The sequence below is a fragment of the Microbacterium candidum genome, from assembly GCF_030315975.1.
GTDB classification, from domain to species: domain Bacteria; phylum Actinomycetota; class Actinomycetes; order Actinomycetales; family Microbacteriaceae; genus Microbacterium; species Microbacterium candidum.
Genome location: NZ_JASXSZ010000003.1, coordinates 556,254 through 613,277, shown reverse-complemented (window position 1 = coordinate 613,277; position 57,024 = coordinate 556,254). Strand labels below are relative to the sequence as shown.

Annotated in this window: 55 protein-coding genes, 1 tRNA gene and 2 pseudogenes (1 of these 58 cut by a window edge); 31 read left to right on the top strand and 27 right to left on the bottom strand. The window is 66.5% G+C overall.

The features are described 5' to 3' along the window. The 5 genes from QSV35_RS12335 to QSV35_RS12315 all read left to right on the top strand — a co-directional run. Window positions 1-415: the 3' portion of a DNA polymerase III subunit gamma/tau gene (locus QSV35_RS12335; protein ID WP_286289050.1), read on the top strand. The gene continues 149 nt to the left of window position 1, outside the view; 415 of the gene's 564 nt are visible here — the last part of the coding sequence; the start codon falls outside the window, past its left edge; its stop codon occupies window positions 413-415. Further along, a complete protein-coding gene (locus QSV35_RS12330) occupies window positions 412-777 on the top strand; it encodes a bacitracin resistance protein (protein WP_286289049.1) in 366 nt (121 codons plus the stop codon). The genes QSV35_RS12335 and QSV35_RS12330 overlap by 4 nt, the downstream gene beginning before the upstream one ends. 121 nt (window positions 778-898) lie before the next feature. Further along, on the top strand, window positions 899-2,503 hold the full coding sequence (gene serA / locus QSV35_RS12325) for a phosphoglycerate dehydrogenase (protein WP_286289048.1): 1,605 nt from the start codon (window positions 899-901) through the stop codon (window positions 2,501-2,503). Between the two features lie 115 nt (window positions 2,504-2,618). After that, the gene (locus QSV35_RS12320) at window positions 2,619-3,014 is read left to right on the top strand and encodes a YciI family protein (RefSeq protein ID WP_286289047.1); all 396 of its coding nucleotides are present in this window, start codon (window positions 2,619-2,621) and stop codon (window positions 3,012-3,014) included. A gap of 19 nt (window positions 3,015-3,033) precedes the next feature. Continuing rightward, window positions 3,034-4,269, top strand: coding sequence for an RNA polymerase sigma factor (locus QSV35_RS12315; protein WP_286289046.1), 1,236 nt, complete (start codon window positions 3,034-3,036; stop codon window positions 4,267-4,269). Between the two features lie 144 nt (window positions 4,270-4,413). Here QSV35_RS12315 and QSV35_RS12310 read toward each other — a convergent pair whose 3' ends face one another. Beyond that, entirely contained in the window at window positions 4,414-4,959 is a 546-nt protein-coding gene (locus QSV35_RS12310; protein WP_286289045.1) for a TetR/AcrR family transcriptional regulator, read from the bottom strand. A gap of 45 nt (window positions 4,960-5,004) precedes the next feature. On the opposite strand from QSV35_RS12310, the gene QSV35_RS12305 reads away from it, so the two are divergent. From QSV35_RS12305 to QSV35_RS12285, 5 genes are all read left to right on the top strand, one after another. Then, entirely contained in the window at window positions 5,005-6,570 is a 1,566-nt protein-coding gene (locus tag QSV35_RS12305) for an MFS transporter (RefSeq protein ID WP_286289044.1), read from the top strand. Window positions 6,571-6,708: 138 nt separating this feature from the next. Further along, entirely contained in the window at window positions 6,709-7,767 is a 1,059-nt protein-coding gene (locus tag QSV35_RS12300) for a 3-isopropylmalate dehydrogenase (protein WP_286289043.1), read from the top strand. 51 nt (window positions 7,768-7,818) lie between these two features. After that, a complete protein-coding gene (locus QSV35_RS12295) occupies window positions 7,819-8,931 on the top strand; it encodes a branched-chain amino acid aminotransferase (protein WP_286289042.1) in 1,113 nt (370 codons plus the stop codon). A gap of 122 nt (window positions 8,932-9,053) precedes the next feature. Further along, window positions 9,054-9,818 (top strand): fumarylacetoacetate hydrolase family protein, encoded by a 765-nt coding sequence (locus QSV35_RS12290; protein WP_286289041.1) that lies wholly within the window; start codon window positions 9,054-9,056, stop codon window positions 9,816-9,818. Further along, a complete protein-coding gene (locus QSV35_RS12285; RefSeq protein ID WP_286289040.1) occupies window positions 9,811-11,067 on the top strand; it encodes an MFS transporter in 1,257 nt (418 codons plus the stop codon). Before QSV35_RS12290 ends, QSV35_RS12285 begins: the two co-directional genes overlap by 8 nt. A 6-nt stretch (window positions 11,068-11,073) precedes the next feature. Here QSV35_RS12285 and QSV35_RS12280 read toward each other — a convergent pair whose 3' ends face one another. Further along, window positions 11,074-12,144 carry an aminotransferase class V-fold PLP-dependent enzyme gene (locus QSV35_RS12280; RefSeq protein WP_286289039.1) on the bottom strand — a complete coding sequence of 357 codons (1,071 nt, stop codon included), beginning with the start codon at window positions 12,142-12,144 and terminating at the stop codon, window positions 11,074-11,076. Between the two features lie 81 nt (window positions 12,145-12,225). Here QSV35_RS12280 and QSV35_RS12275 point away from each other — a divergent pair, with 81 nt between their 5' ends. The 3 genes from QSV35_RS12275 to QSV35_RS12265 all read left to right on the top strand — a co-directional run bounded on the left by QSV35_RS12275 (window position 12,226) and on the right by QSV35_RS12265 (window position 14,888). Beyond that, window positions 12,226-13,173: a LysR family transcriptional regulator gene (locus QSV35_RS12275; protein WP_286289038.1), complete on the top strand. Its 948-nt coding sequence runs from the start codon at window positions 12,226-12,228 to the stop codon at window positions 13,171-13,173. 17 nt (window positions 13,174-13,190) lie between these two features. Next, window positions 13,191-14,729, top strand: coding sequence for a glutamate--tRNA ligase (gene gltX, locus QSV35_RS12270; protein WP_286289037.1), 1,539 nt, complete (start codon window positions 13,191-13,193; stop codon window positions 14,727-14,729). An 84-nt stretch (window positions 14,730-14,813) separates the two neighbouring features. After that, window positions 14,814-14,888, top strand: a tRNA-Gln gene (locus QSV35_RS12265). A 652-nt stretch (window positions 14,889-15,540) separates the two neighbouring features. Here the strand turns inward: QSV35_RS12265 and QSV35_RS20050 are convergent. From QSV35_RS20050 to QSV35_RS12195, 13 genes and pseudogenes are all read right to left on the bottom strand, one after another. Further along, window positions 15,541-16,662: pseudogene (locus tag QSV35_RS20050) on the bottom strand (recombinase family protein); the annotation flags it as partial. Between the two features lie 499 nt (window positions 16,663-17,161). Continuing rightward, entirely contained in the window at window positions 17,162-17,986 is an 825-nt protein-coding gene (locus QSV35_RS12250) for a hypothetical protein (RefSeq protein ID WP_286289034.1), read from the bottom strand. Next, the gene (locus QSV35_RS12245) at window positions 17,983-18,297 is read right to left on the bottom strand and encodes a hypothetical protein (RefSeq protein ID WP_286289033.1); all 315 of its coding nucleotides are present in this window, start codon (window positions 18,295-18,297) and stop codon (window positions 17,983-17,985) included. The genes QSV35_RS12250 and QSV35_RS12245 overlap by 4 nt, the downstream gene beginning before the upstream one ends. Then, a complete protein-coding gene (locus QSV35_RS12240) occupies window positions 18,294-19,148 on the bottom strand; it encodes a replication-relaxation family protein (protein WP_286289032.1) in 855 nt (284 codons plus the stop codon). Before QSV35_RS12240 ends, QSV35_RS12245 begins: the two co-directional genes overlap by 4 nt. Window positions 19,149-19,323: 175 nt before the next feature. Continuing rightward, window positions 19,324-21,486 (bottom strand): type IV secretory system conjugative DNA transfer family protein, encoded by a 2,163-nt coding sequence (locus QSV35_RS12235; protein ID WP_286289031.1) that lies wholly within the window; start codon window positions 21,484-21,486, stop codon window positions 19,324-19,326. Next, a complete protein-coding gene (locus QSV35_RS12230) occupies window positions 21,479-21,700 on the bottom strand; it encodes a hypothetical protein (RefSeq protein ID WP_286289030.1) in 222 nt (73 codons plus the stop codon). Before QSV35_RS12230 ends, QSV35_RS12235 begins: the two co-directional genes overlap by 8 nt. 160 nt (window positions 21,701-21,860) lie before the next feature. Further along, the gene (locus tag QSV35_RS12225; RefSeq protein WP_286289029.1) at window positions 21,861-22,085 is read right to left on the bottom strand and encodes a hypothetical protein; all 225 of its coding nucleotides are present in this window, start codon (window positions 22,083-22,085) and stop codon (window positions 21,861-21,863) included. 3 nt (window positions 22,086-22,088) lie between these two features. Next, a complete protein-coding gene (locus QSV35_RS12220) occupies window positions 22,089-22,766 on the bottom strand; it encodes an MT-A70 family methyltransferase (protein ID WP_286289028.1) in 678 nt (225 codons plus the stop codon). A gap of 158 nt (window positions 22,767-22,924) precedes the next feature. After that, window positions 22,925-23,653: a VWA domain-containing protein gene (locus tag QSV35_RS12215; RefSeq protein WP_286289027.1), complete on the bottom strand. Its 729-nt coding sequence runs from the start codon at window positions 23,651-23,653 to the stop codon at window positions 22,925-22,927. Further along, window positions 23,650-24,720, bottom strand: coding sequence for a hypothetical protein (locus QSV35_RS12210; protein ID WP_286289026.1), 1,071 nt, complete (start codon window positions 24,718-24,720; stop codon window positions 23,650-23,652). The genes QSV35_RS12215 and QSV35_RS12210 overlap by 4 nt, the downstream gene beginning before the upstream one ends. 5 nt (window positions 24,721-24,725) lie before the next feature. Further along, complete coding sequence (locus QSV35_RS12205; protein WP_286289025.1) at window positions 24,726-25,502, bottom strand: hypothetical protein; 777 nt, start codon at window positions 25,500-25,502, stop codon at window positions 24,726-24,728. 100 nt (window positions 25,503-25,602) lie between these two features. Then, a complete protein-coding gene (locus tag QSV35_RS12200) occupies window positions 25,603-25,875 on the bottom strand; it encodes a hypothetical protein (protein ID WP_286289024.1) in 273 nt (90 codons plus the stop codon). Between the two features lie 2 nt (window positions 25,876-25,877). Further along, window positions 25,878-26,018 (bottom strand): hypothetical protein, encoded by a 141-nt coding sequence (locus QSV35_RS12195; protein WP_286289023.1) that lies wholly within the window; start codon window positions 26,016-26,018, stop codon window positions 25,878-25,880. A 189-nt stretch (window positions 26,019-26,207) separates the two neighbouring features. Here QSV35_RS12195 and QSV35_RS12190 point away from each other — a divergent pair, with 189 nt between their 5' ends. The 4 genes from QSV35_RS12190 (at window position 26,208) to QSV35_RS12175 (ending at window position 30,425) form a co-directional block, all read left to right on the top strand. Beyond that, the gene (locus tag QSV35_RS12190; protein WP_286289022.1) at window positions 26,208-27,497 is read left to right on the top strand and encodes a hypothetical protein; all 1,290 of its coding nucleotides are present in this window, start codon (window positions 26,208-26,210) and stop codon (window positions 27,495-27,497) included. Between the two features lie 312 nt (window positions 27,498-27,809). Further along, complete coding sequence (locus QSV35_RS12185; protein WP_286289021.1) at window positions 27,810-28,229, top strand: hypothetical protein; 420 nt, start codon at window positions 27,810-27,812, stop codon at window positions 28,227-28,229. A 154-nt stretch (window positions 28,230-28,383) separates the two neighbouring features. Further along, window positions 28,384-29,406: a type IV pilin protein gene (locus QSV35_RS12180; RefSeq protein WP_353618975.1), complete on the top strand. Its 1,023-nt coding sequence runs from the start codon at window positions 28,384-28,386 to the stop codon at window positions 29,404-29,406. Further along, a complete protein-coding gene (locus QSV35_RS12175; RefSeq protein WP_286289019.1) occupies window positions 29,352-30,425 on the top strand; it encodes a type IV pilin protein in 1,074 nt (357 codons plus the stop codon). The genes QSV35_RS12180 and QSV35_RS12175 overlap by 55 nt, the downstream gene beginning before the upstream one ends. Before the next feature lie 40 nt (window positions 30,426-30,465). Here QSV35_RS12175 and QSV35_RS12170 read toward each other — a convergent pair whose 3' ends face one another. The 4 genes from QSV35_RS12170 to QSV35_RS12155 form a co-directional block, all read right to left on the bottom strand. Beyond that, a complete protein-coding gene (locus QSV35_RS12170; RefSeq protein WP_286289018.1) occupies window positions 30,466-31,032 on the bottom strand; it encodes a uracil-DNA glycosylase family protein in 567 nt (188 codons plus the stop codon). Further along, a complete protein-coding gene (locus tag QSV35_RS12165) occupies window positions 31,029-31,286 on the bottom strand; it encodes a hypothetical protein (protein ID WP_286289017.1) in 258 nt (85 codons plus the stop codon). Before QSV35_RS12165 ends, QSV35_RS12170 begins: the two co-directional genes overlap by 4 nt. A gap of 5 nt (window positions 31,287-31,291) precedes the next feature. After that, window positions 31,292-32,038, bottom strand: coding sequence for an HNH endonuclease (locus tag QSV35_RS12160; protein ID WP_286289016.1), 747 nt, complete (start codon window positions 32,036-32,038; stop codon window positions 31,292-31,294). Between the two features lie 72 nt (window positions 32,039-32,110). Then, window positions 32,111-32,896 carry an AbiTii domain-containing protein gene (locus tag QSV35_RS12155; protein ID WP_286289015.1) on the bottom strand — a complete coding sequence of 262 codons (786 nt, stop codon included), beginning with the start codon at window positions 32,894-32,896 and terminating at the stop codon, window positions 32,111-32,113. Window positions 32,897-33,119: 223 nt separating this feature from the next. Between QSV35_RS12155 and QSV35_RS12150 the strand changes: the two genes are divergently transcribed. Beyond that, the gene (locus QSV35_RS12150; RefSeq protein WP_286289014.1) at window positions 33,120-33,437 is read left to right on the top strand and encodes a hypothetical protein; all 318 of its coding nucleotides are present in this window, start codon (window positions 33,120-33,122) and stop codon (window positions 33,435-33,437) included. Window positions 33,438-33,547: 110 nt separating this feature from the next. Here the strand turns inward: QSV35_RS12150 and QSV35_RS12145 are convergent, their stop codons facing one another. Further along, a complete protein-coding gene (locus QSV35_RS12145; RefSeq protein ID WP_286289013.1) occupies window positions 33,548-33,874 on the bottom strand; it encodes a hypothetical protein in 327 nt (108 codons plus the stop codon). Window positions 33,875-34,024: 150 nt separating this feature from the next. Between QSV35_RS12145 and QSV35_RS12140 the strand changes: the two genes are divergently transcribed. After that, a complete protein-coding gene (locus QSV35_RS12140; protein WP_286289012.1) occupies window positions 34,025-34,576 on the top strand; it encodes a DUF3846 domain-containing protein in 552 nt (183 codons plus the stop codon). Between the two features lie 463 nt (window positions 34,577-35,039). Here QSV35_RS12140 and QSV35_RS12135 read toward each other — a convergent pair whose 3' ends face one another. From QSV35_RS12135 to tuf, 3 genes and pseudogenes are all read right to left on the bottom strand, one after another. Next, window positions 35,040-35,783: a DUF5677 domain-containing protein gene (locus QSV35_RS12135; protein ID WP_286289011.1), complete on the bottom strand. Its 744-nt coding sequence runs from the start codon at window positions 35,781-35,783 to the stop codon at window positions 35,040-35,042. Window positions 35,784-35,851: 68 nt separating this feature from the next. Then, window positions 35,852-36,730, bottom strand: coding sequence for an alpha/beta hydrolase (locus tag QSV35_RS12130; protein ID WP_286289110.1), 879 nt, complete (start codon window positions 36,728-36,730; stop codon window positions 35,852-35,854). Between the two features lie 138 nt (window positions 36,731-36,868). Continuing rightward, window positions 36,869-38,056 (bottom strand): annotated as a pseudogene (gene tuf, locus QSV35_RS12125) (elongation factor Tu); the annotation flags it as partial. Window positions 38,057-38,244: 188 nt separating this feature from the next. Between tuf and QSV35_RS12120 the strand changes: the two are divergent. From QSV35_RS12120 to QSV35_RS12085, 8 genes are all read left to right on the top strand, one after another. Beyond that, complete coding sequence (locus tag QSV35_RS12120; protein ID WP_286289010.1) at window positions 38,245-39,132, top strand: HIRAN domain-containing protein; 888 nt, start codon at window positions 38,245-38,247, stop codon at window positions 39,130-39,132. Between the two features lie 57 nt (window positions 39,133-39,189). Further along, entirely contained in the window at window positions 39,190-39,702 is a 513-nt protein-coding gene (locus tag QSV35_RS12115; RefSeq protein WP_286289009.1) for a hypothetical protein, read from the top strand. A gap of 3 nt (window positions 39,703-39,705) precedes the next feature. Beyond that, window positions 39,706-39,867, top strand: coding sequence for a hypothetical protein (locus QSV35_RS12110; RefSeq protein ID WP_286289007.1), 162 nt, complete (start codon window positions 39,706-39,708; stop codon window positions 39,865-39,867). A 194-nt stretch (window positions 39,868-40,061) separates the two neighbouring features. After that, window positions 40,062-40,922, top strand: a complete 861-nt coding sequence (locus QSV35_RS12105; protein ID WP_286289006.1) for a hypothetical protein — start codon at window positions 40,062-40,064, stop codon at window positions 40,920-40,922. 203 nt (window positions 40,923-41,125) lie between these two features. Continuing rightward, complete coding sequence (gene hsdR / locus QSV35_RS12100; protein WP_286289005.1) at window positions 41,126-43,678, top strand: EcoAI/FtnUII family type I restriction enzme subunit R; 2,553 nt, start codon at window positions 41,126-41,128, stop codon at window positions 43,676-43,678. Beyond that, on the top strand, window positions 43,675-45,690 hold the full coding sequence (locus QSV35_RS12095; RefSeq protein WP_286289004.1) for an N-6 DNA methylase: 2,016 nt from the start codon (window positions 43,675-43,677) through the stop codon (window positions 45,688-45,690). The genes hsdR and QSV35_RS12095 overlap by 4 nt, the downstream gene beginning before the upstream one ends. Window positions 45,691-45,798: 108 nt before the next feature. Next, complete coding sequence (locus QSV35_RS12090) at window positions 45,799-47,313, top strand: serine/threonine-protein kinase (RefSeq protein WP_286289003.1); 1,515 nt, start codon at window positions 45,799-45,801, stop codon at window positions 47,311-47,313. 319 nt (window positions 47,314-47,632) lie between these two features. Next, window positions 47,633-48,565, top strand: coding sequence for a hypothetical protein (locus QSV35_RS12085; protein ID WP_286289002.1), 933 nt, complete (start codon window positions 47,633-47,635; stop codon window positions 48,563-48,565). On the opposite strand, the gene QSV35_RS12080 is transcribed toward QSV35_RS12085, so the two are convergent. The 4 genes from QSV35_RS12080 to qcrB form a co-directional block, all read right to left on the bottom strand. Further along, window positions 48,558-48,788 (bottom strand): hypothetical protein, encoded by a 231-nt coding sequence (locus tag QSV35_RS12080; RefSeq protein WP_286289001.1) that lies wholly within the window; start codon window positions 48,786-48,788, stop codon window positions 48,558-48,560. The genes QSV35_RS12085 and QSV35_RS12080 overlap by 8 nt on opposite strands. Before the next feature lie 247 nt (window positions 48,789-49,035). Then, complete coding sequence (locus tag QSV35_RS12075; RefSeq protein ID WP_286289000.1) at window positions 49,036-49,446, bottom strand: hypothetical protein; 411 nt, start codon at window positions 49,444-49,446, stop codon at window positions 49,036-49,038. Between the two features lie 259 nt (window positions 49,447-49,705). Further along, complete coding sequence (locus QSV35_RS12070; RefSeq protein WP_286288999.1) at window positions 49,706-50,464, bottom strand: SDR family oxidoreductase; 759 nt, start codon at window positions 50,462-50,464, stop codon at window positions 49,706-49,708. A gap of 40 nt (window positions 50,465-50,504) precedes the next feature. Continuing rightward, a complete protein-coding gene (gene qcrB / locus QSV35_RS12065) occupies window positions 50,505-52,163 on the bottom strand; it encodes a cytochrome bc1 complex cytochrome b subunit (RefSeq protein WP_286288998.1) in 1,659 nt (552 codons plus the stop codon). 174 nt (window positions 52,164-52,337) lie between these two features. Here qcrB and QSV35_RS12060 point away from each other — a divergent pair, with 174 nt between their 5' ends. From QSV35_RS12060 to QSV35_RS12045, 4 genes are all read left to right on the top strand, one after another. Further along, window positions 52,338-53,690, top strand: coding sequence for an NAD(P)/FAD-dependent oxidoreductase (locus QSV35_RS12060; RefSeq protein ID WP_286288997.1), 1,353 nt, complete (start codon window positions 52,338-52,340; stop codon window positions 53,688-53,690). Between the two features lie 105 nt (window positions 53,691-53,795). Then, window positions 53,796-54,686 carry an RNA polymerase sigma-70 factor gene (locus tag QSV35_RS12055; RefSeq protein ID WP_286288996.1) on the top strand — a complete coding sequence of 297 codons (891 nt, stop codon included), beginning with the start codon at window positions 53,796-53,798 and terminating at the stop codon, window positions 54,684-54,686. 47 nt (window positions 54,687-54,733) lie between these two features. Next, entirely contained in the window at window positions 54,734-55,072 is a 339-nt protein-coding gene (locus tag QSV35_RS12050) for a sigma-70 family RNA polymerase sigma factor family protein (RefSeq protein WP_286288995.1), read from the top strand. A 161-nt stretch (window positions 55,073-55,233) separates the two neighbouring features. Next, window positions 55,234-56,955: an FAD-dependent oxidoreductase gene (locus tag QSV35_RS12045; RefSeq protein ID WP_419956837.1), complete on the top strand. Its 1,722-nt coding sequence runs from the start codon at window positions 55,234-55,236 to the stop codon at window positions 56,953-56,955. Window positions 56,956-57,024 lie beyond the last annotated feature (69 nt).

Below are 57,024 nucleotides of genomic sequence, written 5' to 3'. Positions count from 1 at the left end.
CGAAGGCTTCACCGCCGTCGGCAGGGGCGCGGAGACCGTGAACACCGGTGAGGCCGGGGATGCGGCATCGTCAGGTGCGGCCCAGGACACGTCCCACCGGGACCACGACGAGACGCCCGCCATCGGCAACGGGGCGCTCATCGCCCTCGGCGTGCTGGGCGGCGTGTACCTCCTCGCCACGATCGGCTGGATCGTCGGCGGGCTGCGTCTCGAGGGAACCGCGAAGTATCTCGTGGCGCCGGTCGGCTACCAGGTGAGCCTGTGGCTCGCGGTCGCCGCCCCCGCGCTGTGGTTCCTGACGACGCTGTGGCTGACGGCCGGCTCCCGTGCCTGGGTGCGGTTCGCGTGGCTCATCGGCGGGGCGGCCCTGCTTCTGCCGTGGCCGTTCATCATGCTCGGGGCGGTGGGACGATGATGACGACGGATGCATCCACCTCTGGGCGCCCGGAGCGCCGCGCCGCGATGCCGACATGGCTCATCGCGGTCATCGCGGCAGCGTTCGGGCTCTTCTACGCCTACGCACTCTGGAACGCCGTCGCCTTCCTCATCTCGCAGGCGAGCGGCCCACTGGGTCTCAACGGCTACGGCTGGTTCGTGCTCCTCCTGCCGGTCGTGCTCCCGATCCTCGTGTTCGCGGGTGCGTTCGCGCTCGGCTGGCGCAGACGCGCGCTGCCGTTCGCGGCGATCCTGCTCACCGGGCTCGCCCTGGTGTCGGTGTTCTGGCTCGACATCGTCGCCTACAGCGCGGTGTACGGCGGGTCGCTGCTCGGATCCTGACGAGCCGTCAGACGGCGTCACACGGCACGGAGCGCATCGCAGCCCAGGGTAGGCTGACCCTGTCTCGCCCCGATGGCGTGCGGCGTGGCATCCCCGAACGCGCTCCTTGAAGGGTCCCTCTGTGCCCAAGCCTGTCGTCCTCCTCGCCGAAGAACTCTCTCCCGCCACGATCGACGCCCTCGGGCCCGATTTCGACGTCCGCTCCGTCGACGGAACCGACCGCCCGGCGCTGCTGTCGGCACTGGCGGAAGCGAACGCGGTCCTCATCCGCTCGGCGACGAAGATCGACGAGGAGGCCCTCGCCGCCGCCCCGAAGCTGCAGGTGGTCGCCCGTGCCGGCGTCGGGCTCGACAACGTCGACATCAAGGCCGCGACGACCGCGGGTGTGATGGTCGTGAACGCACCGACGTCCAACATCGTCTCGGCAGCGGAGCTCACGATCGGCCACATCCTGAGCCTCGCCCGCCACATCCCCGCCGGCCACGCGTCTCTCACCGCCGGGCAGTGGAAGCGCAGCGCCTACACCGGCACGGAGCTCTTCGAGAAGACGGTCGGCATCATCGGCCTCGGCCGCATCGGCGCGCTCATCGCGGCGCGCCTGCAGGCCTTCGACATGCGCGTCATCGCCTACGACCCGTACGTCACGAGCGCCCGCGCCCAGCAGCTGGGCGTCCAGCTCGTGACGCTCGACGAGCTGCTCGCCGAGAGCGACTTCGTCACGATCCACATGCCGAAGACGCCCGAGACGACCGGCATGATCTCGACCGACCAGTTCCGCGCGATGAAGTCGACGGCCTTCATCGTCAACGTCGCGCGCGGCGGCCTGATCGACGAGGTGGCCCTCCACGCCGCCCTCACCGCCGGCGAGATCGCCGGCGCCGGTCTCGACGTCTTCACGAGCGAGCCGCCCGCCGAGGGCGGCACGGCGGCCGCGCTCCTGTCTCTCCCGAACGTCGTCGTCACGCCGCACCTCGGCGCCTCGACGGATGAGGCGCAGGAGAAGGCGGGCATCTCGGTCGCCCGCTCCGTGCGCCTCGCGCTCGGCGGCGAGCTCGTCCCGGACGCGGTGAACGTCGCCGGCGGTGTCATCGACCCGTATGTGCGCCCCGGCATCCCGCTCGTGGAGAAGCTCGGCCAGATCTTCGCCGGTCTCGCCCAGTCGCCCTTGACGAGCCTCGACGTCGAGGTGCACGGCGAACTGAGCGACTACGACGTCAGCGTCCTGAAGCTCGCTGCTCTCAAGGGCCTGTTCACGAACATCGTGAGCGAGACCGTGTCGTACGTGAACGCCCCGCTCCTCGCGGAGCAGCGCGGGGTCGAGACCCGACTCCTCGTGGATGCCGACAGCCCCGAGTACCGCAACGTCATCACCCTGCGCGGCGCGCTGTCCGACGGCTCGCAGCTCGCCGTGTCCGGCACCCTCACCGGCCCGAAGCAGATCGAGAAGCTCGTCGGCATCAACGACTACGCGCTCGAGCTCCCGATCGAGGAGCACCACATCGTCATGGTCTACACCGACCGCCCCGGCATCGTCGCGGTCTACGGCCAGAAGTTCGGCGAGGCGGGCATCAACATCGCGGGGATGCAGATCGCGCGGCGTGCGGCGGGCGGCCAGGCGCTGTCCCTCCTCACGGTCGACTCGCCGGTGCCGGACGAGCTTCTCGCCGAGGTACGCGAGGCCATCGACGCGGACCTGTTCGCCCAGATCGCCATCGCCGAGGACTGATCGAGCGTTTCTGGGAGAATCTCGTCGGAGCTGTCGATTCCGGCAGGTCGTGCACGTCGTATCGGTGTTCCGCATCCCGCGGACCGCGAACGAAAGCTCGACGAAGGAGACTCTCATGTCCGCTGAATACCTGATCGTCATCAACGAGCCCGAGTGGGACCCGTCGGTCCTCTCGCCCGAGCAGATCGAGATGGACCTGGCCGGCCACAAGGCCTTCCAGGCTGCCGTCGCCGCAGCGGGGCAGCGCATCCTCGCCGCCGCCCCGCTGCGCCCGCAGTCCGAGGCCACCCGCATCACGCCCGCCGAGAGCGGGTTCGTCTTCACCGACGGACCTTTCAGCGAGGTGCGCGAGGTCGTCACCGGCTTCTACACCTTCACCGCCGACTCGGTCGCGCAGGCGCGGGAGCTGGCGGCCCTCGTCCCCACGGGCGGATGGCTCGACCTGTACCCGATCGCGGAGATCCCGACGAGTGCGGAGGAGCTCCCGCTCGTCGTGGACGCCGCGCAGTAGAAGACGCGGCGGAGCAGAAGTGACGAGCCGCATCGAGGATGCGTACCGGGCGGATGCCGGTCGCATCCTCGGTGCGGTGACCGCCTACACGGGTGACCTCCAACTCGCCGAGGACGCCGTGCAGGACGCGTTCCTCCGCGCTCTGGCGCAGGAACGCTCCGGCGCTCGGATCGACAACCCCGCGGCGTGGATCACGACGGCGGCGCGCCGCATCGCGATCGACCACGTGCGGCGCGCGCAGACCGCAGACCGTGCGCTGTCAGCGCTCGCCTTCGAGGCGCGGCGCGCGGCGCCCCCGTATCCCGGGGAGGACGACATGGCCGGGTTCGCCTTCACCGGCGACGAGCGGCTCGAGCTGATCCTCATGGTGTGCCACCCGGACATCGCGGAGGAGACGCAGCTGGCGCTCGCCCTGCGCTTCGTGTGCGGGGTCCCGACGCGTGACGTCGCCGCGATGCTCCTCGTCCCCGAGGCGACGATGGCCGCGCGGCTGACGCGAGCGAAGAAGAGGCTGCACGACTCGCCCGTGCGCTTCGCGATGGATGACGTGCGGCAGGTGCGCGCTCGTCTTCCCGTCGCCCTCGCCGTCATCTACCTCGTGTACACGGCTGGGTACGCCGCGCCGACCCGGGAGGAGAGCACGCGGCTGCGAGGCGATGCCGTGGACCTCGCACGCGATGCGCTGCGCATCGCGCCCGGTGAGCCCGAGGCATCCGGTCTTCTGGGACTCCTCCTTCTGACCGAGGCGCGCCAGGCGACTCGCGTGGATCCGGCGGGGGAGCTCGTCGACCTCGCGACCGCCGACCGCATCGCGTGGGACGAAGACCTCATCGCGGAGGGGGAGTCGCTCGCGACACGGGCGCTGCAGGCCGGCACGGGCCGTTTCGCGCTGCAGGCCGGCATCGCGGGGCTGCACGATCTCGCACCGCGGTGGGATGCCACCGACTGGACGTCGATCGCCCGCCTCTACGACGGCCTCGTCGCGGTGTGGCCCGCGCCGTCCGCGCGTCTTGCGCGTCTGGTCGCCCGCGGCCACAGTGCCGCTGTCGGGCCGGGCTGCGCGCGTGACGAGCTGGATGCGGACGACCTCTTCACCGGGACGCTGGCCGCCCAGGCGTATGCGGCGCGCGCGGACATGAGCGCGCGGACCGGGGACATCGCGGAGGCGGCGGCCGACTACCGGCGCGCGATCGATTACGAGACGGATGCGGCCGCACGACGCTACCTCGAGCGCAAGCTCACAGTCTTGGGGTGACCCGCAGGTCCATCCTCACCGCCAAAACAGGTGGTTCGGCGGAGACAGGACGATCCGCGGCGCATCCTCCTGTCTTCGCCGATTCTCCTGTTCTGGGCGCGCGGCGCGGGCGCGGCGAGTGCTATTCGGTCGCGGGCCAGGGGCCTACTCGGCCGCGATGCCGACCACGAGCTCGACGAGCGCATCGAGCGCGGCGCCCTGCGGCACCGCCGTCAGCGGAGTGTCGCCGCCGAGCGCGTTGTTGAAGTAGAGCCCGTCGCTCACGAGCATCACCAGATCGAGAGCCGCGGCATCCCGCACGTGCGGCCGCAGCACGCTCTCCCACGCCTCCCGCATCTCGACCAGCGCCGCCGTCGCGCCGGAATGACCGCTCTGCGCCAGGCGCGAGGTCGCGACGATCGCCCGGTCGAGCTCGTCGTCCTCCATGACGGACGACCGCACGAAATACGCGACGGCACCCTCGGGTGCGGACTCGATCGTCGCGATATCGGCCTCGACGAGGGCGCGCAGCCGCTCGACGACGGCGTTCTGGAGCGCGTCCTTCGAGGCGTAGTGGTAGAGAAGTCCGCCCTTCGACACACCCGCAGCGCGCGCGGTCGCATCCAGGGTCGCGCCGCGGGCGCCGTCCTCGACGAGGATGCGCTCGTAGGCGTCCAGCACGGTGTCTCGGGCTCGTGGCGGGCGGCTCATTCTGCTAACATACCAGAGTTAGTGTACCGACCAGACGGTATAGAAATGAATGAGGAAGAGATGTACGTCGAGACGACCGCCACCACGCCCACGGCGCTGCCCCCGCGCGTCGGCTGGCGCGGGTGGACGGCGCTCACCGTGCTGATGCTGCCGGTGCTCCTCGTCTCGATCGACGGCACGGTGCTGCACTTCGCGCTGCCGCAGATCGCGCTGCACCTGGAGCCGACCGGCATCCAGCAGCTGTGGATGATCGACGTCTATCCGCTCGTCCTCGCCGCGTTCCTCGTCACGGCCGGCACGCTCGGCGACCGCTTCGGACGTCGGAGGATGCTGCTCATCGGCGCCACCGGCTTCGCCGCCGTGTCCGTGCTCGCGGCGTTCGCGCCGTCCGCGGAATGGCTGATCGCCGCGCGCGCCGCGATGGGCGTGTTCGGTGCGCTGCTCATGCCCTCGACGCTGTCGCTCATCCGCAGTATCTTCGGCGACCGCAACCAGCGGCGTCTCGCGATCGCCATCTGGGCGTCCGCGTTCTCCGCCGGCGCCGCGCTCGGCCCGATCGTCGGCGGGATGCTGCTCGAGCACTTCGCCTGGGGCTCCGTGTTCCTCCTCGCGGTGCCGGTCCTCGTGCCGCTCCTCGTCTTCGCTCCGTTCCTCGTGCCGGAGAGCCGCGACCCGAACCCGGGCCGCATCGACCCGCTCAGCATCCTGATGTCGATCGTCGCGATGGTCCTCGTCGTCTACGCGATCAAGGAGATCGCCGTCGACGGTCCGCTGCCCGGCTGGCTGGCCATGTTCGCCGCCGGCATCGGCATCGGCGCGCTCTTCGTCCGCCGGCAGCTGCGGATGGACATCCCGATGCTCGACGTGCGCCTGTTCCGTGTGGGCACCTTCACGGGCGCCCTGCTCGTGAACCTTCTGAGCGTCATCGCGTTCGTCGGCTTCGAGTACTTCATCGCCCAGCACCTCCAGCTCGTCCTGGGGCTTTCACCCATGGTCGCGGGCTTCGTGCTTGTTCCCGCTCTCGTCGCGATGATCGTCGCCGGGCTCGTCGTCGTGCCGATCTCGAAGCGCGTCCCCCCGCGCATCCTCGTCCCCGCCGCCCTCATGGTCTCGTTCGTCGGCTACGTGCTGACGGCGTTCGTGGCGCACGACTCCGCGCTCGCGCTGCTGGTCGCAGCATCGGTCCTCCTCGGGATCGGCATCGGCATGGCCGAGACCGTGTCGAACGAGCTGGCGCTGTCGAGCGCCCCCGCCGCGAAGGCCGGGGCGGCGAGCGCGGTGTCGGAGACGGCGTACGAGATCGGCGCCGTGCTCGGCACGACGATCCTCGGCGGCATCCTGACCGCGATGTACCGGACGAACCTCGTGATCCCGGACGGGATCACGGAGGCCGGTGCCGCGGCCGCGCGGGAGACGCTCGGCGGTGCCGCGCATGCCGCGGAGCAGGTGGGCGGCGACCTCGGTGCCGCGCTGCAGGCGGCTGCCGCGTCGGCGTTCGACGCCGGCGTCGCGGTGACCTCGATCATCGGCGCAGGATTCGTCCTGGCGGCCGCCGTGATCGCGGCGACCATGCTCGGCCGCGGCAAGCTGGCGCGCCCCGACGCGCACTGATCGCGGCACCGCATCGGCACGCCCGCGGGTGCGGGATCACGGCGGCGCTCGTGCCGTGACACGCGGCTTCGACGCATCCTGGCGACGGATAACCTGGGACGGTGCGCGTTCGCAGCGCGCGGATCAAGGAGAAGTCCTGTGCAGGAGCAGCGTGTCGTGAAGCTCGCCGTCATCCCGGGTGACGGCATCGGCCCGGAGGTCGTGGCCGAGGCGGAGAAGGTGCTGGATGCGGCGACCGCGGGCAGCGGCGTCCGCTTCGAGAAGACGCCGTTCTCGCTGGGCGCCGGCCGCTATCTCGAGACCGGCGACACGCTCACCGACGCGGATCTCGAGGCGATCAAGGCGCACGACGCGATCCTCCTCGGCGCGGTCGGCGGAACCCCCGGCGACCCGCGCCTCAAGGACGCCAACATCGAGCGCGGGCTCCTTCTGAAGCTGCGCTTCGAGCTCGACCACTACGTCAACCTGCGGCCGTCCAAGCTCTACCCTGGTGCCGGCAGCCCGCTGGCAGACCCGGGCGACATCGACTTCGTCGTCGTCCGCGAGGGCACCGAAGGCCCGTACGTCGGCAACGGCGGCGCGATCCGCCGCGGCACGCCGCACGAGGTCGCCAACGAGACATCGGTCAACACGGCGTACGGGGTCGAGCGGGTCGTGCGCTACGCGTTCGACCTCGCCGAGCGCCGCCGCAGGAAGCTCACGCTCGTGCACAAGACGAACGTCCTCGTGCACGCGGGCGGCATGTGGAAGCGGATCGTGGACGCCGTGGCGCTGGAGCACCCCGACGTGGCCGTAGACTACCTGCACGTCGACGCGGCGACGATCTTCCTGGTCACGAACCCGGGCCGCTTCGACGTCATCGTCACCGACAACCTCTTCGGCGACATCCTGACTGACCTGGCCGGCGCCGTCACCGGTGGCATCGGCCTCGCCGCCTCCGGCAACATCAACCCGGACGGCGCGTTCCCGTCGATGTTCGAGCCCGTGCACGGGTCGGCGCCCGACATCGCGGGGCAGCAGAAGGCCGACCCCACTGCGGCGATCCTGTCCACCGCCCTGCTGCTCGACCACCTCGGGCTGCACAGCGAATCCGCGCGCGTCACCCGCGCCGTCGAGGACGACATCGCCGACCGGGGCGCCTCCACCCGCTCAACTTCGCAGATCGGCGACGCGATCGCCGCCCGTCTCCAGGCGTAGCCTGGGGGCGACGGCACACGACGCCGCAGCATCCGATCGACAGGACACGACATGGCCATCGACCTCAACCTCCAGGCACCCTCCGCCGCAGGTCTCATCTGGCGGGTCACGCGCAACGACGACCCCACCTCGGAAGCCGAGCGCGAGGAGATCCTCGCGGCGCCCGGCTTCGGCATCCACTTCACCGACCACATGGTCGACCTCTGCTGGTCGGAGAAGGGCGGATGGCACCGTCCCCAGGTAGAGCCCTACGGGCCGATCGCGCTCGACCCCGCAGCGGCCGTCCTGCACTATTCGCAGGAGATCTTCGAGGGTCTGAAGGCGTACCGTCACGCCGACGGCTCGATCTGGACCTTCCGCCCCGACCGCAATGCCGCGCGTCTGCAGCGGTCGGCACGGCGCCTCGCGCTGCCCGAACTGCCGACCGAGTACTTCATCGAGTCGCTCAAGCAGCTCATCGCGGTCGACGGCGACTGGGTGACGAAGAAAGACGAGGAGAGCCTGTACCTGCGGCCCTTCATGTTCGCCAAGGAGGCGTTCCTCGGCGTCCGGGCGGCCAAGAAGGTGGCGTTCTACGTCATCGCGAGCCCGGCGGGCCCCTACTTCCCGACCGGCATCGCGCCGGTGGACATCTGGCTCTCCACGAACTACGCGCGCGCCGGCAAGGGCGGCACGGGTGCCGCGAAGACCGGCGGCAATTACGCATCGAGCCTGCTCCCGCAGGCCGAGGCGTATGAGAAGGGCTGCCAGCAGGTGCTCTTCCTCGACGGTCCCTACCTCGAGGAGCTCGGCGGGATGAATGTCGTGCTCGTCACCCGCGACGGCCGTCTCATCACGCCGGCATCCGACTCGATCCTCGAGGGCGTCACGGTCGCCTCGATCCTCCAGCTGGCGAAGGACCGCGGCCTCACGGTCGAGCAGCGCAAGGTGACGATCGACGAGTGGCGCGAGGGCGCCGCATCCGGCGAGATCGTGGGCGCATTCGCGTGCGGCACCGCGGCGGTGCTCGTGCCGATCGGCCGCCTCAAGTCGGACGACTTCGAGATCGTCCACGACGGGCCCGAGGCGACCGAGCTGGCGATGTCGCTGCGCGACGAGCTCACCGGAATCCAGTACGGCCGCGTCGAAGACCGGCACGGGTGGATGCTGCGCCTCGACGCCTGACCCGCATCTGCACCGAACCCCCTGTCTCGCTCGAGGCAGGGGGTTCGTGGCGCGACCCGGGGGAACCGGCCCTCGCCTCGGCCGGAACCCCCTGCTTCGGCCTGGCTGACTAGGCTTGAGCGGTGAGGATCGCGCGCTTCAGCCACCAGGACTCCATCCGCTTCGGCATCGTCGACGACGACGAGCTCGTCGTCCTCGCGGGCGACCCGATGTTCGCCGGTTACGACACGACGGGGGAGCGCGTGCCGCTCGCGGACGCGGCGCTGCTGGCGCCCGTCATCCCGCGGTCGAAGATCGTGGCCGTCGGCCGCAACTATCGAGACCACGCGGCCGAGTTCGGCAACGAGGCTCCTGCTGAGCCACTCCTGTTCTTCAAGCCGAACACGTCGGTGATCGGGCCCGGCGACACGATCGTGCGCCCGGTGCAGTCGCAGCAGACCGACTTCGAGGGCGAGCTCGCCGTCGTGATCGGCCGCATCGCGAAGAACGTGCCCGCCGACCGTGCTCTCGAGTACGTCTTCGGCTACACGATCGCGAACGACGCGACCGCACGCGACCTGCAGCGCAGCGACGGCCAGTGGGCCCGGGCGAAGGGCTTCGACACCTTCTGCCCGCTCGGCCCGGCGATCGAGACGGACTACGACGTCGCCGGCAAGACACTGACGACCCGCGTCAACGGCGAGGTGCGGCAGCAGGCGCCGCTCACCGACATGGTGCACAGCGTCGCCGACGTCATCGCCTACGCCTGCGCCGCGTTCACGCTGCTGCCGGGAGACGTCATCCTCACGGGCACTCCGGCAGGGGTGGGCCCGTTCGTCGCGGGCGATGTCGTCGAGGTCGAGATCACCGGCCTCGGGATCCTCCGGAACCCGGTGCGGGATGCCTGACACCCTGACAGCGTCGCTCGGCGTCGCGGAGGTCGCACGCATCCAGCGCCGCACCGTCGCGACGCTTGCGACCGGTCAGGTGCTCGGAAGCGTCGCGTTCGGCGCCACGGTGTCGCTCGGCGCCCTCCTGGCGGCGGACATCTCCGGCCAAGACGCACTCTCGGGCCTCGCGACGGCGACCGTGACCCTCGGCGCCGCGATCGCCGCCATCCCGCTCGCCCGCCTGGCGGCGCGCCGGGGTCGGCTGTTCTCCCTCAGCCTCGGGAACCTGCTGGCTCTGCTCGGCATCGTCGTCGTCGTGGCGGCTGCCGCAGCGCGCTCGTTCCCGGTGCTCCTCATCGGCGTGCTGATGATCGGCGCGGGCAACGCCGGCAATCTGCAGTCGCGGTTCGCCGCGACCGACCTCGCCTCCACCGAGCGGCGCGGACGCGACCTGTCGATCGTCGTGTGGGCGACCACGATCGGGGGAGTGGCAGGGCCGCTCCTGGTCCCGGTCGGCGAGGCTGTCGGACGCGCGGTCGGGATGCCGCATCTGACCGGGTCGTATCTCTTCTCCTCCGTCGCGCAGCTCGGCGCACTCGTCCTCTACCTGGTGGCGCTGCATCCGGATCCGCTGCTGACCGCGCAGCGGCTCGCGGCGAGCGGCGAGGCGCGGGTGGAGCACATCGTCGAGGTCGACCGACCCGTCGTCGCGCGCTACGCGATCTTCGCCGTCGCGGGCTCCCACGTCGTCATGGCGTCGGTGATGGCGATGACGCCGGTCCACCTCGCGCATATGGCGTCGCCCGAGACCGTCACGGCGGTCGTGGGGGTCACGATCGCGATGCACGTCCTCGGGATGTACGGGCTGTCGCCGGTCTTCGGCATCCTCGCCGACCGCTGGGGCCGGGTGCGCGTGATCCTCCTCGGCCAGGGGCTGCTCGTCGCGGCCCTCGTGGTCGCGGCCACTCTGTCGGGAAGCGAGGGCGGGGTCATGCTCGCGCTCATCCTCCTCGGCCTCGGCTGGAGCGCGGCGACCGTCTCGGGAGCCGCGCTGCTGACCGAGGCGACGGTGACCTCGCTGCGCCCGCGTCGCCAGGGCCGCAGCGACTCGATCATGGCGTTCAGCGCGGCCGCGGGCGCGGCGCTGGCCGGTGCCATCCTCGGCTGGATCGGATACGGCGGCCTCGCGCTGTGCGCGCTCGTGGTCGTCGCCGCCGTCATCGCTCTCTCGCCCCTCGGCCGGCGCACCGCGTCGGCAGCGGCCTGAGAGGCGTCAGAAGCCGAGCACGGCCGCCGCGAGGCGGACGTCGCTCGGGTCGTTGAAGACGTGGAACGCGAGACGGGCCCGCCCGGCCCGGCCGGATGCCGTTATGCCGGCGGCGCTCAGCCGCGCGAGGTCGCACCCCGTCTCGTCGGGCCACGTCACGATCGCGGACGGGCGCTCCGGCTGCGGAATCCCGCAGCGGTCGCGGAAGGCCGCGGCGAGCCCCGTCGTGTAGGCATACAGCTCGCGCGGGTCGGCCTGCGCGAACAGGGCGAGTGCGGGCTCGGCGCCGACGAACGCCTGCCACGCGGGCGATACGTCGAATCGGCGGGCGTCGTGCGCGAGCTCGACCTCATGGCCGTAGCAGGAGCTCCACGGGTCGTCGCCCGCGTACCAGCCGGCGAAGACGGGCCGCACGGCGTCCTGCAGCCGGGGCGACAGAGTGAGGAATGCGACGCCCCGGGGCGAGCACAGCCACTTGTAGGCGTGGCACACGACGGCGTCGAAGCGGGATGCGTCCACCGGGAGCCACCCGACCGCCTGGGTCGCGTCGCACAGGGTCAGCGCACCCGCGCGGGCCGCCGCATCCACGATCCCGTCGACGTCCGCGACCTCTCCCGTCGCCGACTGTACGACGGAGAACGCCACGAGCGCGGTGTCGGCGGTGATGGCAGTCGTGAGCTCGTGAACGGGCGCGACGCGGACGGTGATGTCGCGGCCGGCGTGGACGAACGGCAGCAGGATCGAGGAGAAGTCGCCCTCGGTGCACAGCACCTCGGCACCGTCGGGCACGGCCGTGGCGACGAGCGCCGCGAGCACCGAGGTCTGTGAACCGATGGCGACGCGGTCCAGCGAAACGGAGACCAGCCGCGCGAAGTGCGCACGGGAGCGTTCCGCAGCAGCCGAATACGCGATCGGATCCGGCCGCCCGGAGGCGGCGGCGAGAACATCGGCGATGATCGCGTCGCGCGCGATCTGCGGGGGAAGACCGGTCGTACAGGCCGACAGATACCCGGCACCGCCGACGAACGCATCGGCGATGGCCGGAGCGTCTGCGTGCGAAAGCGTCACGGGTGTCATGCATCCAGACTGCGGCACGCCGAGTAATTCGTCTACGGCATGATGATCATGACATTCATAAACCAGGGTTATGATCATGGCATGACGGATCTCGAGGAGCTCGACTTCGACGTGCACACGCTCCGCGTCGTCAAGGCGATCGCGGATGAAGGGTCGCTCACGGCGGCCGCCGAAGCGCTCGGCTACAGCCAGCCGGCCCTCAGCCAGCAGATGCGCCGCCTCGAGCAGCGTCTCGGCGTGCCCGTCATCGAGCGTGCTGGTCGGAAGGTGCGACTGACGGAGGCGGGGCGTGTGCTCGCCCGCCACGCTCCCGCCGTGACGACGGCGCTGGATGCGGCGGCCGGTGAACTCGCGGAGCTCCGCGGGCTGCGGTCGGGACGCGTGCGGATGGCCGGCTTCCCTTCGGCATCGCCGACGCTCGTCCCGCGTCTGCTCGCCGACCTCGCCGAGCATCACCCCGGGATCACGGTCACCTACGTCGAGGCGGAGCCGCCGGAGGCCGTCGAAGCCGTCCGGGATGACCGTGTCGACATCGCGCTGACGTTCAGCTACCCCGGCGACCGCGACGACCCGCATCGCCTCAGCGCCCGCGGGCTGTCCGTCCACACGATCGGACGCGATGCCTTCCTCGCCGTCCTGCCCACCGGCCACTCCGCGGCGGACGGCGGCAGCGTCGACCTCTCCACCCTCTCAAACGAGGACTGGATCGCCGGATGCCCGCGCTGTCGCGGCCACCTCCTCGAGGTGTGCGACCGTGCCGGGTTCGAGCCTCGCATCACCTTCGAGACCGACAACGTCGCCGCCGTCGAGGGTCTCGTCGCGCAGGGGATCGGCGTCGCAACGCTGCCCGCCCTGGCGGTGGCGTCCTTCCCGCCGATGCCGGGGATCGTGACGCGACCGCTCCCGCCCGGCGACGAGCGCACGCTGCACGTCGTCACAGCTCAAGGTGCAGACCGCGTGCCGTCGGTGCGGACGACCCTCGCCGCGCTCGAGAGGGCTTTGAAGGCGGCCCAGTCGGCGGCGGTTTAGCTGGCAAAATGGTCGGGATGGCTTCTGCACCCGATCCCCGTACCACGACCGCGACCGGCGCCGATGTGCGCGTGCGGTTCTGCCCGTCGCCCACCGGCCTGCCGCACGTCGGCATGGTCCGCACGGCCCTGTTCAACTGGGCGTACGCCCGGCACACCGGCGGGAAGATGATCTTCCGCGTCGAGGACACGGATGCCGCGCGCGACAGCGAAGAGAGCTACCGGCAGCTCGTCGACGCCCTGACCTGGCTCGAGATCGACTGGGACGAGGGCGTCGAGAAGGGCGGGCCGCACGGCCCGTACCGTCAGTCGCAGCGCCACGACATCTACCGCGAGGTGCTCGACAAGCTCGTCGCCTCGGGCGCCGTCTACGAGTCGTACTCGACCGCGGAGGAGATCGACGCGCGCAACGAGGCGAACGGCCGCGCCAAGCAGCTCGGCTATGACAACTTCGACCGGGATCTGACCGACGAGCAGAGGGCCGCGTTCCGCGCGGAGGGCCGCGAGCCCGCGTGGCGCCTGCGCGTGCCCGACGAGGACATCACGTACGTCGACCTCATCCGCGGGGAGGTGACGTTCCCCGCCGGTTCGTTCCCGGACTTCGTACTCGTGCGCGCCGGGGGAGTGGCGCTCTATCCGTTCACGAACCCGGTCGACGACGCGCTGATGGGCATCACGCACGTCATCCGCGGCGAGGACCTCATGCCGTCGACCGCGCGCCAGCTCGCGCTGTACGGCGCGCTCGTGGATGCGGGGGTCACGACGTTCGTCCCGCGCTTCGCGCACATGCCGCTGGTTCTCGGCGAGACCGGCACGAAGAAGCTCTCGAAGCGCGACCCGAAGGCCGACCTGTTCCTCCTGCGCGAGAGCGGGTTCATCCACGAGGGGCTGCTGAACTACCTGTCGCTGCTCGGCTGGTCCCTCGCCCCCGATCGCGACGTGTTCTCGCGCGACGAGCTCGTCGCCGCGTTCGACATCGTGAACGTGAACCCGAACCCGGCTCGCTTCGACCAGAAGAAGGCGGAGTCGATCAACGGCGACCACATCCGGATGCTGTCCGAGAAGGACTTCGCCGAGCGGATGCTGCCGTACCTCGTCGAGGCGGACGTCTTCGGCGCCGAGAAGGCCGAGCCGACGCACGACCAGCTCGTCCTGGCGTTCCGCGCCGCGCCCCTCATCCAGGAGCGCCTCCAGCTGCTCGGCGACGCGCCGGGCCTGCTCGGCTTCCTGTTCGCCGACGTGGTCGCGTACGAAGGGGATGCGCTTTCCTCCCTGCCGGCGAACGCGGGCGAGGTGCTCGTGGCGTCCGTCGGCGCGCTGCAGGTCGTGCCGGACGCGGAGTTCGCGACCGCGGCGATCCAGGACGCCCTCGCGGGGGCGCTCGTGTCTCCGGTCGAGGAGGGCGGTCTGGGCCTCAAGCCGCGTGTGGCGTACGGCCCGCTGCGGGTCGCGCTGAGCGGCCGCCGCGTGTCGCCGCCGCTCTTCGAATCGATGGAGCTTCTCGGCAAGGCCGAGACCGTGCGCCGTCTCGGCGCGCTCGTGCAGCGCATCGGATGACGCGCCCGGGCGGGTGGCCTGGTTTGGCCGCCCGCCCGGCATCCGGTAGACTCGATCCTCGGCACCACTTCGGTGGAAATACCTTGGGGTATGGTGTAATTGGCAACACGGCTGATTCTGGTTCAGTTGTTCTTGGTTCGAGTCCAGGTACCCCAGCCACATCGTAGTTACTCAAACCCTGGTCAAATGAACTGACCTTGGGATTGATTGAAACCAAACTCCCCGCACTCGTGCGGGGAGTTTTTGTTGTATCTGGCAGCTGCTCGCGACGAGCCAGTTCCATTCGGCCCTGAACCTCACGGAGTGCCCTGTTCGCCATGTGACGCTCTGACTTGATCCTGAGCCCGTCTTCCGTGACGTAGACGACGAGACACTCGAAGTAGGCGCTCAGAAGCTCGCGCCGCACTGTGTCCGATGCCTGCTGGTAGAGCGTTCCGGGGTCGTCCAGTAGCTCCAGGTAAGCCAGCGCGCCGTCGGCACCTTGCTTGAGACGGTCGGTGGTGAACTCGAGCTTCTCCTCGACTGCTGCCCGCTCGATGGCGGTCTTTTCGATGCGCTCACGGATCTTGCTCATCGGGAGCGACCCGGTTGCGGCCAGCTCGATGAGGCGCTCTTCTTGAGCTTCGAGCTTGTTGAGTTGCTTCTTGAGCTGAGCCTTCACGTCCCGATCCTGGGCGAGGATGTTTGCTACCGAGGCGGCGACCGCTTCTCGCATGCCGTTGAGGATGTCGGGGGCCAGCCGCTCGTCCGCGACCACGGAGACGATCTCCGATTCCATCTGGTCTATGCGGATGTTGGGCATCGAGCACAGCCAGCGCTGATGCGCGGCACAGATGAGGTACTCGTAGGTGCCGCCACGCCCGGTGTTCTTGCTGTACAGCAGGCGGCTGGTGCGGCCAGCATCACGGCACTCACCACAGAAGAGCAGCCCCTTCAGATAGTGGAAGTGGACGATGTCCCGGGTTCCATCGCGCTTGCGCATGTCGAGCACGCTCTGCACTTTCAGGAACGTCTCCTTCGAGACGAGCGCCTCGTGTCGTCCGACATACAGCTGGCCCTTGTACCGGATGACTCCGGTGTAATACGGATCGCGCAGCATGATCGCGAGCCGGCTGGTGCTGACGGTCTTCGCAGCGTTGCTCGGCGACGGCCGGGTCATCAGGCCCTGTGCTTCGAGGAGGCGCTGGAGTCGTGCGATCGAGTATCGCCCGGTTGCGTACTGTTCGAACGCCCAGGTAACCAGCGGTGCTCGCTGTGGGTCGACGTCGATCGTGTTCACCAGGCGGCCGCCGTAGTCCTTGCGGACGTTGAGGTAGCCGAGCTTGGCTCGTCCAACTGAGCCACCCTGCTCCACCTTGTGCGCCATCTTTACCTTGACGTCCTCGCCGTTCATCCGGACTTGGACTTCGTTCATGATGTCGGTGATTGCCTCCATGGCGTCTGCCATGTATCCCTCGCCGAACTCCTCTTTCGCTGAGATCAGGCGGACGCCCTTCTCAAGGAGCTGACGCTTCGTGATGGCGGCGTCCGTGAAGTTGCGGAAGACGCGCGATCGCATGTAGATCACGACGTACTTCACCTCGGGGTGGTCGTCGACGTAGCGCAGGAGCTTCTTGAATTCGGTGCGCTTCGAGATGGTCTGGGCCGACTGTCCGGGTTCGACGAACTCTCGTCCGACCGTCACGCCGAGCTCTCGAACCTTCCGCAACGTTTCGACGCGCTGCGTGGCGATGCTGTTACCGTCCTCGTCGATGTCAGCGGCGGTGTGCAGTTGGCGCGGCGTCGAGACGCGCAGGTAGACGACAGCCTGCGCGACGGCCACCTGCGTGTCTTCGCTGGCGCGCGTCGTTGGCGACTCGAAGAGATGCTCGAGGCCATCGAGCGAATTCGCGGGAGCGTTCAGCTCCGCGGTATGGGGGCTTTGTTGGCGCATTGGCATGGTCCCTCCGGTTAGGTCCTCCGGATTAACCCTCTCTTCGGGCCCGAAGTCCAGTCCTTCGTTGGCGTTCCGGGCACTTTCGCGCCCTCCGCCCGGGGGTGGGCCACTGTTGTAGAAATCGCCTCGGTTGTCATCGTCCTGCATGGCATCCTCCGTACTTCTTGAGCGGTCTTCGTCGTCGTGCTGGGCTTAGGCACCCGCCCCGTGCGGGCCGCCGTGGGGCGCGGTGGGACTGGGCGGCGGCCCCTCGGTTTCGGGGCGCGAGGCGGGCTTGTGTGGGCGGACGTGGGCGCCTTCCGGCCGCGCCTGTCGAGTTGCCGGGCCGGGGCGCGCGGCGTCGTAGTCCTCCTGAGCGAGGCGAAGCAGCGCACTGCCGAGGTAATGCAGATCGATCTCTGCTCGTCGGTCGGGGGCGATGGAGATCCGACGGTTGGTCAGTGTCCGCGGTCGTTTCCGTGGAGCTCGGTGATTGCCCGAGGGGCGGAATTCAGCGCTACTTGTAGAAGACATGGACGTGGTCCTTCCACTCGACAAGGTCGTAACCATCGCGCAGACGATCGTGGAGTGCTTCGTAGTCGACGGAGTACTGGTCGATGAACAGTCCGCGCTCGGCAGCGAACTCGTTGACTTCCTTCTCCCACTCGTCGATCTCGCAGAGACCATGCACGGCGTCTTCGGAGCTGGTGAAGGTGGCGACGAAGTTCTCGTGGAACGACTCCATGAGCATGTCGGTGTTGGCGTCAACGTCCGGGAGAGACAGATACGCCTGAAGTGCTTCGTCTTCGTCGAGCCGAAGATTCGTGAGCTCTTCCTGGAGCCCTTCGATCTGCGTGCCGTCGAGCGATGCGGGGACGTGGACGGTGAAGTACCAGTCGCCTACCTCGACGCCAGTTGCGACGAGGAGTCGTTCGAGCTTGGGCGGCAGGTGCTCGTTCATGAATTGGCGCCCGCTGCCCAGCTTCTCTCGCTGTACCAGGAAGGTGCCGAGCCAGTCGATCCACTCCTTGGTGATGGCATCCGCGCGGGCGTCGCTGTAGATGTCGAGGTATTCGTCGCGAAGCGCCAGGTACGACCCTTCACCGGTGCGTCCGAAGTCTGCGAGGGCGGACTCACGCCCGTAGGCACGGCCGACGACGTGTGCGATGCATCGGGCGGTCATGAGGTCGATCTCGGCATGCGTGGCCATCGCTTCGGCGATGCCATCCGCGATGCGAGTCAACCATCGGTCCCGCGCGACCTCGAAGCGCCGCCAGTCTGGCGATGCGCGCTCAGGTGCTGGTCGCGTTTCGGCCGAATGGTTCGGTTCGAACTCGCTCATGATCGGCCTCCTCGGGTGACGATGTACTTGCCGAGTGCGTCGACCCACCCTTCGCGCTCCAGAGGTACGGTGACCTCGTTGAGCTCGGCGAGCGCGGCCTCGGCGTCGAGCTCTCCGGTAGCAGCGAAATGCTCGAGGGCGGTGCCGGGGCCGTCGTGCATGGTCGCGGCGAGGAGCCGGGCGATGCCCTCGTCGGCGACATCGGTGTTCCCGTCGCTCCAGTCGTCGAGGATCGCAAGCGCGGTGTCAGCCTGATCGATGGACGCTGGGAGCGTCTGGTCGAAGTCGAGTGTTGATGGTGTTGTGGTCATGGTGAAACCTCCTTTCGGGTAGGCGTTGATGGTGTGAGGAAGCCTGCGAGCGCGGTCATCGCGCTGCTGGTTTCCGTGATGGTGAACAGGTCGGCGTCGAGATCCTGCTCGCGCCGGATGGCGTTGCGGAGCCTCCGGGCGCGGTCCGCGTCGGGCACGACCCAGAGCACGGCGGGGAACACACCGCTCCGGTGCTGTTCGATTCCGGTCTGCCGGTACTGCTGGTAAGCGCGGCTCTTCTTGATCACCGCGGGCAGATGCTCCGTACCGCGGTCGATCTCGACGAAGACGTGGGCCTCGACGTCCGGGTTCGCGATGACGATCGCCAGGTCGGGCTTGAGCGTCGCCTGGCCGAGTGCGGTCTGGAACGTGCGCCAGCACATCGGCTCGGGGTGAAGCTCGAGGATGTCGAACGTGCCAGCCGCCTCGTGCTCCCTGGCGGTGGCGGCGAAGCCTGCGACGGCGAGCGTGTGGGCGAGGAACGATCGGGAGGGGGTGACGTAGCGTCGCCTGCTGGGGTCGCCTCGGCGGGCGCGTAGGAGTCGTTCGCCGGTGGCGGCGAGGTGCCAGGTGGTACCCGCCGAGCCTCGAGTGGCGCCGCCGACCGCGCGGCCTTCTATGCGGGCGATGAAGCCGTCGGCTTCGAGGCGGAGCAGGACACGGTTGCAGAGCCTGGTGGCGGTTCGCTCGGTCCGATGCAGTCCGTGCTCGCCGACCGGAAAGTGCAGCCGCTGGATCAGTCGTGTCGAGAGCGCGCGGAACTGCTCGAGGCTCTGAAGGATCTCGGAGTCGCGGGCTGTGAGGTGGGCTTCGAGTTGCTCGATCTTGTATGGCGTCCAGCGGTCGGTCACGTCGCACCTCCCCAGCCCCAGGCCTCGGGCCGTGACCCGCTCATTGGAGCGGGAGTTCCATCCCAGAAGGGCTGGGAGGGGCTGAAACTGTGGGGCTGAACGGTGGGAGTCAGTGCTGCGAGTGGCGCATCGACTCGTACACCGTCTGCTTTACGAAATCGCTCCCTAAAGGCCTTCATGTTCGTCTCCGCTTCACATGTGGGGCGCTCGTTTTCGTCGCCGCTTCGTCGGATGCCTGGGATTGCGAGGGCTCAGGCATCGGAGACGACGAGGGCGAGAGTTTGGGCGGCGGCTGGTGCCGTTGGCGCGATGCATGGAGCAGTGCCGCGCCGTGGCCGAGCCTGCTGGGTGGTGGCAGCGTGCGGGCCGAGAACCAGCCGCTCGAGCCGCCACCCGTGAGCAGGCTGGCGTAGATCTCGTATTTGGGGAGCTGGAGGACGTCATCGGCTGTGAACTGGGTGGTCTGCTTCGCGATGAGCCGCGCTTCCTTCTGGCCGGCGGCGAAGGTGATCTTGCTCTTGGTGTTCTCGCTGACGGCGTCGGCGAGGTCGCCGGAGAGTTGGTAGTACCCCTGGCCGAAGAGGGCCCAGCCGACGCCGTAGCTGCGGCAGATTTCCAGCGCTTCACCGATCGGGAGTGGCAGGTGCAGGAACTTGCGCACTTCGTCGACGTACACGAACCCCGGGGTCTTCTTCGGGTCCTTCTCCGCGGCGCGCTCCTGGGCGGCCATGAAGACCTCGGCGCAGATGAAGCCGCCGACGAGCTGGCTGGTCTGCACGCCGGACAGGCCGTCGTTGAGCGCGACGAGCACTATCTTGTCGGTCTTCCAGATGTCGCGGAGCCGGAAGGCGGGGTCTGGGTCGCCGAGGACGGCGGTCACGCCCTTTCGCATGAGATAGCGTCTGAGCTTGTTCATTGGGGCACTGATCTCGTGCTCCCGCTGCGCCGGACTCATGCCGTCGTAGCGGGCCCAGAACCGGGCGATCTCCACCTCGTCCGCGATCGACCCGACGGCGGAGCGGCGGAAGGCATCGTCAGTGAGGAGTGTCGGGATGTCGAGCAGGGTGTGCGGCTTGTTCCGCCGCTGCCCATCGATGGCCAAGCTGAGGCAGGCTGAGTGCAGGATGTCTTCGGTCCGAGGTCCCCAACCCTCCTTGAAGACGGCCTTGAACACTGCCATGCAGCCATCGACGACGGCGTAAGCATCACGACCACGGGCATCGAGCGGGTTGAAGCGGGCGGTGCCTTCGAAGTCGGCGGGGTTGAAAATCTCGAGGCGCTCAGCGACCTCGGGGCCGAGGCAGTCCGTCAGGAACTCCACCAGCTGGCCCTTCGGGTCGACGAGAACGACCGGGCGTCCTGCCGCGACGTCCGACAGCAGCAGCGGGGCGAGCACAGCTTCCGACTTGCCCGAGCCGGTCGGCGCCATGACGGACAGATGGCTCAGACGCGCTTCTGCCGTCAGCCCGACCAGTCGCTCCGGGCCGGGAGCTGTCCCGACGGCGAATAGGCTTTCCTTCGACGTCACGCCAGTGGGCACGGGCAGGCGCTTCGGGTGCAACGGATCGACACCGGGATAGTCACGCGTGCCGACCGGCCAACCAACGACAGCGGCAAGGTCATGGGCCGTGAGGCTCAGTCCTGCCCTTCCCACTTGAGCCAGATTCACCCGGACGGCGGTCTCGCGGCTCAGGTGCAGCGTAACCCCCGGTGCTTGGAGCTGCTGCACGGCTCCGAACAGTGAGTAAACGAGGGCACGGCGGCGCTCTGCGTCCGGTCCGGCGACGCCAAGCCGGAGTGTCACGTCGAGGCGGCTGCTGCTGGTGTGGTCGGCGAGCTTCCGCCGCACGTCACTGCCCGCGGCCCGTGTCCCACGCCACAGGCGGTGCGGCATGGATTGGTGCGGGTCAGCGACGCCGGACGATACATAGGTAGGTGCGTGTGCCCGGCCGAGGATCACTTGGACGACGATGGACTCGCCGGTCTTCCGGCGATCCAGCGCCGCGTAGATGCTCCCAGCGAGCGTCTCCGGTGTCGGCTGCGCGAGTGGCAGCCCGTTCCTCGGGGCGACGACGTTCCCCGCCGCGATGACCGGCGTGCGGTCGGCGGGGCCGAAGCTGATGCCTGGGATGAAGCTCACGAACAGGTGCTTCAACTCGTGCACCGCGGTCGGTGCGCACCCGAGGACGTATTGGATGCCGTCGTCCTGGCCACGCACCTCCAACGCGAGAGGCCGCGGTACATCGGATGCCATGAGGCGATGCGTCAGGTGTTCGAGTGCATCTGCATCAACGGGACGCGACAGGTAGATGCGGGTGAAGACGAACGGCTTAGGCATGATCCGTCTCCGTGGTCGTCACGGCGGCGACCTCACGACTCGAGCGGGCTTCGTGCTCTGCTCGGGCGAGGGCTTCGCGACGCGCCTGTTCGAGGCCCGCCCTGGTGATGATGGTCGCGATCTGTGCGGGACGCAGGTCGTGGTTGAGCTCGGAGTTCACCCACACCCGGCGGTTCCGCTTCGGGTGGCTGCGTCGCTTGGCTCTGTTGGTCATGTGAGGTCACCTCCTTCCTGGTTGTTGATGAACGCCTCGCCGGTCGCCGCTCCGGAGCAGCCGTCGTTGAGGGGACGACCGTTTATGAGGGAATGGGCCCGGTCTGTCAAGGGGTGTTGTTCATTCCGCAACGACTCGACAGAGGTGATCGTGCTCATGCTCACCACCGCCGATCTCGCCACCAGCGGGCGACCCAGACGCCCGCGCCGATGAGCAGTGCGATGGCGACGAGCAGAACGAGCCAGCCCCAGAACTGGGCCAGCAGGTGCACCGCGATGGCCAGCGCGATGACGCACCCGAGCAGCAGCAGGCAGGCCTGGAAGAGCCTGGTCATGATCCCCTCCTTCTTCTCGTTCGGCTTCTTCTTTCCGTCGTCCCAGAACACGGCTCACTCCTCGCTCTCGTTGGCGAGCGGAGTCGGAGCGTCCTGCCGGGAGTAGTCGGAGGGCACGGGGTACCCCCACCGCGCGAGCGACACGTCGCTCTCGATCTCGTTGCCCCACACCGACCAGTTCGGCACCGGCGGCTGGCGGCGGGCGAAGAGCTCGAGCTTCTTGGTGTCCCGTCCCGACACCCTGTCGACGACGCTGTAGATCTCATCCGGCTTCACGGAGTGCTCGAGCAGCGGCCAGTACGCCCAGGTCGGCTGTGACCGGAACTGCACCGGCGCCTTGCCACGGGTCCCGAACAGGACGTGCTCTGTAGCGTTCCGGAGGTAGTTCCCCAGCGTGAACCGCGGCTTGACCCAGGTCAGCGGGGAGCGCGGGGTGAAGCCCCAGGCCTCCATGACGTCGTAGCCGTCGCGGAGCGTGGCGTTGGTCACCCAGAGCCAGAGGTGGGCGTCGTCCTCTGTGAGGGCCTTGATCGCGTCGCCCATGCCCTTGATCTGGTCGAGGGTCATGAGGTCGTAGTGCTCGCTGGCGCCGCGAGCCCCGGTCTGCTGGATCATCCAGGGCGGATCCGCCATGATGCAGCCGAACCGCTGCGGTGCGGCCACCTGCTCGGGCGTGCTCTCGATGCCGGGCGCCGGGCTGCGGTCCGTCGTGGTGATCGTGGTCTTGGACATGGTGAGTCTCCTTCCTCGCCCGTGGTTACGGCGGGCAGACGGATGAGTAAGAACGGATCGGGTCTGGCTGTCAATGAGCGAGTCGCTCGACAACGGGGGTGAGATTCGCCTGCGGAGGGTCTGCGACTGGTGCAGGCAGGAGACGGTGGCCGGCGGCGTCATGGCAGCAACTGCCGTCCGCCACGCGGGCTGTGAACCACCGAGTAGCGGGCCGCGCGTCGGGTGGCGGTCAGCGACCGGTGGATCGCGGCGGCGAACGTCCCGGGTGCGTCGCGCTCGCTGAGCGGGGTGACGGTGATGTTCGCCGCGGCATCCAGATCGAGCGGCGCGTTGCGGCCGAGGACGACCGCGTGCACCAGGCCAGGGAAGTTCTCCAGCCGGGTCAGCACTGCACCGGGATCGGCATCCGTCAGCTCGAAGTCCGAGAACACCGTCAGCCGTGTGTCGTGGTCAGGGTGGGCTTCGGCCAGTCGTTCAGCCTCGGCGAGGCTCGGACTGAGGTCGCTCGTACCGTTGCCCATCCGCGGCGTCCGGAGCGACGGGTCGAGCTTCTGCTGCAGGCGCCGCTCGGTCAGCGGGTGGACGCCCGAAGCTCCATGCGGGTGATCGAAGTGCAGCACTGCGATCTTGGATCGGCGGGTGTGCGTCCACTGGGCGACGTTCGCGATGGCATGCTTCGCCTCGGTGAACCGGCTGCCGACCGGATCAGCACCGTGGGCCGCGGTAACGGAGCCGGAGTCGTCGAAGACCAGGATGTCGATACAGGGGGCCTTCGGGTCCAAGCCGGGCCAGCCGAGCTCGACCCAGGGCTGCTTCTCGTAGCGTTCGGCGCGGAGCGGCAGGATGCCGCCCGGGAGGACGCCGGAGGGATGGATGTGCGGGGTCACTTGGTACCTCCTCGACGGGCGGTCTGGTGGGTAGCCGGGCTCTCGGCTGCGGGGGCATGGCCCACGACCTGGGGGTTGCGGCGCAGGATCCCGAAGCGCATCGCCTTCAGGTGGGACTGCGCCGCTTCACCCCGGTAGCTGTGTTCGGTGGTGATGGACTCCGCCTCGACGAGGGCTTCTTCGCGGCGTCGCCACGGTGTGCTCGCGCCCAGCGTCTGGTGCCGCAGGATCTCGCGTTCGTAGTCCGCCCTGGTGTTGTCCAGCAGGTCCGCGATGTCGTCCGCGTACATGTAGGACTCGATCCAGCTGGCAGCCGCGATGGCAGCCGCGAACCCGCCGAACACCAACCCGACGACGGGGTCGTCGATGGTGGCGCGGAGGGCGAAGATGCCGGTCGCGATCGTGGCGGCCACGGCGACGGACACCCACACGAGTGCCTTCACGAACGGCCAGCCACGGTCGGGGGCCCGAAAGAGGTGCGCGAACGGCTGCTGCGCCTGCGCGAGATCTTCGGCGGGGCGAGCGCGGCGCTCACGGTTGCGGACGTCGCGCACCTCGGCTCCGGATAGGCCGGCGGTCACGGCAGCGGTTGCTGCGGAGATCGCCATGATGACGGCCATGACGGGCACCTCACCCATCCAAATCGCTGCCCCGGCGATGCCGGTGACGTCGCCGATGAGCAGCGCGGACTTGGTGGCGTAGTGCCAGCGGGCTGCCTTCGGCGGGCGACGCCGATACGACGCCAGAGCATCGGTGATGGCCACGACGCGCCGTTCGGTGGCTTCGAGGATCGGGACGTGCCCATCCGCGAGGCGCTGCCCCGCCTCCGCGGCGGGCGCGAGGCCCGCCGCTTCGGCGTTCGGGGTACGAGAGAGCTCGGTACCGGAGGCGGCGAACAGCTTGGGCTGCTCGTCCTCCAGCGCCTCGTTCTCCAGCTCGGCGTAGGTCGTGCCGATGCTCGCGGGGCGCGGGACGGCGGCGGCTTCGTCGATACGGGGGAGCGCGATCTGCTCTGCCCTGCTCTCGGCTTCCAGTGCTGCAACCATCGGGTCGTTGGGGGTGCGCATCGTCGTTACTTCCCGTCCGTTGCCACGAGGCACTGGTCAGCGCCGGTCTTCTCGCACAGGCGGGTGTAGAACGCCTTGAGCCCGTCGATGAAGGTCGACGGCACCGGGTTCCCGGCGACCCGCCCGATCCCCACCACAGAGATCGAGGAGCCCGACAGGTCCGGCACCGACACCGTGTCGGCGAGCGCGGTCGCCTCGGCGGTACTGAGGGAGCGGTCGATGTTCACGCCCTGGTTGGTGAGGCCGTCGGTGAGGACGAACACCTCCAGCCGCTGGCCGGGGCGCTCGGCCTTCGCCTCCCCGAACAGCCGATACAGGCCGGTCACGTCTGTCCCCTGCCGCGGCAGCGCGGCGATGGCCGCGTCGTAGTTCTTCGTGACCTGCGCCATCACCTCCTCCGTCACCTTCGGCACGCGGCGCAGGCGCGCGTTGGGGGTCGCGCCGTCGACGGTGATGTCGGCGTCGAGGATCGGCGCAGTGACAGAGTTGGTGCCGAACGCGGTGACCGTGAGGTGGCCGCCACAGACGGCGACACGGTCGACGACCGTGCGGATGGACTTCAGGCGCTCGGTGGTGATCGCCTGGTCCTGGCTGGTGCCCGTGCCGTCGGTCGTGACGTAGGCGTTGATCGGCTGGTCCTTCGGGCAGGTCTCCAGGATCTGCTGGAGGCGTCCGAGCTCCCCAGGGGCGTGTGCCGCGCAGCCGGCGAGGAGCCCGAGGCTGAGCGAGAGAGCAGCGCCCACCGCGAGGGTGCGGACGCGAGGTACGGTGAGAGACGTCATGAGACGGTCCTTCCTTGAACTGTGACTGGTAATGGGTGGGGTAGTACTTCGTGACAACGGGGCGGCTCAGTTGGCGCTGAGCCGCCCCGGCTCGGTGCTGCTAGTTGTGGCGGTTCCAGGTCTCCGGGTGCGTGCTCACGGACTCGAGATCCGGGGCGAGTGCCTCCAGGGCGTCGAGGAGCGTGTTCATCGCAGCGTCCACGGCGCGCCCATGCCGGACGGAGAAGGCCCGGACGAGGAGCTTGAGGTCCTTCATGTCCTCCAGCACGAGGAGGGTCTGGTCGAGGACGCGGTCGACGACTTCGGTCGCGAGTTCCGCGCGGCGATGGTCGTCGAGCTTCTCGAGGGGGATCAGCTGGGGGTTCGTGGACATGATCAGGCTCCGATCGGGGTGAGGGTGGTGGTCGGGTCAGACGGGTGCACAGTGGCATCGATCTCCCGAAGAGACTCGCGGATCGCGGAGAGGTGCTTCGGGCCAGGAGGTTCGAGCGCCCGCGGTACGGTGAGAAACGTCATCGACGTGTCCTTCCTGTGATTTGTTGCAGGTAACAGGTGGGTGTTGCTGACGCGGGGTGCCTCAGCTGGTGCTGAGCTACCTCGGCCTCCGGAGAGAATCCGAGGGGCGATCTGTCTGGTCGCTCGCTCTATCTCGACGCTACGAATCGGGGCGGTCTGAAAGCATCAGGGAAAGTTGTGGGGAAAGTTGTGGGGGCTGAACCGACGAGCGACGCGGCAACGACGCGAAAGGGCGTCTCGCCGCTCCAAGATGCCGTCGAGGGCTTCGGACGCCGTGGACGTCGGCTGACCGCCGCGCGACTGGAAGCCGTGCCGGACGTCCTCATCGCACTTCGGGGCCCGCGGGTTCTCCACGACGCGGATGCGCGCCACTCGCTCGCGCTGGAGGTTGAGCAGACACTGCGGGGTGCGATTCTCGATATGAAAGACCCCGTCGACCGCCGTATCGCGCAGGTCGTTCTTGCGAGCGAACCTGAGTTCTATGACGACACCATCGAAATAAGAAAACAGACGGTGCTGTCAGGCGACATGGCCTTCTCTGCGAATCAATTCGCACAGCGGCGGCCCCGGATCATCACGGAGCTTGTGTCGGCGCTTCAGGCGCGATTTGCCGGGGAGGCTGGCGCGAAGCGAATGCCCGATGAAATCGACACGTTCGTCACCCAGCTCGCCCGCTCCACGCGCAACCTGGGAACGATCATCTATGCCTACGACGTCGCGGCGCTCAATATGCATAGAACGTTTGGCCGCCCGGAGCTCTATAAACGAATGGCCAAATGGCTGGCGTCGCGAAATGACATTAGCGACGAGGCGATGTTTGAATATGCATGGTCGCAGCACCTCCTGCGCAAAGCTGCACTGCACCCGGACCTCACGAAGTGGATGGTGACCCACGGGCTGCGTGGATACCTGGGCGGCTATCTTGACAGCGAGTTCGGTCCCGACGCACGGCTCGGACGCGAGCTGATCGCGACGCACGGGATGCTCGAACCGGGGCCATTCGTCGACGCCTGGATCGAGCGCGATGCGGTGATCCGTAAGCGACGCCTGGAGGGTCACGAGTGGCGGGAGGAGCAGGCGCGCGGGGTGCTACTGATGCTCACGGATCAGGTGCCAGAGTTCGATCTCGTCAAGCGTCGGGTGCTCGAGCCCAGCGCTGAGTGGCACGGAGAGCATTACGGCTACGGCCGGCGCGTTCTGCTGGAGGCGATTGGGTACCTCTGGACGGTGCTGCGAGCCCATACTCCAGATGACCCCCTTGAGGAGCGAGACATCCGAACCCGGGCGCAGTACTTGGTCGACCATCTCGTCGCACCCTGCGATGATGACGCCTGGGATGAGCCCGAGACCGAAGGCTTCGTTCGCCCTGTGCTCAACGTGGAAGCTCGGCAGATGTTCACCGAGCAGTTCTTCGGCGAGAAGCCTGTGCTGCTTTGTGAATTCAGAGCTGATGACCCCGAGCTTGATTCACTACTCTGATCTGGTCGACCTACAATTGCATCGCTTTGCCGAGTCGTCGGCACCAGATGTGGCGTTAGTTCCGTCAGAAATGGCGCTATAAAGTATTGACAAGATGCGTGACGAGTGGTATAAATAGGCGCAGTTGAGCGTGATATCTGGCATCGCCTCTCAACGCATTTTCCGTCTCGTTCATTCGCAAGCGCCCACCCAATTGCATGACCTCGCCTGATCACCCCATTGGGGATGTAGGAGTGACGGCACCGGCTGATCAAATCCGGCACCGTTGCGCCTGCATCCGCAGGAACTGGGATCAACCATCTGGGGGACATCATGAACGAATTGTTGCTGGCGAGCCCTGCGCTCGTCCTGGCCGTGCAGCCGGCCGAAGTGGAGGCCACCCACGAGACCTTCCATGCGCACCCAAACGGCGGCGGACTGGTCGCGCAGACCGCTTATGTCGCACCCTCGGTGTACGTGGGCGTCGATGCGATGGTCTGCGACCGTGCAACGGTGTCGGGGAACGTGAAGCTCCTCGGCCGCTCGATCATCGAGAACACCGCGACCGTCGTGGGCGACTGCGAGCTGAGCCACGAAACGCGGATCGGTGATGAGGCCGTTGTCATCGGCCGCGTCACGCTGCGCAACCATGCACAGATTGGCGGAACTGCCTTCGTCCGTGGCATCGTGATCATTGACCACTTCGCCCGCGTCGACCAGGGCGTCCTGACCGGCAACCTCGCGATTCACTGAACCGCGAGATCTCGAGCCCGTCTCGAGCGACATGAGAAGAGCCCGCGCGGGCTCGTCGCTCGGCGGGCTCTTTTCATATCCGCGACTGTTGTGAAAACTACGGCAATGGAAGCCTTGAACGAATCGCGCTCATGCTTCATACTCAGTGCCAGTTATGACGCGATGGGCAACTCGCACTAGTTCTGATTACGGATTAATCCTCCTGCGAGACGATTCCTCAAGGCGTCCAATCGTTCCAATCCGAGCGGGTGCGGGTTTCACTATCGTCGAGCTCCTGATCGTGGTCATTGTGATCGCGATCTTGGCGGCCATCACCCTTGTCGCCTTCAACAACGTCACGAACCGGGCTAAGGCATCAGCCGCCGCCTCCGCCGCCGAGCAGGCCGCGAAGAAGGTCATGGTCTACATGACGACCAACGCCGATCAGGCACCAGCTGATCTGGCGACGGCTGGCGTGCCTGACCAGGCCGGCACGACATACCAGTACTCGATCAACGCATCGGCCTCACCGCAGACGTACTGCATCACGGCAACGACGAACAATGTGTCGTACTTCGTAAACAACACTACGCAGACGAGCCCAATCGCAGGTGCTTGCCCCGGGCATGGCGCCAACGGAGTAGTGCCGATCACGAACTATTTCACGAACCCGAGCGCCGAGCTGAACACTACTGCGTGGGTGCCATCACGAGGCACAGCAGTCTGGGACTCAACGACCGCAGCTCAGGGGGCTGCGTCGGTCAAGTACACAGCCGACGGCACGGCCGGTGGCAACTACCTCTCGCTCACCAGCACGACCGGAGATATTGCCGGGCAGACCGTGAACGTTGGCATCTCGCTAAAGAGTGCTGGGTCTGCAGACCCCATCAGGGCGCGAATCTACTTCAGGAGTGCGAGCAACGCCATTCTTGGCTCAACGGATGGCTCAGTCTTCACGTCGAATGGCTCAACGTGGACCCGTGCGATAGCCTCAGGAACCGCGCCCGCAGGTACGACCAACATTGTGGTGTACGCCCTCTTCTCTAACGCTCTCGCAGCCGGCACCGTAACGTGGTTTGACGCATTCATGGTCTCGCTAGGAAGCGGTGGCGTTCCAAACTATGCAGACGGACAGTCCGCAGGGTGGATATGGAATGGCACGCCGAACAACTCCACTTCGACGGGGCCAGCTCTATGACCGGCGTGATCACCGTTCCCAAAGCGCACGCTCGTCATGGTTTCACCATCGTTGAACTCCTGATTATGGTCATCGTTATCGCGATTCTGGCAGCGATCACGATCGTCGCCTTCAACAACGTCACGAACCGGGCCAAAGACTCGGCGCGTGCCTCAACGCTTGCGCAGTGGAAGAAGAAGTCCGAGGTCCAGAAGATCCAAAACAACATCGACTGTGCAGACGGGTATGCGTTCGTCTACGGCAACAGCGCCCTCGGCACCAGCGACTTCTGCGTGATGAAGTACGAGGCGAAGAACGACGGCAGCGGCAACGCCGTCTCCACCGCCAGTGGGTCACCATGGGTGAGCATCGCGCAGTCGGCCGCGATCGCGGCGGCGACTGCAGCCGGGGGTCACCTCATCACGGAAGCGGAGTGGATGACCATCGCCGCGGATGTTCTCTCGGTCAGCTACAACTGGACCGGCGGCAAGGTCGGCTCCGGCTACATCTTCAAAGGTCACATCAACAACAACCCGGGCAGCGCGCTTGCCGCTTCGACAGACGACAGTGACGCGCTGAACGGCATTACGGGTGGTACGGGCACGACTGTAGATAGAAATGGCCCCCGCGTGCTCTATCTCTCCAGCGGCGACACCATCTGGGACTTCAGCGGCAACGTATACGAATGGACTCAACAGGCAGTCGGCACGCCGACACTCACGATGAATCAAGTCGGCGTATCTGGCGACGCCGCCTGGAGCTGGCGCGAATGGACACTTGGCTCGTTGAGTCTAGGCAACCTCGCTACCAGCTCTCGCCCGAGTACGTTGGCCTCGATTGACAGCCTTTCTGGCGTGTCGGCCTGGGGCTCGGCCCAGGGTGTTGGGATGGTCTACGCGAACTACGCGGACACAGGCACTCGGGCGTTCCGTCGTGGTGGCTTTTACGCCAGCGGCTCCTCCGGGGGCGTAATGACGGTCGCGACGGAACAGCCGTCATCGTACTCGGCCTCATCTCTCGGGTTCCGAGTAGCGCGTTAGACGGACTTGCCACTGTGGGTACACGATCGATCGTCGAACCTCAGATCGTGTCCGTGCGATTCATGGTGCTCCACACAGTTGCAAGCTGTTGCATCGCGACCGCCGCCGACGCCGCATCTTGATACGGCCCAGGCATCCGAAACACCTGCGCACCCCACGGGGTGCGCTTTGCTTGTATCCCGGGCGAACCTTCGTCGCCGAGGAGTGCCTTCACAGGCTGGCGGAACACGCAGACGATCAGCTCGACGCCACGAGCGCTGAGTGCGTCGGCGAGCAGGCCAGACCCATGCGCGATCTCCGCCTTGCTGACGCCGTCCTCACCCGTTGTTGGTCGTTTGACGATGTCCGTAAAGCCGACTCCTGCCGCCAGCACCGCATCTTCGAAGTGGCGTCCCGAGGGCATATCAAGCAGTCGCGCGGCAGCGAGTCTTCGAAGCTGTCCCTGCCCAGATCTTCCCTGGTAGTAGTGGCCAGCCTCTACGCTCGGCGGTGCGGGGTTGAGCCCGACGATCATGGCCCGCGGTTGGTCGGGCCAGATATCTGCAAGTGTCAGAATCTCCTCGCCCATCCAATTGGTGCGCTCTTGATATCCGATGAGGTCCTTCACGGCTCCACCCGGACGGCAATCTCCGCGTCGATGAGTTCCTGGATCGCGGCTGCAATCGTCTCGGGCTCTTCGTATGCGTCCTCGTAGGGGTTGACCGGCTTGCCTTTCTCGGCCAGGAGCAGCGCAAACAACGCCTTGGCCTGAAGCGACAAGGTGCGGTCGTTCATGACGTGGTCGGGGATCTCTATCCCTGCGGGGCTGTCAGTCAGCGGCCAGAGCCCGCGGGGCGCGATCCAGTCCTCGGTCGGTGGCATCGGGTCTATCTCCAAACGTCGCGCATGAGGTCCTTGAAGAACGTATCGCCGCCGGACGACGGTGCTGGCTCGGATGCCTCAGGCTCCGCCGGAGTGGTCGCTTTCAGATACGCCAGCACCCGCTCGGCGTGCGAGTCCTTGCTGCTGATGCGGATGCCTTCGGCACGCAGCATGGCCAGGAAGCGCTCCTTGCGCGCGGCCTGCAGTGCGCGCCAGGTCCCGTTCCAGCTGGTCTCGTCGTCGGCGAGCATGCGTGGTTCGTCGGGCGCGACACGCGCGTCCATCATGCCGAACAGCAGTGCTCGGCTTTCGTCGTCGGCGGGCACGAAGTTTTCCGCCGTCTTCGCATGGTGGCAGTCCAAGCAGAGCAGCTGCAGGTTGGCGGGATCGTCGGAGTTCCCGGCGATGTGGTCGACCTCAACGCCGGGCTTGCCACATTGCTGGCAGAGTCCTCCGTCTCGGAGCCGGATCTCGGTCCGGATCTGAGGTGTCAGCTGGCGCCCGAGCGAGCGGTACCCGCCGATAAGGAGGAAAGCGTTCTTCGTCCTGATCGCGAGCTGCACATCGGGGTCCTGGAATCGCCCGTCTCGAAAGACGCGGCGGAGGTAGCGGACATGAGCCGCAATCTCCTGGCACCAGGTCGAGCAGTACAGGCCCTGGATATCAAGGCTGAGCTCGTTCAGGCAGTTTGCGCAGTGGTCGTCGAGAAAGTACCGGCTGTGCGGAACCTCCACGACGAACGGCGACTGCATGTCGTCACCCTAACGTGCTCGCCCACCCAGCGTCCCGACCGTCCGGCCCTCGACGAGCCACCTTCTTCGGGCTCAGAATCGAAACTGCAGTACGGCCAGGATTGTGCCGATGATCGTCGCGAGGCCCACGATTCCCGCCCCGATGAGGCGGGCGGTCGTCCAGAACCGCTTGCCCTCCTCAGCTTCGGGTTGCGTCGTGACCGAGCTGCCGTTTGCCGCCTGCGCGATGCTCACACGGTTGCCACGGCCATTGATCACGACATTGACGGCATTGGCGGCCTGCTCGGGCGTCGGCAGCGCCTGCCCCTGCGGCGTGCCCGAACGGAGCTCCGCGATCAGCTCGGCCAGACGCGTGCGGATCTGACTGAGGACACCCTCGACTGCGATGGTGCTGACACTCCAGTACAGCGCCGTGATGTGGCCATTCATCTGCTGTGTGCCGTTCATGTAGCTCACGAGGAGCGCAGCCCCTGGTGGCTGCAGCTTCACGAGCTTGTCGCCTTTGTGCTGTTCGACCATGCTGTGGATCTCGCCGACGCCCATGCGAAGGTGCACCAGTTCGTCGATCTCGTCCCGGGCGAAGTCCGGGAGATCCATCGACGAAATGGTCTGGTGCTGGATGATCCCGCCGGGAACAGCCCCGTCGATCTGGAGCGGCGCGTTCACCGTCCGATAGGAGGGCAAATCGGCGTCGTTGTCGTAACCGCGGAGCTCCTGCGAGGCCCACGCGCGAAGCTCCGGCGACCCGGCGTTGCCGCCGAGCAGGATGAGTTTCCGCAGCAGCGCGTCGAGGGGCTTATCGGCGAGGAGATCCCGCTCGATGTCGCCCATCAGTCCGCCGACCTTCTTGGTACTCACCGACCCAGTATCGCGGCAAGACCGGACATCGCGGCTTCGCACAAGGCGGTGTCTTGAGCACCTTGGGCGACGCACTCGGCGCGGATGTCGTCGTTGTGGAATGGACAACAGGTATTGACTTTTCCGCGAGTCGATTCATACTCAGTCGTCCGCTCTTCGTCGGGCTGCGGCGTAGAGGATCCCATCCCGGGATCGTCCGCCGCTTCCGATGAGGAGGCTCACCATGAGTGAGAACAACCCCGCCGAGGTGCCTTCCACCGCACTCGGCCCGATTCGCACCCTGGCGGTGCGGATCGCTGATGGACTGCGGGCGCAGCTGGACGTCATCGCCCAGCTCAACGACCGCAGCGTCACCGAAGAGATCCGGATCGCCCTCGAGGCGTGGGTCGAGACCAGCAAGTCCGACCCGAAGGTGCTCGAGCGAGCCGAGACGGTGCGGGCCGAGATCGAGCGCGAGGCGAAGACCAAGCAAAGCGCGATCGAGGCCATCTTCGGCGGTACCGGGGCGAAGGCTCCGCGTGCCAGGTCGGGCTCAGCCTGATCAAGACTCCCTCCCCGTCCTGGGGAACGGAGAGGGGCGGCTGTCCCGGGGAGTTGAGCGCCCGAACGCTCCTTCCCGGGCAGTTGCCCAATCAACAAGCTGAAGCGGTGCTACGAGCCTGGCGCGTAGTCGACGCGCACGACAGGCGCGGCTTCGACGATCCAGTCTTCGCGGCGATTCAGCTGCGCAGTGAGCGCGGCGCGCTCGACTTCGTCGTCATCAAGACGGGGGATGATCCCTTCGAGGGTCGTGTCGACCCGATCGAAGCCCTCACGAGTCGAATCTTCGAGGTTCTCCAGACGACCTTCGAACCGTTCGTCCATGTGTGTCGCGAGGCCATTGAGCGCTTCAGCGAATACACCCATCGCCACCTTCATCGCGGTTGCGACGTTCTCGGTGACTGCGCTCTTGATGGTCTCTTGTAGGTCGCCGTTCATATCTGCGCCTCATTATGGGCCGTCGTGTTGAGGCTGAGAAGCCGTAGAAAATACAACGGCGTCCCTCATCTACCCCTCGTTGCTGCCCCGCGGCTTCGCCAGAGAACCAACCGGGTTCTCGGCCGCGACAACAGTAAGGAGGTGGGATCGATGGTTCACGGAATCGTCATCCCGGCCGCGGCGGAGGAGCCTCTCAAGCCCCGCCAACTCGCACGGCTCGAGGACTACCAAGCGGCCGTCGGTGGATGGATCGAGGCGGTCGACGTCCCCACCCTTGGCGTCACCATCTACGTCAACGAAGAGGGGCTGCTGCGGCAGTTGCCGTTCAACAGCCGCGTCTCGTTCCTCTGGTGGCACCACGTCCCGGGGGCGCGGCAGAAGGCCATGCTTGTCGGCGACGCTGTGCTCGTCGGGCTGCCAGACCGCAACGGCGACAGCACCGACGTGCCGAAGGAGGTGATCGACACGCTGATGCACCCCGGCCACTGGCGCGTCGAGGTCCGTGTGGCCGATGACTCCAAGTGGTATCGCAACCAGGTGACCTACAGGGACTACTTCGACGCGCTCGTCTGGGCGATGGTCACTCTGGAGCGTTGGACGATGGCTCAGGAAGTTCGCGTCGTGGCCGTCGATGACGAGCAAGATCAGATCGCGCCAACCCCGTCGTCCGATCCCGCGCGGAAGGCTCCTCCTGCAGCTTGAGCCACAATCTCAGGCGCCAGGCGGCGACTGCCCAGCTTCGAGAGCCACGCGCTCTCAGCTGGAGCGGTCGCCGCCCTTTTCAATGGCAGCGGGGCCCAGTTGCCGGAGTGTCAGGACTCGTCCGGCGGCCAGAGTTCCCATCGATTCGCTCGCCCGCGCCTCACGATTGCGGTCGGGTGTTGCGCTTGGAGCTCGGCGAGGCGCTGGATCACCTCTGCAATGGGAAGGTTGCCGGCAAGCGTAGCGAGTGCGACCGGCTTCGGTGGCTCCTGCATGCGATCGCTTGCTCCGATGTCGTCCAGCACCCACTGCAGATTCGCGAGAACCTGCCTCATCTCTCGACGTCGATGCAGCCATGATGGTTCTGGGAACCGGTACCTATAGCTACGCCGACGGAGACAGCCCAAGCTGGGTCTGGAACGGGACGCCGAACTACTCGACCTCGACGGGTCCGGCTCTATAGCTAGATGCCCTTCCGACGCTTCAGGGGCGGGGTGATGTTGTCCGCAAGCTGCATTGGAAGCAAGAGATCGTCGGATACGCGATCGAGTTCGGCGAGCAGCACCTCGTCGCTCGTCAGGCGGGCCAGCACCCATCGCGCCAGCATGCAGGCGATCGCGCAGACGTAGATCGCCTGGTAGCGATAGGGGTACTCCTGCTCGTACAGGATGTGGAGTTCATCCGCGTCGCCCTGCATGAGGAACGAGGTCACTGCACTGTGTGTGACATGGACCTGTTGCGAGAGCAGGTGGTAGTTCATTTCCAGGAAGTTCTTGTGGTCGAGTTCGCGCAGCATGCTCATGAATGACCCCAGCCGCTTCCCCTCTGGTGGCGAGTCGAGCTTCTCTACCGCCCGGCGGAGTTCGTCGTTGTCCATCCAGTTCGCGAGATTGCCATAGTGATCGTTCCGGTCGTGAGCAATCGAGTTCCGAAATTTCGTGACACCGCCATCCACGACGAAGATCCACTGCAGGGTCACGGCGTGCTCCAACGCAGCTCTCGCGAGCGGCACTGACTCACCATCCATACCCTCGTCGACGAGCGTCAGGTGGGCATCGCTATAGCGGAACGTGCGAGCGATCAGGCCATACAGAAGCAGGAACTCATCGGAGTGGACAGTACTGACCGTGAACTCCGAGGCGTCTCGAATCTGGGCGACGCAGTCTCGGATCCAATCGACGAGTGCGGGCTCGGGTACTTGCTGCATGACTCAACGCTACGGTCACCATGGGACGGGACACTCGGACGGGCGGCCATGTCGGAGCGCCATGGCCGTTACGCGTAGAAGCGCCAATATGCCTCGCCCGAGCCCGTCGCAGTGGATGTGAGTCTCATACGGTGGCGCGGGTCGAGCTGGCCGTCGATCAGGAATCTCATGTCGACGAGCAATGGTGCAGCATCGGCGTAGTAGCCATGGCCCAACCGAGAGAAGTCGATATCCGACACTTCTACGGTGTCGATGCCGGCCGCGATCGTCACTGGCGGACAGTAGCCAGCCCGCGGTCCACTGTGGATGTACTTCGAGGCCTTTAGCGCGATGTCCTTGGTGGAGACGTACATCGTGGCCTTGTCTGCTGCGTTGCAATACTCCGGTGCGATCTGGTGAAACAGCGTCGGATCAATATCTGGCGCAGCGAGCATGATCACACCAAAGTGGATGTGCTTTGTCGCCGCGTCGAGCACCATCCGCCGAACTGAACGAGCAAACGCCTGGTTCCCCATCGAGTGGACTAGGAGGTCGACTCGCTCGATTCCAGCGCGGTCCACTAGCACCTGGAGGAACTCGATGAAGAACCTCTCACTTGCTTCGGCCCGTTCGGCGTCGCCCGCGTAACGCTTGACCCGGGCATGGGAGGGCCAACTGAAGAACGCGGTGAGCCCCGGAGGGTTGATGTCGGTGGCGAGTTGCGCGGCGCGGATGGCCGCCTCGCGGAAGGATGTGTTGTAGCCGTGAAGGTAGACGAGCGCTCGATTCTCATCCGGCCCCAGTTCGCCTATCGCACTACGCAGATCAGCGGCGAAGGCGTCCGCTGATTCGGCTGGTTCGATCTTGGTCAGGCGCAAACTCCCGTCCGGCTTGCGCTGGAGCTTCCAGAGCTTGCTCCACCACGGCCGCTCGGCTTCGCCAAACTTGTGTGACTCCGGAACGTCCACGGTGCACTTTCCGAGATGCAGGGTCGTGTCGTCTTGGCCGTCCAAGAATCCGAGACGAGCGTCCCCCGAGGTCGGCAGCCGGTTCGTGCCATACCAAACCGTGACCGACGGCTTCGGATCGTCTTCAATGCCATGCGGAAGGATCTTCGTGACGGTGCCGGCCCCGATGGTGCGGCCACCCTCACGGATGGCGTAGCCGAGGCCCTCCTCCATGGCGATCGGCTGGATCAGCTCGACCGTCATGTCGGTGGTGTCGCCGGGCATGACCATCTCGGTGCCCTCGGGCAGCGTGATGACGCCGGTGACGTCGGTGGTGCGGAAGTAGAACTGCGGGCGGTAGTTCGTGTAGAAGGGGCTATGCCGGCCACCTTCTGACCTGGACAGGATGTATGCCATGCCCTCAAAGCGCGAGTGTGCGGTCACCGACCCGGGCAGCGCTACGACCTGGCCGCGCTCAACGTCCTCGCGCTTGAGACCGCTGAGGAGCAGACCGCAGTTCTCGCCGGCCCAGGCCTCGTCGAGCTGCTTGTGGAACATCTCGATACCGGTGACGATCGTCTTCTGCGTCGGGCGCAGACCCACGATCTCAACTTCGGAGTTGATCGGAAGGGTGCCACGCTCGGCGCGGCCCGTGACGACCGTGCCACGGCCGGTGATGGTGAAGACGTCCTCGATCGGCATCAGGAACGGCTTGTCACGATCGCGTGCCGGTGTGCGGATTGTGTCGTCCACGGCGTTCATGAGGTCGACAATGGACTGCGTCCAATGCGGGTCGCCCTCGAGCGCCTTCAAGCCCGAGACGCGGAGCACTGGCGCTTCGTCGCCGTCATAGCCCTCGCTCGACAGCAGCTCGCGGACCTCGAGCTCGACGAGCTCCAGGATCTCCTCATCGTCGATCAAGTCGCTCTTGTTCAAGGCAACAACGAGGTAGGGAACGCCGACCTGCCTCGCCAGTAGGACGTGCTCGCGCGTCTGAGCCATCGGGCCGTCGGTAGCGGCGACCACGAGGATCGCGCCGTCCATCTGAGCGGCACCGGTGATCATGTTCTTGATGTAGTCGGCGTGACCGGGGGTATCGACGTGGGCATAGTGACGCTTCGGGGTCTCGTACTCGACGTGCGAGATGTTGATCGTGATGCCACGCTCGCGCTCCTCGGGAGCGGAGTCGATCGACGCTAGCGTGACCGGTACGTTGACATCGGACGGGTATCTCTCGGCGAGCACCTTCGAGATAGCGGCGGTGAGCGTCGTCTTGCCGTGGTCGACGTGACCGATCGTTCCGATGTTGACGTGCGGCTTGGTCCGCCCGAACTTGGCCTTAGACACGACATCCCCAATCTGTCGCGATTCAACAAGTGCCCTTACACTACTCACCCCGGCGCCAGGTGTCCCGGACCCATTCAATTGAGTCGTAGAAGACGCGGTGACCACGAGTGTGGCCTGGCGCGTGCCGACGAGACTGTCTCGGCTGACGATCCCGAGCCCGGGACAACGTGTCTGCCAGGATCGGGGACGTGGGACTTGTCAAGAAGCTCTTCTCGGGCCCAGGCGGAAGGCGCGACATCGAGCCGGCCGTGCGCACCGACCACGGCGAGGAGACCAATTCGGGGCGCATTCGCATCGAGGTGACCTACTCGATCGGTAGAGAGCAAGACCTCGTCAAGCTGACCGGAACAACCACCTTCGCGAAGGACGCAATCACGCGCCTCGCCGAGCGTCGAGGCGTCGCCTCGGGCGGCTACCTCGAGGTCGGCGGCACGTTGCAGCGGGAGCCAGAGAATCAGGCTGACCCTATGGCCGTTGCTGTCCACGTCGAGGGGGAGAAGATCGGGTACCTACCTGGCTACCTGGCGCGCGTCATCGACCTCTCGACAAGTGGTGCTCGATCGGTGCGAGTCCAGATATTCACGCAGCTGCTGCCCAAAGGCCTGCGTGCCGAGGCGTGGGCTTGGTTGGGTGACGGCGCACCTGAGTGGCAATGGTCGGAGAGCAATCGCCCGCCCTTGTCGTCGGGTGCGAAGGTCGCGGCGCACCAGGCCGACATCGACAAGATGGTGGCGGATGCGCTCGCCGGGGGAGGAGCCCGAGCAGCTACCTTCGCCGACGGCATGGTCAATGGCGTCCACTACCTCCAGCTGGTCGAGCCGATCAAGCAACTCAAGCGGGACGGGCGTCTCGAGGATGCCCTCGTGCTCTGTTACGCGGCAATCGAAGGGGCGGAGTCTGCGCGGGAGGGTCGCGAGCCCGCTCCCTGGTACACGGAGCAAGCCGCCATCATCCACCGCAAGCTCGGACGGCGAGACGAGGAGATCGCCGTCCTTCAGCGCTGGCTTGCGGCGTGCCCTCCAAAGTACAGATCGGGTAGCAAGATCAAGGAACGGCTGGACAAGCTCATCGCATGAGGAGCCGGTCGTGCCCTCCTTGCCTCAACGTCGGAGGTCTTCCCTAGAATCTGAGATGTGACGCAGCTAGCGCTCGACGCGAAAAACTCCGACGATGAGCTTCGCCGCGCGCGCTTCGCGCGTGTTCGGCTGTTGAATGAGGAACTCGACAAGCTCGTGACAGATGCGGCGGACCGCACAGTCAGTGTGAACAGCAAGGCTTCTTTCCTCGCGGTCTCGGCAGGTGTCCTGGTTGCCGCGTCCACGGTGCAGCTTTGGACGAAGAGTCCCGCGTTCGGGGTGGCCGCCCTGGGCCTCGCCTGCGTCGCGTTGGCCTGCGCGGCGGTCGCGGTACGACCAGGGAAGCGGATGGGGATCCAAGCCCGCCGTCTTGTCGACCGCTACGCAGACAGCACCACTAGCGCGCTGCAGGTCGAGTCGCAGATCATCGAAGACAAGGCCAACGCACTTACTCAGCGTGAATCCGACCTTCGGTCCCGTGCGGTCTGGGTGTGGTGGGGATTCGCTGCACTCGCGCTGGCGGCGGCGGCGCTGACCGTGGTGTTCGCGGTCGAGGTATTGGGAGGATGACACATGGGACGGCCTGACTACGAAGACAGCGTCGCTGGCGACGATTCGCCGGGAGACTACGTCTTTCTGATCGGCGACTCCACCGGAACATTGACGGGCAGCGCAAGCGGGAACCTGAGCACGGTGCTCGGCGCTCTCCAGGAGAACGACAATGGGACGCCCTGATTACGACGACGCGGTCGCCGGTGGCGACGACCAGCCCGCGACGACGCAGGGCGATATGACTGGGTGGCTGCAACATGGCCAGAACCCGGAAGGTATCGAGCACCGCGGGGGCCGAGAGGGGCCCGCGCGCCAAACTTGGGCATGAGCCCTCCCTGTCACAGAGTCGCGTGCGAAGCGTGGAATAAGGCGCGGCCATGACGAACCGGGCGCCCTCGGAGCAGCCGCAGAAGTCCGAGGATGGCGGGTGGCCCCAGCGGTTGGGTCGCATTTCGACGGCTGTTGAGGCCTGGCGAAGGCGCGCCGAGGACCCGCAGCCGCCGGAGCCGCAGAGCTCGCTAGCTACCGATTCGATAGAAGGACTCAACGTCGAGAACCTGATCTGGTACTCGATGTGCATCTCGTCCGAGCACCTGGACTTCGCCCTCGATGCGATGCGAGCAACCAGCACGATGTATCCGACGGCCTACATGACCGTCGCGCGGACGGCGTTCGTTGCGGCCGTGAACACGGTCTGGGTACTCGCGCCGTCATCAAGGCAGCAGCGGCGTGAGCGGGCGCTGGAGCTTCGTGCCGACGATCTACGAGCGCAGGTGACGTCCTTCCGGAACATGAGGATCCCGAAGGGCGTGTCCGAGGATGCTCGCACCGAGTTCGTCGAGCAGATTCGCGAGCGGCAGGCCCACCTACAGAAGGTAGCGACGACCCTCGGCATGAAGCAGGACGTGACGAAGATCAGGTTCAACCAGACGAACGCCATCGACTGGGTGGCAGAGCACATGCACGGCGTGGGCAACGACCTTCTGATTGCTGGGACGCAGTTCGTGTGGCGATCGGGCAGCGCCGCAGCTCATGCGCAGTACCACTTCGGCATCATGCGGATGGATCGGAGTGAAGCCGTGCGAGAAGACTCTGGCAGCTCCGTCGTGCGGCTTCGCGGGGACCTCGAGACCGACGTTGGTCCGGCGCTCGCAGCGGCGACTTTGACTCTGAGCGAGGCATTCCGGCTGTATGACCTCCGGCGGGTGCGACACGATGTCTCTGCAGGTGCGGTCTGAGCGACCGCGGTCACGCACCTCAACGTCGCCCGCTGTCGTCCCTGGCGTCGGGGGAGGGATTCCCTCTTGCCAATCACGCGCGATGTCGGCCGCCGCAGGTAGCGTACTGGGGCCGGCGATGCTTGTCTGGGACCGATACGCCCATTCTGACCGTGTTGGTCTGTTGGAGGGGGTATGTCCGAGTTTCGTGCAACAATACCTCTATGGCCCTTAGTGAGCGCGAGACGCGGACCCAGCTCATCGATCCGATGCTGGCGGCTTCAGGCTGGGACGAGAGCCTGGTCGAGGAGGAGTATCAGTACCGTCCTGGTCGGCTGCGGCTCCTCGGCGAGCAGACCGTGCGTGACGAACCGCAATTCGTCGATTACGTCCTCCGCGCTGAGCCGCGGGGTGCGATCCTCGCGGCGCTTGAGGCGAAGGATGAGTCGCATGCACCCGGCGCGGGGCTTCAGCAAGCGCTCGCATATGCGGTCGACGTCGACGCGCCATTCGCGCTCGCGAGCAACGGTCACGAGATCGTCGAACAGGACGTTCGGACCGGCGCGGTGCGCCGCCTCAATGCCTTCCCGACACCCGAAGAGCTCCTCGAGCGCTGGCAGAACGTTGCGCCGTCTCGTGGGGCCACTGTTACTTCGCGCTCGGGAGAGACCGTTCCCAACCCCCTGCTGCAGCCAGCGTTCGCCTTCCCCGGGGCACGTCCGATGCGCTACTACCAGGAGCGTGCCGTGAGCGCATCCATCGAGGAGATGCTGAACGGACGGCACCGAGCGCTACTTTCGCTGGCAACCGGAACCGGTAAGACCTTCATCGCCTTCAACCTGGTACACAAGCTCCTTACGACGGGGTACGTCAAGCGTGTGCTCTTCATTGCGGATCGAGTCAGCCTCCGTGATCAGGCATACAACGAGTTCGGCGGCCTTGGTGATCGCCGAGGCGTCGTCGTCAACGGCCAGGTGCCGCTTCAACGCGATGTCCATTTCGCTATCTATCAATCGCTTTACGCCGATTCGGCTGCGGGCGGCCGTGTCTACGAGCAGTACCCCCGAGACTTCTTCGATCTCGTCGTCATCGACGAGTGCCATCGAAGCGGTTACGGGGACTGGGGAGCGATCCTCGACTACTTCTCCGGCGCCTTCCACCTGGGCATGACCGCGACGCCGAAGCAGGACGACTCGATCGACACCTACGCGTTCTTCGCCTCCGAAAATCTGGATGCGGACGGCCAGCCACGCCCGGTGTACGAGTATTCGCTCGGCCGCGGTATCGACGACGGGTTCTTGGCGACCTACAAGGTGCTGCGCGTCAACACGACTGTCGATGACGGACTCGTCATCAAGGACGAGGTCGAGAAGGGCGCGGAGTTGCTGGTGCCCGAGGGTACGACGCCGCGCGACGTGTACGACATGAAGGAGTTCGAGCGCGAGATCATCGTCCCGGATCGCACCCGCGTGCTCTGCGAGCATCTCGCCGGCGTCCTGCGCAAGTACGGCGCCCTCGACAAGACGATGGTCTTCTGCGTCACCATGGAGCACGCCGAGCTGGTCCGGAGCGAGCTCCAGCGCCTGCTTGGCTCGGAAACGGGCAAGAATCTCTACGCAGCGCGGATCGTCAGTGAGGAACGGGACGCGATGCCGCTGCTTGAGCAGTTCCAGCTCGCGAGCAGTACTGAGCCCGTCGTCGTGACGACCGTCGACCTGCTGACCACCGGCGTCAACGCGCCGTCAGTTCGCAACATCGTGTTCATGAAGCCGGTTGGTTCCGTGACGACGTTCAAGCAAATCATCGGTCGTGGCAGCCGCCTCGATGAACTGACTGGAAAGACCTTCTTCCGCGTCATCGATTACACGAACGCTACTCGTCTCTTTGACGACTGGGATCTGCCTTCCCTGCCCAGCGTCCAAGGACCCCTCGCAGGGGAGACATCCGTCGCCGGCACTGTCCGGGATGATGAGACTGCGGAGCTGATCGCAGGCGCTTCGATCTCCGTGCGGCTCGGAGGGCGTCTCCTTGCTGAGACCAGCACCGATGACGATGGCGCATTTAGCGTTGGGTCCCTTCCTCCCGCGGTGGTTGACGTGTTCATTACTGCGAGTGGATACACGCGTCGCCACCTGCGCGTCGACACGACGACGGGCGAGGCCACGCAGATGGTCGTTGCGCTTCGACGGCCCTCGCAGGGCGAACGGCGGCTCAAGATTTCAGGGATCGAAGTCTCAATCGCGGAGGAGATCGAGGTTGACCTCGGCAACGGTCACATCCTCAAGCCAAGCGAGTACCTGGCGCGCGCGCGTGAGGTGATTCTCGAGCGCGTACAGACACTCGAGGAGCTGCGATCCATCTGGCAGGCGGCGAAGACCCGAGGCGAACTCGAAGAGTATCTCGCCCTCCATCAGGTGACGCCCGAGCTGCTGTCCCTCGTGCTGGCGCGGACTGACGTCGACGGGTTCGATCTGCTCGCTGCTGTGGCGTTCGGTGCCTCATTGGTCGGCCTCGGGACCCGAGCAACGGCTGCGGTAACTCGAATCGATGCGGAGTACCCCACCATCGACGGTGCCTTTATCACTGCACTGCTGGACAAGTTCCGCTTGGGAGGAGTTGGCGAGATCGCGACGAGCGAGATCTTCGGCTTGAGCCCGTTCGTCACCGACTGGGGTGGCGTGCTCGGAGTAACTGAGATGTTCGGCGGCCCTGCAGCCGTCGGTGGTTTTCTGCGCGCCGTCCAGGTCGCGCTGTTTGAGTTGGAGATTGACGAATGACACTGTCCGAGCTGCAAGCCAAGATCAAGTCCGCGTCTGACAAGATGCGCGCGGATGACAACACCAAGAACGCGCTCAAGTACCTAGAGCAGCTGACCTGGCTTCTCTTCCTCAAGGTGTTCGACTCCGTGGAGGAAGAGCGCCAGACGTTTGCGCAGATCGACGGCACGACCTATCGCCCCCTCTTCCGTGAGAAGTACCGCTGGGGCAACTGGGCTCGATCGCGCGACCTCACCGGCGACAAGCTCATCACGTTCGTTAGCGATGACCTGCTGCCGTACTTGCGTGGCCTCTCGGGCAGCCCGCGGGCGGAGCGGATCGCTGCCATCTTCGCTGAGATCCGGACGGTCATGAAGTCGGGGTACTCGCTCAAAGAGGTCGTCGCGATCGTGGACTCAATCAACTTCCACGCGATGGACAACCACCACGCGATGAGCGTGATCTACGAGTCGCTGCTCGCACAGACGGCAGATGCTGGTTGGTCTGGTGAGTTCTACACGCCTCGCCCGGTCGTCGAGTCGATGGTGCGTATCATCGACCCCAAGCTTGGCGAGTCGGTCTACGACCCCTGCTGCGGATCGGCTGGATTCCTCGTGTCGTCCGCGACCCACGTCAAGCCGTTGGTGAAGACGAAGGAGCAGGCCGCGACCTTCAACTCTGCAAGCTTCTACGGTCAGGAGTCGGGAGAGATTGCGGCGCTCGTCGGGACAATGAACCTCATCCTGCATGGCGTCGAGGACCCGCAGATCGTGCGTCGCAACACCCTCGAGCAGGACGCGCGCAACATCAGCCCGAACGAGCAGGTGTCGATCATCCTCACCAATCCGCCGTTCGGCGGCACTGAGAACCCACAGGTGCAGCAGAACTTTCCGAGCAGGTCGGCTGCCACCGAGCTGCTGTTCTTGCAGCACTGCATGGCGAAACTCCGCGACAACGGTCGAGCAGCCATAGTCCTGCCCGATGGGATCCTCTACCGCGCAGAGACAGCATTCTCGACGGTGCGTCGGCGCCTCTTGAACGAATTCAACGTGACGGCCATCGTGCGTCTGCCGACTGGTGTTTTCCCGACCGCCGCTGACACCCGTACCAACCTGATCTTCTTCTCGAAGGGCGGGCGCACCGAGCGTGTGAAGTACTACCAGGTGCCGTCGCCACTGGGAAAGCGCTCCTACAGCAAGACCAACCCGCTGACCGCGGATACCCTCGCCGGCGTGGAGGCGTGGCTGCAAGACGGGATCGCTGATGAGTATGCCTGGGAGGTTGATTACGACACGATCGTCGAGCGTGGCTACGACCTCGACATTCCGTGGCCTGGAGCTGGCGAGATCAGCGATGCCAGTGCGGCCGGCGAGCGTATCGAGTCGCTCCGTGCCCAACTCGCGACCCTCCTTGAGCTGACCGACGCACTCTCGGCATCGCACGGCGACCTCGACAGCTACCCGCTTTCGCCCGCCGTTGAGCTCGCTGGCTGGGTTGTCGAGACTGGGCGCCGCGCCGGGAGCCAGGTGCCGGACCGTTTCGTGGGCGTGAGCAATGAGGGCGGCCTCACCCCGTTCAAGGGAGCCCCTGCCAAGGACACGAGCCGCTACCGAGAGTTGCGGCCCGGGGACTTCGTGTTTAACCCGATGCGTGTCAACGTCGGTTCCATCGCTCTCTGCCGACGCGAGGAAGAAGCCGGATGGGTGAGCCCTGACTACACGGTATTCCGGCTTTCCGGGGACGCACCCTTCGATCCTGAGTACCTCTTGATGTTCCTGAAGAGTGAGCAGGGGCGCGTCGAAATCGACCGCGAAAGTAGAGGCGCCGTTCGTCGACGCCTCTACATGGATGGTGTCCGAAAGATCAAGATGCCCATCCCCGGTGACCGAGAGTCGTGGGCGGCCCTGATCTCGTCCTTCACTTCGGTTCGTCGTCACCTGCGTGAGTTGCCGACTGTGTCTTTTGGCGCGCTGTCGTCGTTCGAAGCCGCCGTGCTCGACCCTCGAGATTCCGTCGACACGCCGGGGCGATAAAAAGGTGAAGCGAAAGCAACCATTTCTGATAAGGTGAACTGGCAGCAACCAATTCGGAGGTGGATGGTGAGACTCGGGGGATCGAGCGAAGTCGCCAAGGAGCTGGGCGTGTCGCAGGCGCGCGTCAACGCACTTCGCCAGCGGCCGGACTTTCCGGATGCGGTGGGCGAAATTGCGCAGGGGCAGATCTGGGATCTTGATGTGATCCGCGCCTGGGCGGGATCCGGACTGCGACAGACTAAGGCGGGACGGCCGAAGGCGGAAGATAAGAACCGCACCCTCGGTGGGCGCTTCGTTCTCGAGTACCCCGAGATCGGCAGCGGGGGCTTCGCCAACGTCTATCGGGCCGCCGACAAGAAGACTGACGCCACAGTCGCCATCAAGGTGCTTCGCGACATCGAAGGTGTCGGGGATGAGGCCATCAACAGATTCCGCCGCGAGCTGCGCTTGATGGAGAGTCTGGAGCATGCCAACGTCGTGTCAGTACTCGCGCAGGGCGAGACCGATGCTGGTGAGATCTGGTACGCGATGCCGCTCGCGCAGGGGAGCCTCTCCGACTATGTCAAGCAGGTCACGGGCAACCCGCCCCAGATCGTCGAGATCATGCGACAGATCTCAGCTGGGCTCGCCTATATCCACAGGCAGGGCATCTACCACCGCGACCTCAAGACTGCGAACGTCTTGCGGCTAGAAGCACGCGAGGGAGAGTCCGATTCGTGGGCGATCGCTGACTTCGGGCTTGCCGTGACCGCTGAGCGTGAGAGCAGCCCGCTGACGTCTTCGCTGCGGCAGGGCCTGGGCTCGTGGGTCTACACCGCGCCTGAGCAGTGGAACAATGCGCGGAGTGCCGACGTCCGGTCGGACATCTACAGCCTCGGCAAGATTCTGCAGGAGTTGACAACCGGTGCGTGGCCGGTAAACGTCGAGATCCCTCCCGGTGTGCTCCGGCCAGTGATCGAGAAGGCCATCGCGAATGCACCCGATCAGCGCTATCAGTCGGTCGCCGAACTCATGGACGCGCTTGAGCGTGCCCTCGGCACACAGATCCAGCATCAGGACTGGGAATCGCGGACGGAGCAAGCAGAGCGTCTGCGTGACCGGATGCTGGGCCGACCGACCGACGAAGACCTGAACCAGACCCTCGATTGGGCTCTGGCGCTTAATGAGAACGACGCCGAGGACATGCGGGCCATGACACGAGTACTGCCGTGGATGAACGCCACCTCGATCCAGTTCCTGCGGGACCGTGACCGGGCTGGCTTCGCTCGCGTCATCGAGCGCTTCTGCAAGTTCATCGGCTCCGGCAGGTTCTCTTTCGAGTACTGCGACACGCTCGCGAACTTTCTCCGCCGCGTCACCCTCGCTGGAGACGACCCGAAGGTAACCGGGTTTGTGGCGGCCGCGCTCACCCGGCTCGGCGCCCATCACAACCGCTGGCATGTGCAGGACGTGTTGATCCGGATTCTTCAGGACGTTCAGTCGAAGGAAGCCGCGGCGGAAGTCGTCGAGGCACTGCGGAACGTTCCACGCGACGAAGTCCAGTGGGCCATCACTGACTTCACCGTGCGCAGTCTCCCCGTTGCTGTTCGTAACGGGGTTGGGCCGCTCATCCGAGCGGCGTAGGCCATGTTCGCCGAGCAGAGCGAAGGAGGTGATGAAACATGGCAAAGTCTGGAAAGCCGGTAGCCGGCGGCCACGCGCGGAGCGCGATCTCGGGCCGCTTCGTGACGGCAGGGTACGCGAAGCGGAACCCGAAGACCACTGTTGTCGAAAAGCCGAAGAAGGGCTGAAACCCATCCAGGCCTGGGCGGGGTCGTTGCAGCGGCTCCGCCCTTTCATTATCCAACGGATTCGCGGACACCGACGTCAGTGTCAGTCGAGTCGCTGAGGGACGACTCGGTGCGACTCCGCAATGTCGATAGCTGTGCATACACTCAGATGCATGATCACGACCGACGTGCTGCCTACCGGATCTCGTGCGCGGCGTCTGCGCGTGCTGGTCGGCATCCTCGAGCTGGCAGATGGCAAGGTAAACGAATTCGTTGAGACTGAGCGGGTCGTAGAGGGCATCGGTGCCGAACTCGAGCTGAGCCGTGACGATCTCGTCAATGAATTCGAGCTACTCGACCACGAAGGCCTAGTCACAGCGCACCGCACGCTCGGCGGATTGAACCACGTCCTTGTGCGGCCCGAGGGGAAGTCGGCGGCGGAGAGCTTCGACCAGGCCCGCCGCGATGTCGTCGTGCGTCGTCGCCACCTCCAGGACGATTACCTGCGGTGGCTGTATGAGGAGATCGAGGTCCACGGGCACGGACCAACGCCGGACGACTTCCTTCGTGGCGGTGCGCACTTCCACGGCGTCGCGTACACCTCGGACGAGTTGATGAAGGCGGGCGCACGGCTGAAGGAGGGGGCTTACATCGGCGGACAGGAAGCGTGGCAGTATTCGGCACCGTTACGTCCGCAGCTCACCGCGAAGGGTCGCCACACCGTCGAGCAAGGACGCTCAGTTCATGATCCGGTGCTTCCGGCGCCGACCCAGCATTTCGAGACACATGTACAGGGGCCAGCGAATGTCTCCATCGCGAGCTCGCACGTGACCCAGACGCTCGTCGTTACTGATCCCGCATGGGGCGACAAGGTGTCGGCCGTGCTCGACGCGGTGACGCAGGCGATCGGTGCGCTCACCGTCGACGAGTCGACGCAGGTCGCGCAGCTGGTTGACGAGGCACGACAGGGGGTGTCGGTGCAGGAACCGACGCGCACAAAGCAGGCGCTTATCGCGCTCGGCGGGTTCTTGAAGGACGTGTCGTCGGGCGCGCTTGGCGGCATCCTGTCGACTCAGGTCCTCGCGCTCGTGGCACTCTTTAGCTGAGGACCCATTTGAAGGGTGCGCCGGTCGAGACGGCTTCGGCGTACTCCTGAAGCGTTGCCTCGGACAGATCGACCTTGGGCCCATGCGTCTCGAAGTCGGTGACGATCACGTCGACCGGCAGCCCTGCATGAGTTCCGCGGAACCGCTCGTCGGCCGCTTTGATGGACTCGGCCACCTCGGCCAGGAGGCTCTCGTAAGCGCGTGGGTCGAACTCGATCATCATGCCTTGTACGTTACGACGGGACGGGGACATTGCACGCATCAGTCCTACTCACCGACTGTCTCCTCGACGATCCGCGAGGACTTCAACCACGCTCTCGCAGGTTGGCGAGGCGGATCTTCGGGCGCAGACGTAGCGGACTTCGTTCGTGACTACCGAGGTGTCGCCGGTTGCTTGTGCACTCTGTCGATGTGATCGATCGTGTGGCGTCGCAGGAGTGGCGTGCACGCGGAGGAGTTGGACCCTGGCCTCATCGTGACTTCCGCGGCGCGCTTGCGCGCGGCTCGATCCCGGCACGATGGAGCGCTCGGTACACAGCGCCGTGCGAGAGCCCGAACTTTTGCTCGAGCTCGGCCATGGTGACTCCGGCGACGTACTCCTTAGCCATGGCGGCCATTTCATGATCGTTGACCCTCCGCTTCGAGATCGTCACGCCCCGATCGCGCAACATGCGCGTCAGCGCAGAGTTGGCCACGCCAATCTCACGAGCAAGTGATCGGACACTCTCGCCTGCCTGAGCCCGCCGGACGAGCTCATCGACCTTCTCCGCGCCGAGGCGCTTCGCGAGCTCGTGTGGCCGATACGGAACAGGCGTACTCAAACCCCCATCCCTGGTGCCGGGAACCGCAAGCTTGCGCAGTTCATCGGGGGTGAACCGCATCTCCAAAGGGTTTGAGTAGAGGTTCGTAAGGTCAGCACTGAAGAACCCTCTGTTTTCTAGGGAAAACAGAGGGTTTCGTGTTTCTCCCCATCGACGCCCCAAGCACCGAGAACGGGCCAAAGGGTATCCGGCGTCGAGCGCCGCAGCTGATCCGCATGACGGGGGATGACCTGCAGATCACGCGCGGGAGCACTCAGCAGGGAAGAGTCGGATGAGGGGCGGGCGGAGCATCCTCCGCCCGCCCTTCTTGCGTCCGTACCTACGCGCGGGGCGGGTTGGCGGGGAGCCACTCTTCGAGCGTCGTCTCGGCGATCCATGCGCCGTCGAGCGGGACGAGCGTGCGCTCCTCGATCTGCGCGCCGTAGTACGGGGCCGAGTCGTCGCGCACGACGGTGCGCGGGTCGTTACGGAACGCGAGTCCGCGGCGGATGAACTCGTCCATCCCGAACTGCTCGGGGCCGGCGACCTCGCGGTCTCCGTTCAGCGGCTCACCGACGGCCGTCCGCGCGACAGCGGTCGCGACATCCTCGGCCGCGATGGGCTGGACGAGCGCACCGGGCAGCTGCACGGTGTCGCCGTCGGTCGAGATGTCGGCGATCGAGCCGAGGAACTCGAAGAACTGCGTCGCGTGCACGAGCGAGTACGGCTGGCCCGACTCTCGGATGAGCTTCTCCTGCGCCATCTTGGCGTGGAAATAGGGGATGTTCTGCGGACGATTCGTGCCGACGATCGTCAGCGCGACGTGGTGTCCGACGCCGGCCGCCTTCTCGGCCGCGAGGAGATTGGTCGTCGACGTCGTGAAGAATTCGCGCACGGCGTTCTCCTCGAACGACGGCGAGTTGGTGACGTCGATGACGACCTGCGCGCCCTCCAGTGCCTCCGCGAGGCCTTCACCGGTGATCGAGTCGACTCCCGTGTTCGGTGCGGCCGCGATCGCCTCGTGACCGTGTGCGGTGAGCTTCGCGACGACCTTGGAACCGATCAGGCCGGTGCCGCCGATCACGACGATCTTCGACATGTGTGTGTCCTTTCGTTGAGGGGTGCCGCTCGAGCGGCGTTCAGAAGTGTTGACCGGAGACCGTCGCCGGATGTGACACACGATCGGCGGTCTCCGATGCGACGGCATCGAGCGTCGCCACCGTCGGCTCGTCCAGTACAGACGTCGGGATCGGCTCCAGACGCTCTTCGAAGAACAGGCGTGAGAGGGCGGCCCGCACACGCACGACGGCACGGAGCTGGCCGTGCTCGTCCGGTCGGGCGAGGTACGGGTGGCTCGCGGCGGGGCCCTCGTGGCGCCAGCGGTCCTCGGCGGGGACCGCGCTGTGCACCTCGATGTATTCGCCGCCCGGCAGCCGCACGATGCGGCCCGACTCGTAACCGTGCAACAGGATGCCGCGGTCCTTCCGCTGCAGCGCCATGCACACCCTCCGGGCGATCTCGAAGCCGACGATGGGCGCGAGGAACACCGCGACTTGGAAGAACGCGATCACCGACTCGAGGGCGAGGCCGAACTGCACCGCGACGATGTCGGCGCCGGCTGCTCCCCAGAGGACGCCGTAGAACAGGAGGGCGGCGATCCCGATCGCTGTGCGGATCGGCGCGTTGCGCGGGCGGTCGAGCAGGTTGTGGGGCCGTGGGTCTCCCGTGACCCACTCCTCGAAGAAGGGGTAGATGAACCCTGCGAGGAGGAACGCGCCGGTCACGGCGACCGGGACGAGGAGTGCCAGCGGCCAGGTGCGGTGGAGCCAGACGAACTCCCAGCCGGGCGGGACCAGGCGCAGTGCACCGTCGAGGAAGCCGGTGTACCAGTCGGGCTGGCTTCCGGCCGACGCGTCCCCGGGCGACGAGGGCCCGTAGTCCCAGATCGGGGCGACCGCGACGGTGGATGCGATGAGCACGAGCAGACCGGCAACCATCGCCGCGAGTCCGCCACTGCGTGCCGCCGCAGCCGGCCAGGCGACGCCGACGATGTCGTCCTCGGTGCGCCCGGGCCCCGTAAACTGCGGCGGTTGCACGCGGTAGGCTGCTCGCGCCCGCACCCAGATGAGCACGAGAAGCGCGACCGGCACGATCGCCACGTGCACCGGATAGAGGTGCTCGATGATCTGCCCGGGGAACTCGCCGCCGAACAGCAGCGTCGACAGCTGCACCCCGACGAACGGGATGGCGAGGACGATGCCCTGGACGATGCGCAGTCCGGTGCCTCCGAGCATGTCGTCCGGGAGGGCGTAGCCGCTCCAGCCGTCTGCGAGGACCGCGATGAACAGCAGGTAGAGGGCCACCCACGCCCCCCGGCGCGGCCTGCGGAAGGCACCGGTGAAGAACGACACGAGAATCTGCAGGATGAGCGTCGCCGGCAGAAGCAGCGCCGCCCAATGATGCAGCTGCCGCAGCAGGAGGCCGCCCGGAGCCTCGAAAGAGATGGCCATCGTCGACGCGTACGCCTTGGACACGGTGATGCCCTCCAGCGGCATCCATGGGCCGTGATAGACCACCCGCTCGCTCGAGGGCGCATACACGAACATCAGCAGGATGCCCGTGACGAACAGGACCGCGAGGGATGCGAGCGATGCGGCTCCGAACATGTTCGTCCAGTGCAACGGGACCCGCCGCATTCGCAATTCGGCGACGGCACGTCCAGCACGCGTCGCCGCGAACCGTCGCGAGGCCGCATCCGTCAGCGAACGCCGCGCGCGGGCGCGCCTCTCAACGGGCATCGGCCGCACCTTCGTCATTCACATCGGTTCGCGTCATGTCGTCCTCCTGACCTCACCCATGTGACATACGCCGCGAACGTTTTGTGACAGCCGCCGCCGACGCCGGTCTGCCGGCGAACGGCTGTCACAGATGCGCATCCTGTGCTGTCCATCCAGTGAAGACAGGAGATCGAGATGCGAAAGATCCTCATCGTCGGCGGTGGATACGCCGGCTTCTACACGGCCTGGAAGCTGGAGAAGAAGCTCCGGCGGGACGAGGCCGAGATCACGGTCGTCGACCCTCGGCCGTATATGACCTATCAGCCGTTCCTGCCCGAGGTGGCTGCCGGATCGATCGAGGCGCGGCACGCGGCGATCTCGCTGCGCAGCCACCTGCGCAGGACGCGCCTCATCCACGGGACCGTGACCCGGATCGAACACGCGGACCGCGCGGTGACAGTGCAGCCGCGGGACGGCGAGCCGTTCCGGCTCGGCTACGACATCATCGTGGTCACCGCGGGCGCCGTGACGCGCACCTTCCCGATCCCGGGGGTCACGGAGCACGCGATCGGGATGAAGCACGTCGAGGAGGCGGTCGCCATCCGCGACCGCCTGCTGGATGCGTTCGACCGCGCCTCGATGCTGCCGCCCGGACCCGACCGCTCACGCCTGCTGACGGTCACGTTCGTCGGCGGCGGGTTCTCCGGAGTCGAAGGCTTCGCCGAGCTGCTGTCCCTCGCCACGGCCCTCTTGAAGTCGTACCCTGAGCTCACCTTCTCCGACCTGGCCTTCCACCTCATCGAGGCGCGCGACCGCATCCTCCCCGAAGTCACCGACAGGCCGGGCGAGTGGGTCGTGCGCACCCTCCTGGAGCGCGGGGCGCACATCCATCTCGAGACCCAGCTCGTGTCGGCCGTCGACGGCCACATCGTTCTGTCGACGGGTGAGGAGTTCGACTCGCACACGATTGTGTGGACGGCCGGCAACGGCGCGAACCCAGTGATCGCGAACAACACCGACCTGCCGGTGAACGAGCGCGGCTCCGTGATCGTCCGCGCGGACATGCGCGTCGGGACGTCCGACACCCCCGTACCCGATGCATGGGCGGCGGGCGACGCCGCCGCCGTGCCTGACCTCGCCTCTTCCGTTGCCGGCGCGCTGACGGTCCCGAACGCCCAGCACGCAGTGCGGCAGGGCACCCTGCTGGCGTCGAACATCGTCGCGAGCCTGCGCGGGAAGGCCGCACGGGATTACGTGCACCACAGCCTCGGCGTGGTCGCGACCCTCGGGCTCGGCAAGGGCATCTTCCAGTGGAAGGGCATCGTCATCACGGGCTTCCTCGCGTGGGTGATGCATCGCGGATACCACGTGCTCGCGCTGCCGACGTGGGAGCGGAAGGTGCGGGTGTTCCTCGTGTGGGTGACCGCGGTGCTGTTCGGCCGGGACATCGTCTCGCTGCTGTCGGTGCAGCACCCTCGGCGGGCGTTCCTTCATGGAGCACTGCCGCGGGCGCACAGTGCTCCCTCACGCGAGGTGAGAATTGGATGAGCACGATCTGTCACGCATCGGGCGGCTGCCTTGTCACTGTGAACGAGGGGCGCCTCGGTGCGCACCTCGTGGTTCACATCGAATGGTTGAGAGCGGTACAGACAGATGGCAGTAACAGGGCAGCCCGTTGACGATTGCGCGACCGAGGAGTTCGAGCGGGCGCGGCGCCGCCTCTTCGGGGTCGCGTACCGGATGCTGGGCAGTGTCGCGGATGCGGAGGACATCCTGCAGGAGGTGTGGATCCGGTGGCAGGCCACCGACCGCACCGACGTCAAGGAGCCGGCGGCCTTCCTGACGACGATCACGACGCGGCTGTCCATCAACGCCCTGCAATCGGCTCGCGTCCGACGCGAGACGTACATCGGTCCGTGGCTGCCCGAACCCATCAACACCGAGGACGATCCCGCTCTGGGCGCCGAGCGCGGGGAGGCGCTCGAGTACGCCGTCCTTCTGCTGCTCGAGCGGCTGACCCCGACCGAGCGCGCCGCGTACGTACTCCGCGAAGCCCTGGAGTACCCGTACGCGCGGATCGCGGACATCCTGCAGACCACCGAGGCGGCCGCGCGACAGCTGGCCAGCCGCGCCAGGAAGCACCTCGCGTCCGACCGCAAGGCCGAAGTGAGTTCGGGGGAGCAGCGCCGGCTGCTCACGGCGTTCCTTGCTGCCGCGCAGGAGGGGGATGTCGCCCAGCTCGAGCAGCTCTTCGTCTCCGACATCGTCAGCCTGAGCGACGGCAACGGCGTGAAGCTCGCAGCCCGCATCCCGGTCACGGGAGCGCTGCGGGTGGCGAAGTTCGTGGCGGCGTTCTCGTCGCACTTCTGGTCGGGCAAGACGATCGAGTGGGTGCAGGTCAACGGTCGTCCCGCCGTGACGCTGTCCGAAGACGGCGTCGTCACCACCGTGCTCACGGTGACGGTGTCGCCGGAGGGGATCACGCGGCTGCTGTGGATCATGAGCCCCGACAAGCTCGAACACGCCGCGCCAGCCCTCACATGACGTCGACGAACCCCGAGAGACGTCCCCGTCACTCACCGGGGACGCTCTTGGCCGAGTTCCTCTCTGCTTGGGAACAGGGTGACCTCGACGGGCTCGTCGCCCTCCTGCACCGCCGCTCCTCGCTCACGATCGACAGCGACAGCGCGATGTCCGCAACCACACCGACTGACGGCGCGCCCGCGGTGGCTGTCGCGCTCATCGAACTGCGGGACGCGTACCCGGGCAGCAAGCTCGCCCTCGCCGAGATCAACACGACCCCAGGCGTCGTCATCCGCATCGAGAGGCGCGTGGTGGGGGTCGTCGTCGTGATGGCGCGGGGGCGGAAGGTGCGCCAGATGTGGGCGATCGTGAATCCCGAGAAGCTCGCCCACTGGAACCGCGCCTGACGCGGTGATACCGGGATGGAGCTCTATCAGCTCCGCCCTTCGTCGCCTCAGGGCCCGGCATCCGCCGGTCACAGATGCCCTGCGCGCCCGGTCACCAATATGGGCGTGATACCTCACGCCGCCGGCCGCACAGCGGCCGAAGAGAGAAGGAAGTGGGCAGCATGGAACGTCGACTGGCAACAGGAGTCCTCGTGATCGGGACGGGCGGATCCGGCCTTCGGGCCGCGATCGAGCTCGCCGGGCGGGGCACGGATGTCCTCGCCGTCGGCAAGCGCCCGCGGCTGGATGCGCATACGTCGCTCGCGGCAGGCGGCATCAATGCGGCGCTGGGGACGATGGACCCGTCGGACTCGTGGCAGCAGCATGCCGCGGACACGATCAAGGAGAGCTACTTCCTCGCGGACCCTCAGATCGTGGAGACCGTCGTCCGCGGAGCGGAGGAGGGCATCCGCGACCTCGAGCGCTACGGGATGTCGTTCGCGCGTGAGGACGACGGGCGGATCTCCCAGCGATTCTTCGGCGCCCACACGTGGCGGCGCACTGCCTTCGCCGGCGACTACACGGGGCTGGAGATCCAGCGCAGTCTGGTCGCCGAGGCCGAACGGCTGGGCATCCCGATCCTCGACGGCGTGTACATCACCCGCGTCCTCGTCGATGACAACACCGTGTTCGGCGCATACGGCTTCGACATCAACGACGGCACGAGGTACCTCATCCACGCGGATGCCGTGATCCTCGCCGCAGGAGGTCACACGCGCATCTGGCGTCGCACGTCGTCGCGACGCGACGAGAACACGGGCGATGCCTTCCGGCTGGCCGTCGAGGCGGGAGCGCGGCTGCGCGACGCCGAGCTCGTGCAGTTCCATCCGTCGGGGATCCTCGAGCCGGAGAACGCCGCCGGCACCCTGATCTCGGAGGCCGCGCGAGGCGAGGGCGGCGTCCTGCGCAACGCGCTCGGTGAGCGGTTCATGGAGCGGTACGACCCGCAGCGGATGGAGTTGTCCACGCGCGACCGCGTCGCGCTCGCCGCGTACACCGAGATCAAGGAGGGCCGCGGCACAGAGAAGGGCGGTGTCTGGCTGGATGTCTCGCACCTGCCTCGCGAGACGATCATGCAGCGCCTGCCGCGGGTCTACCAGACGATGATGGAGCTGCAGATGCTCGACATCACGCGCGAGCCGATCGAGATCGCCCCCACCGCGCATTACTCGATGGGCGGGGTGCGGGTCCGTCCGGAGGACCATGGCACGGGCGTCGACGGACTCTATGCGATCGGCGAGGCGTCCAGCGGGCTGCACGGCGCCAATCGGCTCGGCGGGAACTCGCTCATCGAGCTCCTGGTGTACGGGCGGATCGTCGGCCGGGCCGCGGGCGACTACTCCGCCGCGCTGGCTGCGCAACGTCGCTCGGCGAGCGTCGTCGCACAGGCACGTGCCGAGGTCGACGGGCTGCTCGCCGCGGACGGGACCGAGAACGTCCGCGCATTGCAGCGGGCCATCCGGAACACGATGAGCGAGTACGCCGGCGTCGTGCGGGACGAGAGCGGGCTGACCGCGGGGCTCGAGGAGCTCGACCGCACGAGGGAGCGCGCGAACGACATCGGCGTGCACCCGGACATCGCCGGGTTCCAGGACCTCGCCCACGCCTTCGACCTCAAAGCGTCGCTCCTGGCCGCCCAGGCGACGCTGGAATCCGCGCGGGAGCGTCGTGAGACCCGCGGGTGCCACAACCGCAGCGACTACCCTCAGTCCGATCCCGAACTCCAGGTCAACCTCGTGTGGTCGCCCGGCACGGGCGTCGTGCGCGAGGCCATCTCGCCGGTGCCCGCCGAGATCGCCGAGCTGATCCGGGACGTCTCAACCGCCGGCAAGCTCGTCGAGTAGGTCGTCGGCGAAGAGGGCCGGGGCGGGCGGGGCTCCACACCCCCCGGGCCGTCGGGGCGGCCGGGTGAT

Coding starts and splice junctions, on each gene's coding strand:
- QSV35_RS12150 (WP_286289014.1), top strand. CDS start 33,120: ATGAGTGAGAACAACCCCGCCGAGGTGCCTTCCACCGCACTCGGCCCG.
- QSV35_RS12165 (WP_286289017.1), bottom strand. CDS start 31,286: ATGCCACCGACCGAGGACTGGATCGCGCCCCGCGGGCTCTGGCCGCTG.
- QSV35_RS12085 (WP_286289002.1), top strand. CDS start 47,633: ATGATCACGACCGACGTGCTGCCTACCGGATCTCGTGCGCGGCGTCTG.
- QSV35_RS12140 (WP_286289012.1), top strand. CDS start 34,025: ATGGTTCACGGAATCGTCATCCCGGCCGCGGCGGAGGAGCCTCTCAAG.
- QSV35_RS12060 (WP_286288997.1), top strand. CDS start 52,338: ATGCGAAAGATCCTCATCGTCGGCGGTGGATACGCCGGCTTCTACACG.
- QSV35_RS12210 (WP_286289026.1), bottom strand. CDS start 24,720: ATGCGCACCCCCAACGACCCGATGGTTGCAGCACTGGAAGCCGAGAGC.
- QSV35_RS12095 (WP_286289004.1), top strand. CDS start 43,675: ATGACACTGTCCGAGCTGCAAGCCAAGATCAAGTCCGCGTCTGACAAG.
- QSV35_RS12075 (WP_286289000.1), bottom strand. CDS start 49,446: ATGCGGTTCACCCCCGATGAACTGCGCAAGCTTGCGGTTCCCGGCACC.
- QSV35_RS12245 (WP_286289033.1), bottom strand. CDS start 18,297: ATGACCACAACACCATCAACACTCGACTTCGACCAGACGCTCCCAGCG.
- QSV35_RS12160 (WP_286289016.1), bottom strand. CDS start 32,038: ATGCAGTCGCCGTTCGTCGTGGAGGTTCCGCACAGCCGGTACTTTCTC.
- QSV35_RS12280 (WP_286289039.1), bottom strand. CDS start 12,144: ATGACACCCGTGACGCTTTCGCACGCAGACGCTCCGGCCATCGCCGAT.
- QSV35_RS12275 (WP_286289038.1), top strand. CDS start 12,226: ATGACGGATCTCGAGGAGCTCGACTTCGACGTGCACACGCTCCGCGTC.
- hsdR (WP_286289005.1), top strand. CDS start 41,126: ATGGCCCTTAGTGAGCGCGAGACGCGGACCCAGCTCATCGATCCGATG.
- QSV35_RS12045 (WP_419956837.1), top strand. CDS start 55,234: ATGGAACGTCGACTGGCAACAGGAGTCCTCGTGATCGGGACGGGCGGA.
- QSV35_RS12320 (WP_286289047.1), top strand. CDS start 2,619: ATGTCCGCTGAATACCTGATCGTCATCAACGAGCCCGAGTGGGACCCG.
- QSV35_RS12080 (WP_286289001.1), bottom strand. CDS start 48,788: ATGATGATCGAGTTCGACCCACGCGCTTACGAGAGCCTCCTGGCCGAG.
- QSV35_RS12180 (WP_353618975.1), top strand. CDS start 28,384: ATGACGCGATGGGCAACTCGCACTAGTTCTGATTACGGATTAATCCTC.
- QSV35_RS12105 (WP_286289006.1), top strand. CDS start 40,062: ATGACGAACCGGGCGCCCTCGGAGCAGCCGCAGAAGTCCGAGGATGGC.
- QSV35_RS12070 (WP_286288999.1), bottom strand. CDS start 50,464: ATGTCGAAGATCGTCGTGATCGGCGGCACCGGCCTGATCGGTTCCAAG.
- QSV35_RS12330 (WP_286289049.1), top strand. CDS start 412: ATGATGACGACGGATGCATCCACCTCTGGGCGCCCGGAGCGCCGCGCC.
- QSV35_RS12295 (WP_286289042.1), top strand. CDS start 7,819: ATGGCCATCGACCTCAACCTCCAGGCACCCTCCGCCGCAGGTCTCATC.
- QSV35_RS12200 (WP_286289024.1), bottom strand. CDS start 25,875: ATGTCCACGAACCCCCAGCTGATCCCCCTCGAGAAGCTCGACGACCAT.
- QSV35_RS12185 (WP_286289021.1), top strand. CDS start 27,810: ATGAACGAATTGTTGCTGGCGAGCCCTGCGCTCGTCCTGGCCGTGCAG.
- QSV35_RS12250 (WP_286289034.1), bottom strand. CDS start 17,986: ATGAGCGAGTTCGAACCGAACCATTCGGCCGAAACGCGACCAGCACCT.
- QSV35_RS12220 (WP_286289028.1), bottom strand. CDS start 22,766: ATGTCCAAGACCACGATCACCACGACGGACCGCAGCCCGGCGCCCGGC.
- gltX (WP_286289037.1), top strand. CDS start 13,191: ATGGCTTCTGCACCCGATCCCCGTACCACGACCGCGACCGGCGCCGAT.
- QSV35_RS12310 (WP_286289045.1), bottom strand. CDS start 4,959: ATGAGCCGCCCGCCACGAGCCCGAGACACCGTGCTGGACGCCTACGAG.
- qcrB (WP_286288998.1), bottom strand. CDS start 52,163: ATGCCCGTTGAGAGGCGCGCCCGCGCGCGGCGTTCGCTGACGGATGCG.
- QSV35_RS12305 (WP_286289044.1), top strand. CDS start 5,005: ATGAATGAGGAAGAGATGTACGTCGAGACGACCGCCACCACGCCCACG.
- QSV35_RS12285 (WP_286289040.1), top strand. CDS start 9,811: ATGCCTGACACCCTGACAGCGTCGCTCGGCGTCGCGGAGGTCGCACGC.
- QSV35_RS12055 (WP_286288996.1), top strand. CDS start 53,796: ATGGCAGTAACAGGGCAGCCCGTTGACGATTGCGCGACCGAGGAGTTC.
- QSV35_RS12110 (WP_286289007.1), top strand. CDS start 39,706: ATGGGACGGCCTGACTACGAAGACAGCGTCGCTGGCGACGATTCGCCG.
- QSV35_RS12195 (WP_286289023.1), bottom strand. CDS start 26,018: ATGACGTTTCTCACCGTACCGCGGGCGCTCGAACCTCCTGGCCCGAAG.
- QSV35_RS12135 (WP_286289011.1), bottom strand. CDS start 35,783: ATGCAGCAAGTACCCGAGCCCGCACTCGTCGATTGGATCCGAGACTGC.
- QSV35_RS12235 (WP_286289031.1), bottom strand. CDS start 21,486: ATGCCTAAGCCGTTCGTCTTCACCCGCATCTACCTGTCGCGTCCCGTT.
- QSV35_RS12145 (WP_286289013.1), bottom strand. CDS start 33,874: ATGAACGGCGACCTACAAGAGACCATCAAGAGCGCAGTCACCGAGAAC.
- QSV35_RS12230 (WP_286289030.1), bottom strand. CDS start 21,700: ATGACCAACAGAGCCAAGCGACGCAGCCACCCGAAGCGGAACCGCCGG.
- QSV35_RS12205 (WP_286289025.1), bottom strand. CDS start 25,502: ATGACGTCTCTCACCGTACCTCGCGTCCGCACCCTCGCGGTGGGCGCT.